The sequence below is a fragment of the Danxiaibacter flavus genome (genome assembly GCF_041060425.1).
GTDB lineage: Bacteria > Bacteroidota > Bacteroidia > Chitinophagales > Chitinophagaceae > Danxiaibacter > Danxiaibacter flavus.
The window spans coordinates 1-57,671 of record NZ_JAULBC010000013.1; the positions used below are offsets into that span (position 1 = coordinate 1).

General features: G+C 41.8%; 37 protein-coding genes (1 of these 37 running past the window's edge). 19 read left to right on the top strand and 18 right to left on the bottom strand.

Going from position 1 to position 57,671, the window contains the following annotated elements; genetic code table 11:
• The first annotated feature begins 198 nt into the window (after window positions 1–198).
• The 3 genes from QTN47_RS26500 (at window position 199) to QTN47_RS26510 (ending at window position 4,093) form a co-directional block, all read left to right on the top strand.
• Window positions 199–1,458 (top strand): competence/damage-inducible protein A, encoded by a 1,260-nt coding sequence (locus tag QTN47_RS26500; protein ID WP_369332479.1) that lies wholly within the window; start codon window positions 199–201, stop codon window positions 1,456–1,458.
• A gap of 384 nt (window positions 1,459–1,842) precedes the next feature.
• The gene (locus QTN47_RS26505) at window positions 1,843–3,198 is read left to right on the top strand and encodes a dihydrolipoamide acetyltransferase family protein (protein ID WP_369332480.1); all 1,356 of its coding nucleotides are present in this window, start codon (window positions 1,843–1,845) and stop codon (window positions 3,196–3,198) included.
• A gap of 151 nt (window positions 3,199–3,349) precedes the next feature.
• Complete coding sequence (locus QTN47_RS26510; RefSeq protein WP_369332481.1) at window positions 3,350–4,093, top strand: DUF2490 domain-containing protein; 744 nt, start codon at window positions 3,350–3,352, stop codon at window positions 4,091–4,093.
• A 347-nt stretch (window positions 4,094–4,440) separates the two neighbouring features.
• Here the strand turns inward: QTN47_RS26510 and QTN47_RS26515 are convergent, their stop codons facing one another.
• The gene (locus tag QTN47_RS26515; protein ID WP_369332482.1) at window positions 4,441–6,990 is read right to left on the bottom strand and encodes a family 20 glycosylhydrolase; all 2,550 of its coding nucleotides are present in this window, start codon (window positions 6,988–6,990) and stop codon (window positions 4,441–4,443) included.
• Between the two features lie 224 nt (window positions 6,991–7,214).
• Here QTN47_RS26515 and QTN47_RS26520 point away from each other — a divergent pair, with 224 nt between their 5' ends.
• Window positions 7,215–7,937, top strand: coding sequence for a hypothetical protein (locus QTN47_RS26520; protein WP_369332483.1), 723 nt, complete (start codon window positions 7,215–7,217; stop codon window positions 7,935–7,937).
• Window positions 7,938–8,161: 224 nt separating this feature from the next.
• Here QTN47_RS26520 and QTN47_RS26525 read toward each other — a convergent pair whose 3' ends face one another.
• Window positions 8,162–10,990: an alpha/beta hydrolase family protein gene (locus QTN47_RS26525; RefSeq protein WP_369332484.1), complete on the bottom strand. Its 2,829-nt coding sequence runs from the start codon at window positions 10,988–10,990 to the stop codon at window positions 8,162–8,164.
• 573 nt (window positions 10,991–11,563) lie between these two features.
• Here QTN47_RS26525 and QTN47_RS26530 point away from each other — a divergent pair.
• Window positions 11,564–12,388, top strand: coding sequence for an SMP-30/gluconolactonase/LRE family protein (locus QTN47_RS26530; RefSeq protein ID WP_369332485.1), 825 nt, complete (start codon window positions 11,564–11,566; stop codon window positions 12,386–12,388).
• A gap of 242 nt (window positions 12,389–12,630) precedes the next feature.
• On the opposite strand, the gene QTN47_RS26535 is transcribed toward QTN47_RS26530, so the two are convergent.
• The 4 genes from QTN47_RS26535 to QTN47_RS26550 form a co-directional block, all read right to left on the bottom strand.
• Window positions 12,631–13,503, bottom strand: coding sequence for a DMT family transporter (locus tag QTN47_RS26535; RefSeq protein WP_369332486.1), 873 nt, complete (start codon window positions 13,501–13,503; stop codon window positions 12,631–12,633).
• Window positions 13,504–13,711: 208 nt separating this feature from the next.
• Window positions 13,712–14,509, bottom strand: a complete 798-nt coding sequence (locus QTN47_RS26540) for a polyprenol monophosphomannose synthase (protein ID WP_439100201.1) — start codon at window positions 14,507–14,509, stop codon at window positions 13,712–13,714.
• 147 nt (window positions 14,510–14,656) lie between these two features.
• Window positions 14,657–15,427: a 3'-5' exonuclease gene (locus QTN47_RS26545; protein ID WP_369332488.1), complete on the bottom strand. Its 771-nt coding sequence runs from the start codon at window positions 15,425–15,427 to the stop codon at window positions 14,657–14,659.
• Window positions 15,428–15,536: 109 nt separating this feature from the next.
• The gene (locus QTN47_RS26550) at window positions 15,537–16,907 is read right to left on the bottom strand and encodes a UDP-N-acetylmuramate--L-alanine ligase (RefSeq protein ID WP_369332489.1); all 1,371 of its coding nucleotides are present in this window, start codon (window positions 16,905–16,907) and stop codon (window positions 15,537–15,539) included.
• Window positions 16,908–17,145: 238 nt separating this feature from the next.
• Here QTN47_RS26550 and ytxJ point away from each other — a divergent pair, with 238 nt between their 5' ends.
• The 3 genes from ytxJ (at window position 17,146) to QTN47_RS26565 (ending at window position 19,170) form a co-directional block, all read left to right on the top strand.
• Window positions 17,146–17,478, top strand: coding sequence for a bacillithiol system redox-active protein YtxJ (gene ytxJ / locus QTN47_RS26555; RefSeq protein ID WP_369332490.1), 333 nt, complete (start codon window positions 17,146–17,148; stop codon window positions 17,476–17,478).
• A 189-nt stretch (window positions 17,479–17,667) separates the two neighbouring features.
• Complete coding sequence (locus tag QTN47_RS26560) at window positions 17,668–18,312, top strand: NAD(P)-dependent oxidoreductase (RefSeq protein WP_369332491.1); 645 nt, start codon at window positions 17,668–17,670, stop codon at window positions 18,310–18,312.
• A 75-nt stretch (window positions 18,313–18,387) separates the two neighbouring features.
• Window positions 18,388–19,170 (top strand): sulfite exporter TauE/SafE family protein, encoded by a 783-nt coding sequence (locus QTN47_RS26565; protein ID WP_369332492.1) that lies wholly within the window; start codon window positions 18,388–18,390, stop codon window positions 19,168–19,170.
• Window positions 19,171–19,527: 357 nt separating this feature from the next.
• Here QTN47_RS26565 and QTN47_RS26570 read toward each other — a convergent pair whose 3' ends face one another.
• The 3 genes from QTN47_RS26570 to QTN47_RS26580 form a co-directional block, all read right to left on the bottom strand.
• Window positions 19,528–20,163, bottom strand: coding sequence for a deoxynucleoside kinase (locus QTN47_RS26570; protein WP_369332493.1), 636 nt, complete (start codon window positions 20,161–20,163; stop codon window positions 19,528–19,530).
• A 129-nt stretch (window positions 20,164–20,292) separates the two neighbouring features.
• On the bottom strand, window positions 20,293–21,291 hold the full coding sequence (gene trpS / locus QTN47_RS26575; RefSeq protein ID WP_369332494.1) for a tryptophan--tRNA ligase: 999 nt from the start codon (window positions 21,289–21,291) through the stop codon (window positions 20,293–20,295).
• A gap of 515 nt (window positions 21,292–21,806) precedes the next feature.
• Complete coding sequence (locus tag QTN47_RS26580) at window positions 21,807–24,266, bottom strand: glycoside hydrolase family 95 protein (RefSeq protein WP_369332495.1); 2,460 nt, start codon at window positions 24,264–24,266, stop codon at window positions 21,807–21,809.
• Between the two features lie 217 nt (window positions 24,267–24,483).
• On the opposite strand from QTN47_RS26580, the gene recG reads away from it, so the two are divergent.
• The 5 genes from recG to QTN47_RS26605 all read left to right on the top strand — a co-directional run bounded on the left by recG (window position 24,484) and on the right by QTN47_RS26605 (window position 36,554).
• Window positions 24,484–26,616: an ATP-dependent DNA helicase RecG gene (gene recG / locus QTN47_RS26585; protein WP_369332496.1), complete on the top strand. Its 2,133-nt coding sequence runs from the start codon at window positions 24,484–24,486 to the stop codon at window positions 26,614–26,616.
• Between the two features lie 67 nt (window positions 26,617–26,683).
• Window positions 26,684–30,397, top strand: a complete 3,714-nt coding sequence (locus tag QTN47_RS26590) for a DUF7948 domain-containing protein (protein ID WP_369332497.1) — start codon at window positions 26,684–26,686, stop codon at window positions 30,395–30,397.
• A 72-nt stretch (window positions 30,398–30,469) separates the two neighbouring features.
• Window positions 30,470–31,498, top strand: coding sequence for a PorP/SprF family type IX secretion system membrane protein (locus tag QTN47_RS26595; protein ID WP_369332498.1), 1,029 nt, complete (start codon window positions 30,470–30,472; stop codon window positions 31,496–31,498).
• Between the two features lie 289 nt (window positions 31,499–31,787).
• Window positions 31,788–35,405: a T9SS type B sorting domain-containing protein gene (locus tag QTN47_RS26600; RefSeq protein WP_369332499.1), complete on the top strand. Its 3,618-nt coding sequence runs from the start codon at window positions 31,788–31,790 to the stop codon at window positions 35,403–35,405.
• A 114-nt stretch (window positions 35,406–35,519) separates the two neighbouring features.
• Window positions 35,520–36,554, top strand: coding sequence for a PorP/SprF family type IX secretion system membrane protein (locus QTN47_RS26605; protein WP_369332500.1), 1,035 nt, complete (start codon window positions 35,520–35,522; stop codon window positions 36,552–36,554).
• 576 nt (window positions 36,555–37,130) lie between these two features.
• Here QTN47_RS26605 and QTN47_RS26610 read toward each other — a convergent pair.
• From QTN47_RS26610 to QTN47_RS26630, 5 genes are all read right to left on the bottom strand, one after another.
• Window positions 37,131–38,939 carry an alkaline phosphatase gene (locus QTN47_RS26610; RefSeq protein WP_369332501.1) on the bottom strand — a complete coding sequence of 603 codons (1,809 nt, stop codon included), beginning with the start codon at window positions 38,937–38,939 and terminating at the stop codon, window positions 37,131–37,133.
• 338 nt (window positions 38,940–39,277) lie between these two features.
• Complete coding sequence (locus QTN47_RS26615) at window positions 39,278–40,798, bottom strand: RagB/SusD family nutrient uptake outer membrane protein (RefSeq protein ID WP_369332502.1); 1,521 nt, start codon at window positions 40,796–40,798, stop codon at window positions 39,278–39,280.
• Between the two features lie 20 nt (window positions 40,799–40,818).
• Window positions 40,819–44,229, bottom strand: a complete 3,411-nt coding sequence (locus QTN47_RS26620) for a TonB-dependent receptor (protein WP_369332503.1) — start codon at window positions 44,227–44,229, stop codon at window positions 40,819–40,821.
• A 17-nt stretch (window positions 44,230–44,246) separates the two neighbouring features.
• On the bottom strand, window positions 44,247–45,191 hold the full coding sequence (locus QTN47_RS26625) for a FecR family protein (RefSeq protein ID WP_369332504.1): 945 nt from the start codon (window positions 45,189–45,191) through the stop codon (window positions 44,247–44,249).
• A gap of 50 nt (window positions 45,192–45,241) precedes the next feature.
• Entirely contained in the window at window positions 45,242–45,829 is a 588-nt protein-coding gene (locus tag QTN47_RS26630; RefSeq protein ID WP_369332505.1) for an RNA polymerase sigma factor, read from the bottom strand.
• A 191-nt stretch (window positions 45,830–46,020) separates the two neighbouring features.
• Here QTN47_RS26630 and asnA point away from each other — a divergent pair, with 191 nt between their 5' ends.
• Window positions 46,021–47,067, top strand: a complete 1,047-nt coding sequence (asnA, locus tag QTN47_RS26635) for an aspartate--ammonia ligase (RefSeq protein WP_369332506.1) — start codon at window positions 46,021–46,023, stop codon at window positions 47,065–47,067.
• 330 nt (window positions 47,068–47,397) lie between these two features.
• Here the strand turns inward: asnA and QTN47_RS26640 are convergent, their stop codons facing one another.
• From QTN47_RS26640 to QTN47_RS26650, 3 genes are all read right to left on the bottom strand, one after another.
• Window positions 47,398–48,567, bottom strand: coding sequence for a TlpA disulfide reductase family protein (locus QTN47_RS26640; protein WP_369332507.1), 1,170 nt, complete (start codon window positions 48,565–48,567; stop codon window positions 47,398–47,400).
• A 44-nt stretch (window positions 48,568–48,611) separates the two neighbouring features.
• Window positions 48,612–50,060: an Asp-tRNA(Asn)/Glu-tRNA(Gln) amidotransferase subunit GatB gene (gene gatB / locus QTN47_RS26645; protein WP_369332508.1), complete on the bottom strand. Its 1,449-nt coding sequence runs from the start codon at window positions 50,058–50,060 to the stop codon at window positions 48,612–48,614.
• 148 nt (window positions 50,061–50,208) lie between these two features.
• Window positions 50,209–50,808 (bottom strand): DinB family protein, encoded by a 600-nt coding sequence (locus QTN47_RS26650; RefSeq protein WP_369332509.1) that lies wholly within the window; start codon window positions 50,806–50,808, stop codon window positions 50,209–50,211.
• An 801-nt stretch (window positions 50,809–51,609) separates the two neighbouring features.
• Between QTN47_RS26650 and aspA the strand changes: the two genes are divergently transcribed.
• The 5 genes from aspA (at window position 51,610) to QTN47_RS26675 (ending at window position 57,441) form a co-directional block, all read left to right on the top strand.
• Complete coding sequence (gene aspA, locus QTN47_RS26655) at window positions 51,610–53,019, top strand: aspartate ammonia-lyase (protein ID WP_369332510.1); 1,410 nt, start codon at window positions 51,610–51,612, stop codon at window positions 53,017–53,019.
• Between the two features lie 66 nt (window positions 53,020–53,085).
• Window positions 53,086–54,144, top strand: a complete 1,059-nt coding sequence (locus QTN47_RS26660; RefSeq protein WP_369332511.1) for a type II asparaginase — start codon at window positions 53,086–53,088, stop codon at window positions 54,142–54,144.
• 173 nt (window positions 54,145–54,317) lie between these two features.
• Window positions 54,318–55,658 carry an anaerobic C4-dicarboxylate transporter family protein gene (locus QTN47_RS26665; RefSeq protein WP_369332512.1) on the top strand — a complete coding sequence of 447 codons (1,341 nt, stop codon included), beginning with the start codon at window positions 54,318–54,320 and terminating at the stop codon, window positions 55,656–55,658.
• 15 nt (window positions 55,659–55,673) lie between these two features.
• Window positions 55,674–56,855 (top strand): porin, encoded by a 1,182-nt coding sequence (locus QTN47_RS26670; RefSeq protein ID WP_369332513.1) that lies wholly within the window; start codon window positions 55,674–55,676, stop codon window positions 56,853–56,855.
• Between the two features lie 55 nt (window positions 56,856–56,910).
• On the top strand, window positions 56,911–57,441 hold the full coding sequence (locus QTN47_RS26675; RefSeq protein WP_369332514.1) for a GNAT family N-acetyltransferase: 531 nt from the start codon (window positions 56,911–56,913) through the stop codon (window positions 57,439–57,441).
• Between the two features lie 106 nt (window positions 57,442–57,547).
• Here the strand turns inward: QTN47_RS26675 and QTN47_RS26680 are convergent, their stop codons facing one another.
• Window positions 57,548–57,671, bottom strand: partial view of an EamA family transporter gene (locus tag QTN47_RS26680; protein ID WP_369332515.1) — the 3' portion only. It continues 290 nt past the right edge of the window; only the last 124 of its 414 coding nucleotides appear in the window; the start codon falls outside the window, past its right edge — the gene reads right to left on this strand; it ends in the stop codon at window positions 57,548–57,550.

Consider the following 57,671-nt stretch of genomic DNA (forward strand, 5'->3'; position numbering starts at 1 on the left):
ATCATAAGGCCGAATAGAAGATTCGATCGAAAAAAGCGGCTTAAAAGGCCGCCTTCCATGAATTATAAACAACTTTAGTTCTTATTTCAACGACATTGAATAGTGAATAGTGAATAGTGAATAGTGAATAGTGAAAGCTACAACTCATAGGCACAATTCCAAATTTCAAATCTCAAATTTCAAATTTCAAATCTTCTCATGAATAAAATAAACGCCTCGATCATAACAATCGGAGATGAACTTTTGATAGGACAGGTTATTGATACAAATAGCGCCTGGATTTCGCAGGAACTGAATAAGATTGGCGTTTGGGTGAACCATCGCGTGGCAGTTGGCGATGTTTGGAGCGATATATGGCAAGCACTTGATGAAGAGAGTAAGATTGCAGACATCATACTTATTACAGGCGGACTTGGGCCAACTGCCGATGATATTACTAAACCGCTTTTGTGTGAGTATTTCGGTGGAAAACTGGTGATGGACGAACCAACCCTTGAGCATGTTACCTATTTGTTTGAGCATGTTTTTAAAAGACCAATGCCTTTACTGGAACGCAACAGAAAACAAGCAGAAGTGCCTGACGTATGCACAGTTTTAAAAAACGCGATGGGTACAGCTCCGGGAATGTTATTCGAAAAGAACGGAAAAATTTTTGTGAGCATGCCGGGTGTGCCCAATGAAATGAAAACCATTATGCAGGATCATGTGTTTGGCATCATTCGCGAACGTTTTAATCTTCCTTATATCAGTCATAGAACGCTGGTGACTTTTGGTATAGGTGAATCTTTTCTTGCTGAGTTAATAAAAGACTGGGAAGAAGCACTTTCTCCCAATATTAAGCTTGCTTATCTTCCTAACTATGGAATGGTAAGGTTAAGACTTACAGCTTTCGGAGAAAAGCAAAAAACAGATCAGGATCTGGATATTGCGTTCAGTAAGCTGAAAGTGCTGGTTAAAGACTACATGATCGTCGACGAGGATCTTACCATGGAACAACAAATTGGCCGGTTATTGTTAGAGCGAAAACAAACAATGAGCACGGCAGAAAGTTGCACGGGTGGTTATATCGCACATCTTATTACATCAAATTCAGGCTCGTCTGCTTACTTCCATGGCAGTATTGTGAGCTATGATAACAGGATAAAGAAAGAAGTGCTGCATGTTCAACAACAAACGTTGGAGACCGTTGGTGCTGTTAGCGAAGAAACCGTTCAACAAATGCTAACAGGTGTGCTGGACGTAATGAAAACCGACTACGCGGTTGCTGTAAGCGGCATCATGGGCCCCGATGGTGGCACTCCGGATAAGCCGGTAGGGACTGTTTGGATTGCTGCGGGCAACAAAAACAAGATCCAAACCAAACAATTTAAATTCCGTTACGACAGGAGGAAGAACATCGAAATTACTGCCATGAATGCGGTGAATATGCTTCGGGTATTCATTCTTGAAAACAGCTAGTTAAGTCAAAATTCAAAAGTAAAAATTCAAAAATCTTAAGTGCGGCTTATTACTTTTTCTTCAGACCAGTTCAGGTCCAATGAAATTGCCCCGATTTGTTCCTTAAAAAAATACAGCAACTCAGCGTCCGAAGCTTTTGACTTTTGAATTTTGACTTTTGACTTTTGAATTTTGACTTTGCAAAAAGCTTTCAAATTTTGACTTTTTACTGTTGACTTTGCGCTGATTTTCAACGTCAAACCATTGCATTATTACATTAGCCTAGAATGCTTTACATTTGACGCGTTGAAATGCCCTTTCAGCTGCGGGGATCAGTGTATTGTAACCAATGCAGGTTTCTAAATTGGCGTTTTCAACATTATTAACATTGAAACAAGAGAAATCATGGCTTTAGTAGACCTGGTAATGCCCAAGCTGGGAGAAAGTATAATGGAAGCAACCATTTTAAAATGGCTAAAAAAGCCCGGTGACAAGATCGAACAGGATGAAACTGTTCTGGAAATAGCCACCGACAAGGTTGATAGTGAAGTCCCCAGCACTGTTTCGGGTATTTTATCTGAGATTTTGTTCGATGTAAATGATGTTGTTCCGATCGGTGCAACGATTGCTAAAATTGAAACGGAAAGTGCAGTTGAAACTCAGCCACCTGTAAACAAGCCCGTCGAAACGGAAAGCACTGTTGAACTTCAACAGGAAGAGGAAGAAGCAGTAGCTGACGTTCCATATGTTCCAACGAATACGGCAGGAGTTCCTTCCGGGGCAAGATTCTATTCTCCGCTTGTGCTGAATATCGCAGGCAGCGAAGGCATCAGCCTTTCTGAACTGGAGAATATTCCCGGATCAGGTAACGAAGGTCGCGTTACAAAGAAAGATATTCTGCAATATGTAGAAGCCAGAAAAAATGGCGCTCCTTCGGCTGCGGCTAAAACACAACAAAAGGCAGTAACAGAGACTGTTGCTCCGAAGACTGAACAGGAAACCAGACCATCCACTTCACAGGAAGTGATCACCGTTCCTAAAGCATTTGAGGGGAATGTGGAGATCATCGAAATGGATCGCATGCGTAAATTAATTGCGCGGCATATGACCGAAAGCAAGCACACCAGTGCGCATGTTACAAGCTTTGCAGAAGCAGACGTTACCAACATGGTCCTCTGGAGAGACAAAGTGAAGAATGAATTCGAAAAGAGAGAGAACACCAAAATTACTTTCACTCCTTTATTCATAGATTGCCTGGTGCGGGTGATGAAAAACTACCCGATCGTCAATAGCTCCGTTGATGGCGACAGGATTATCATCAAAAAAGACTTTAATATTGGAATGGCTACGGCTTTACCCAGTGGCAACCTGATTGTTCCTGTTATCCGCAACGCTGATTATCTGAATCTTGTCGGGTTAAGCAAAGCAGTTAACGGTCTTGCAGCCAACGCGCGCAACAACAAGTTAAAACCAGAAGATACACAAGGTGGCACATTTACACTGACCAACGTAGGTACTTTTGGAAGCCTGATGGGCACACCCATCATTAACCAGCCCCAGGTGGCTATTCTTGCAGTTGGGGCCATAAAAAAACGCCCGGTTGTAATTGAGACCAACCAGGGAGATACTATCGGCATCAGGCATATGATGTATTTATCTCTCAGCTATGATCATCGCATTGTAGATGGAAGCATGGGCGCATCTTTCTTAACCGCTGTTGCCAAAGAAATGGAAAACTGGGACGTGGAGAGGAAATGGTGAATTAGTTGACAGTTGATAATTCCTGCCCGACTCACGTCGTTCAGGCGGGGACAATTGAAAATGAGTTGTTCGCGGAACGATTCGTTGTACCTGATTTATATTAGTTGTAACCTGATTTTTTTATTTTAAATTTTACATACCCCATATTTTGATGAGAAAGTGTCTACGATGTGTAGCAGCGATAGTATTTGCTACGATGATGATGATGATGACGATAACAGCCCACGCACAACAAACACAAACGGCGGATTTAGGCGGCTGGTACGTTGGTCAGTTTATTTACAAACCCAACAACAAAATGTTTCTCTGGTTTGAAACGCAAACCAGATCGCAAAAGCTTACCGATCTTTTTTATTATCATGAATTCAAAGGTGGCATCGGTGCTATTTTTGCGAAGAAACACTCCTTTCTTATCGGAACCGGTGACTATAAAACCTACAGTTACGATGGTAATTTCAAGACACCCATGCAGGCAAAAGAATTCAGGCTCTGGGAACAGATCACATTAAACAACAATATTGACCGGGTTAAAATTGAGCAACGTTACCGCATTGAGCAACGTTGGGTGAATGGAGATTTTCGCAGCCGTTTCCGTTATCGTCTTAACCCGATCATTCCTTTAAACAAACCAAGTGTTCAAACGAACACGGTGTATATTTCCTTATTTGAAGAAGTATTTTTTGGCAATCACGCTCCTTATTTTGAACGCAACCGCTTTTTTGCTGGCGCAGGCTACCAGTTCAATAAATGGTTTGCTGCACAGACCGGCTGGATAAGACAATTCGATTATAACAAAACTACTGATGGTAGTGGAAAGAATTTCCTTCAAACTACGTTGATGTTTACACTTGACAAGAGTGGGCCGAAGGAATCGCATCCAAGCCCGATGGACTAATGCAATTGAAAGTGAAGAATTGATAATTGAAAATGGGAGAATGTGCAGATGAGAAAATGTGCGAATGTGCAAATGGGCGGATATGCAAATGTGATATTGGCAGGCAAGAATATTCAATAATTGGATATCAAGAAAAAAAGGCCTTCGATTTTGATCGAAGGCTTTTTTATTATTCGTCGTGCTTTACGAAGTTTACGCTTTACGCTCTGCTAAGCCTCCAGGCTTAGCAGTCTTACTTTATCGCTTCCAACGATCTTTTTGATGTATTTTTTAGAATCGCTTTTTCTTTTTATGCTTCGCGAGGCTTCAGGTTTCACAGCCCTGCTCTATCAATTGCAACGATCACTCTACTTAACTTCTATTATTGCGATCTTACCACTTCTGCTCTTGCTGTTAAATGCCTTGAACTTAAATGTTCCTTTTTGGATAACCGGAGAAGCATATAAGCTGCTTTTGATTGTCGGCTCGGAGCCATCAGTTGTATAGCGCAACTGCAAACCAGGTAACTGAATATTTGCGTTTACAGCACCGTTCACATTATTCAGTCCCGGTGTAGGTATACGGTAATTGAAACCTCCGCTTAAATTATCAAGGCGGGTCAATTCTCTTTTACCAACCACATTTACAAATTTGCTCCATGCCTGCTGGTACAACATTTCAGCTTTAGCAGAATCCTTTTCATTTGCCCATTCAGGATCTTTGGCCCATGCTCTTTCTGCCAGGCCAAGAAATTTCGGCAACATCATATATTCCATTCTTTCGGAGCTGATATTATTTTCCGACCACACCAGTCCTTTTACACCAACAATATTGGATTTACCATAGTCTGTCAGTCTTTCCTTACCCTTGAATATGGATCTGTCAAGCGGAATACCCAAATTGTCTTCTTTTGCATTTTTGAAATAGTCATATGGAATAAAATAGAAAGGCTTATCAACATCGAGAAAACCACCCCAATAATAACCGGGTTCATCAAATGACTTATAATAAGCCATGTCAAAATAAAAATTGCTCACACAGCTTAATACTACCTTGTATCCGGCATTGGCCTGTTTATAAGCAAGATCTTCCGCTCCCCAGCCAAGCACATTGTTCCATACGTCCGGTTGAAAATGTTCATTGCCAAATTGCGGATTAGGAATGATTTTCTTTTCACCATCCAGCATTGTTTTACGTACACCTATTTCTTCCCAGCCGGAAACAAAAAGGTTGCGCGCTTTTATTATCTTGTTTACTTTATCATAGTAGTAATACCAAAGATCATCCACATTCTTCACTGCAGGTTCTTTTTGCATCAGCGCCTGGCAAACCGGGGATTTTTCCCAAACACCGGCAGGCACTTCATCGCCCCCCATATGTATGGTTGTCAATGGAGCATTCGCGGTTTTATACATATCGTGAAGATCATCCACCACACGCTCAACAAACGTGTAAACCGAAGGCAGGGCCACATTCATTACATTGTCCTGCCACATTTGCGCAGAAGAATACACTGAAGAATCATTGAGATCATTCAACAGATATTTCTCTGCCTCAGCCATATTTCCCTGCTGTTTGAATTTAACATAACGGGCATACATTGACTTTATCGCTGCGCGGGCGTGGCCTGGCGTTTCAATCTCGGGAATTACCTGAATATGCCTTTCCGTTGCATACTTCAGAATCTCTATAAAATCTGCAGTTGTATAAAATCCTGTTCCTGTTTTATTATTTACATCAGCACCAGAGCCATAAGAAGGTTGCAGCATTTGCAGTTCATCACCCCAGCCGCGTCTGGCACCCACATCAGTTAGCTCAGGCAGTGAAGGCATTTGAATGCGCCAACCTTCGTCATCACTAAAATGCAGGTGAAAAGTATTCATCTTGTATAAAGCCATCAAATCAAGGATCTTGAGGATCTCTTTCTTTGGTTGAAAATTGCGGGCAACATCCAATAAGAATGCGCGATAACCGAAACGGGGAGCATCACTTACTTTTATACACGGCAACGCAATACTCTTTTGTGCTGATGCATAAGCGGCCGGATTCGTCATTACCAGCAGTGATTGAATGGCATAGAAAAATCCTTCGGGAGAAGAAGCATTTATTTCTACAGTGGAAGTTGCGATATTCAACTCGTAAGCCTCTTTTGCCATTTCTTTTTTATTCAGTACAATAGACTTGCCTGAAGCGCTGGCACTTTTTGGAAGCGCACTTCCCAACAACGACTTTAAGCGTGATTGCAAATAGCTGACTTCATTTTCGCAATTGGCATTGTCGACTATTGACACATCAGCTGCTAAAACAAATTCTCCCGGCTGTAATTCTTCGTTAACCGCGGTTGGAAATATTTTCGGCAGTTTGGCTTCGTCTAAATCAGATATAGCTTTGTTTTTATTAAAAATATCTTCAGCGGTTATCAATCCAATTTTATCGTCTGGCGAACGCAGGTACTGTTTCGGTTTTGTGGAAGGAATAATATTAACCGCAGGCATAGCCAGACCTTTTTTATCACCATTCCATTCCAGGAAAAAACCGATGGGCGCATCAGTAAAATTCACTACCCAATCTGTTGATATATACTGAACTGCAAATGAACCACCCGGTTTTACCGGTTGAAAGTTCTGCAGAGGCGACAAAACATATAAATCGCCGTTGATGTGATCAACTTTCACGTCTCCGTTTAGAACAGAAGTAATATATCGCACTGAATTGAAATAGATCTTCCAACCGGAAGCAGGTAATGCATTTTTATCTGTGTTTTTAAATGTGAGAGCCGTTAGAGACTGGCTTTTTTTATCATAATTGTTTTCTACAACCTCCCATGAAATATTGAGTTTTAAAGGATTAAAAGTTTTTTGCGCCATAGTAAAAAAACTAAATAATAAACAAGCGACAACTGATGCAACTGCTTTCATTTGGTATGTTTTAATTTCAATTTTCTCAATGAGTATCTTGCAAAATACAATAAAATTTGAGTGAACAAGACAAAATACAGGTACGAATTACGAGGTACGAGGTACTTAGTTTTTGGACAGACTTTTGGTTTTTCAGAATGCATCAGTCTTCATCAGGTTGCCCCTTTTTTACTTTATTTAAACAGATAGTTTTTGTAAATTGATGTAAGAAAAACAGCAAGGCTATGAAAACACTATCGGAAACATGGTTTGCAGACGGGTATATTGATTTTGAATTGAAGAAATATACGTTACTGTCTTACTTGCAGGAAATAAATAAGTTCTTTAACGAGAACAAGTTGTATCCACAATTAACCGACCTCATTTTTCATTACAGAAATCTGAGCGCTTTCAGGGAAAACAAAAAATACCTTCAGGAACATTTCCCAAAACAACTTACATCTATTCAACTGCAAAAGCTGCAACTACTGTATGAACAGATGATTGAGGATGACGACCTGATGCTGGAACTGGAAAACATTATTCAGTTTGCCTCCGGAAAAATGGAGCAAACCATTAGCAGCGGTACGGAGATATACGAATTTGTGGAAGATAACATGACAATAACTCCTGTAGGACTTATTCCGTTGGAGCTTAATGAAGGCTACTTTTTCTTAAGTAACCAACCGTCAAAAGATACAAGAGTATATGAATATCGTCTGAGCATTTTTGAAAAGCATGATGAAAAATACAGAAGCATCAGGACGGAATATATTGAAAGTCACCGCCGGAGTTTTGCAAGCACATATGAGCATATAAAAAGGCAGTTGATTAAAACCAGGAAACAATTACCCAACCCGGCTGTATATTCTATTGAAACTGAATTGTCTTTCCCTGTTGACGAAACGTTGTTACCGGTTGCCAAAAGGTCTTTGGTAAAATATATCAGCTCAGAAAACGGACAATAAATAATGCCGATTCGGAGTCCTTTCCTTCAACCGGACTTGCATTAAGTACGATTTACGAAGTACGAAGTACTCAATCTTGAGCAGGCATCCTTTTTTGATCCGGTTTACGGAAACGGCATTATAAGGATTTGATCTTTTTTTTGATCCATGATAAATTTAAATCCAAATAACAATCCGGAGCATTACGGCCCCGGATTTATGTAATCGTTTAGATCAAGTTTTATCTACAATCCCAAAGTTCTTCCCTTCATTATAGCGGGCACCCCATTGGTGATCCAGGAAGGAGGGGTTTTATCTTTTAGCAACCAGTCAAAGAATTGTTGCTCCCTTATTTGGATATCCTTCCTGTTCTTTCTTTCCAACAGGTTATGCGCCTCGTTATTGTAGTTCAGCATCCAAACCTGTTTACCCAATCTTCTCATGTCAGTAAATAATTCAATGCCCTGGTACCAGGGAACTGCACCATCGGCATCATTTGCCATAATTACCAGCGGTGTTTTGATCTTTGGCAGATGGAACATTGGAGAATTCTCCATGTACAATTGCGGTTTTTCCCAAATGGTTGCACCAATCCGGCTCTGCTGTCTTTCATATTGCATTTGCCTGTTGAAACCACTCTCCCATCTTATGCCCCCATAAGCGCTGAACATGTTTGATACCGGTGCACCGGCCCATGCAGCCTTGTATAAAGTTGTTTGAGTAATTAAGAAGGCTGTTTGGTAACCACCCCAGCTTTGTCCCTGCAAACCTATGCGCGCACTGTCAACAAATCCCTGCCTGATCAGCGCCCTGGTACCACTTAAGATGTAGTCATATGCACTCTTCCCCGGGTGTCCTGTTGTGTACCATATATCCGGAACAAAAACAACATAACCATTACTTACAAAATAGGATATATTAAGGCGTGACGGTGTAGGTGCAGGCGGAATATAATTGTTCAACGTTGTGTTATTCCGCTCGTAGAAGTAAACAATCATCGGATACTTTTTCGTGGCATCAAAATTATCCGGCTTGTATAGTACTCCTTCTGTATGCTTACCGGTGTAGGCTTTCCATGTAAACAATTCAGCCGTTCCCCAGGAGTAATGCTGCTGCTGAGGATTGATGTGACTCAACTGCGTCAATGCCCCCACCGTTATGTCTTTGCTTTTTGCAAAAGAAAAATTAATTGCATTCAAATCCGGCGACTGCGTAAACGATTCTTTAGTGAAAACAACAACTGTAGTATCGTTACCAACAGTACGCCGGTATAAAGTGAAATTCATCGGCTTTTTTGTTATTACAACCGGTTTAGATTGGAGATCTGGGGCAACAGCAATGCCGGTACTTTTATCCTTTTCATCAAATATCCTGTAAACAGCTTTCTCCTCAGGTTTGATAAATTTTTCTTCCTGATCAAGCTCTGCAAAACGGTAAATGATCTTATTCTTACGACCTTCGGTGAGCGATACTGAGCTTTCTTTTGCCTGCGGATCAACCTTCCAGACATCATAGCGGTCATTTATCAAAACATATTGATCATTCTCTGTCCATTTTACAATACCGTAAGTACCGGGATCATCCGGAACATCATTTTCTTCATCGTATAATGCAGTCTTAATATCAGCACCTACGGGGTACAATTTCTGCGTCTCGCTGTTATACATTGTGTATGAACGTTTCACCTGGTCGTACATCAACAGGTATTTACCCGTATAAGAAGGATACATATAACCCTTCAGGTTTTTCCTGATCATTATGCGTTTGCCGGTAGTTGCATCAATGGCGTAAATATCATTCAACACATATCCCTGCCATTGCATTGATACACGCCTTCCTGTATCTGTCTGCGCATAAAAAAATGCGCCATCCCCCTGCCCTGTTTCTTTAACTTCCCTGAAGTTTTCATCAGCTAGTTGTGCCATGGTCTTAGTCTGAATATCCCACACCGCCAGGTAACTTCTCTGCAAGTCTTTTTCCAGGTTCTTCAGCTGAACAGTCATCAGGTCATCATCGTTATAATTCCATATATCAACACTCACCCTTTCAAATTCCGGCAGCGAAGTATCTTTCGCGGGCAGAACGGGAGCCGTAGAAAACAACAAACGTTTACCGGAATCGCTGAATTTCAGATTGGCATTCTCACTAACGGACCAGCCTTTGTGCATACCCGGCGTAGAAGCGGTTATCTGAACCTGTGCGCTGTCGTCTCCTTCCTTGTATGTATAAACCTTGTAAAACTTTTGAATGCTTTTTTCAGAGCTGTCTCTTTCGGCAATAAAAGCCAGTTGCTTTCCCACCGTGTCCCATGCATAACTCTTCGCATCATTAAAGCCGGATAAGATCGTGTCAGCTTTTGCATGAGAAAGGCTATATACAATTACAGAAGATTTTACAGAGTCCTTTTTTGCGCCAGCGCATTCCAGTACCAGTTTGGTACCATGCCTGTCGAAAAGATATTCAGTAACAGATTTAATAGAGTCAATCTTTCCGCTGCTCATATTTTTCAATAAGAGAATGGCAGGGTTGCCTTTCTTATCTTTTGATGGCTTATCGTTATCAGCATCCACCAGATCTTTTTTTGCACCGTCAGATTTTTTGCAAACACTGTCTGTCTTTATTTCCTCATATTGCCAGGCAAGCCAGGCAGCAGATTTATCAGGCAGTTTGTAAGATGACACATTTGCATGTTTTTCAACCAACAACGTTGGCAGATGAATGATGGCCATACTATCCTTAGGCATTTCCTCAGCTTTCTTCTTATGGATCTTTGCATCTCTCGTCTTCTGATAGAATGGCTTTATTTTACAAACAACAAAGCTGTTATCTTCCGCGATAGCGGCATTGTACCCTCGCTCAATTTCAACCAGCTTTTCACCACTGCTTTTCTGTAATACCAACAAAGCATCACCCTCCTGCGGCGTAATTGTATAAACAATGAACCGGCCATCATTACTGATCAGTTTTTCACTGATGTTTTGCCAGCCGTCGTAAACCGAATGATCGAGTGGTTTCTTTTGGGCTGAAACAGAGAACGCAGTAAATAATGCACAACAGATAAATAATTTTTTCATTCGTTAATTGGTTCCTTTGGTTTCGAAGATAAGAAAGTATTTATGCCGGATTCTCTACCAATCTTTCATATAAATCAGAGATCGATCGGCGGCCAATGTTTCGTTAATCAACAGCTAAATAAAAGCCTGGGGGCCAGGGCCTGACCGAAGCGAAGTTTTTTAAACCATATAAGGCATGTAAGGGAATATAAGGCCTTACACGCCGGCTAATACTGACTAGAGCCATTTATACCTACTCAACCAGTCTGTGCCCTTCACCATTGACCATTCACTATTCACTAGTCGTATAGAAGGCATATAAGAGCAAATAAGAACTTTTGCTCAGGACAATCCTAACACTTAAACGATAATACATTTACTTCACCAGCTCGAACCTTCACCATTGACCATTCACTATTCACTAGTCGTACAGAACGTATATAAGGGATATAAAAAATTGCGCCGGGAATAAAAATAATCAGGCAGCATGCATTTTATTAACCAGTCTATGCTCTTCACCATTGACCATTCACTATTCACTAGTTGTACAGGAGCTTTTTATGGTGTAAGTTTATGGAACTAAACTTTCATCTTATGAAGCAAAAGTTCTTCCTTGTTTTGTTATCTTCTATTGCATTTTATGCTGCAAAAGCGCAACATCAGTTGACCAAATTATGGTCAACAGATACTATTGTTCCTGTACCTGAATCTGTATTATTTGACGGACATAATAAAGTGTTGTACGTTTCCCTGATAGACGGAGATCCGGGCAAAAAAGACAACCAGGGTGGCGTCGCCAAAATAGGCCTTGACGGTAAGATCATTAACATGAACTGGATAACAGGTCTGAGCGCACCTAAAGGAATGGGAATTTACAAAAACACCCTTTATGTTGCCGATATCGACCAGGTTGTAGCCGCAGATATTACAACAGGAAAGATCACGCAAAAAATTTCAGTTGATGGTGCCCAATTCCTGAATGATATTACCATATCAAATGACGGAACTGTGTTTGTATCAGACTCCCGCAAAGGAAATGTGATCGCAATAAAAGGCGGTAAAGTCACTGAATATGCTGCAGACTTCAAAGGACCAAATGGCCTTTTAGCTGTCGGCTCAGATCTATATGTACTTGCCAGTGGTACATTATATAAGCTCGATGCAAGTAAACAACGGACTACCATTGCCGAAGGAATGGAAACCAGTACAGATGGAATTGAAGAAGTAAAACCCGGCGAGTTTATTGTAAGCGCCTGGAGCGGTGTTGTGTATCATGTAGCCAATGGTAAGGCTGAAGTAATGCTTGACACACGCAATGAAAAAAGCAATACTGCCGATATTGGATATGACAGCAAGAATAAGATTGTGTATCTGCCGACGTTTTTTAAGAAGTCAGTGGTAGCGTACCAGTATAAGTAGCTTAAAGCCCAAAGCTTAAAGCCTAAAACCACAAGCGGGTATGTGTGATGCCTTGATGAATATGGATATGCACATTAAAGCTTAAACAGATTCTTAAACGCCAAGTATGATTTTTAATGATGCCGCGACTTTTATTGCGGCATCACCATTTAACGAAGAAGGAAGACCGCTGAGCCGTTATTTTAATAGCGAAAAAATTTATTTTTCGACGACACACTAGCTTTAGGCTTTAAGCTTTAAGCTCATGCTTCTCTCTTCCTCATCAACGTAATCATCTGCAAAACAACGGCAGACAAAATCAGCAGGAATCCTATATAAAAATATTTGCTCAGGACCTCGTTTTCGTGATAGAGAATAAATGCAAGTATTACGCCATAGACAGGTTCAAGCGTTAAAGTAAGATTCATAGTAAAGGCGCTGATCTTTTGCAAGGCCCTTATGTATAAAAAGAACGTAAGTATAGTGCAACACCAACTTAAAATAATGAGCCAAAGCCAATCGGTATGCTGCGGCATATGAACTGCTGATGGAAATAACCATTCGTACAACGGCATCAACAGCGAAAGGCCAAGAAAGCCGCCTGTAAGCTGGTACAGCGTTATGGTTTGAGGCATATAGCCTTTTACAATCTTTTTGTTGAGTATGGAAACGACCACGGTAAACAAAGCACTCAGTAATCCGATATAAATACCTATAGAAAAATGCAGGTTGGAGAAATAGATGATACCGATTCCTGCCAGTGCAAATAATCCAAGCAGCACCTCAAAAAAATTAATGCGTTTTTTAAAGAAGATCGGTTCAATGAGTGCAGACAACAAACCCGATGTTGCCAGACAGGTTAATGCAATGGAAACATTTGAATACTTGATGCTTCCATAAAACAGTAACCAGTGTATTGCCAGCGTAAATCCGATAGAAGCTATCTTCAAAAAATCTTTAAAACTGATTCTGTGAATCTTCCCTTGCAAAGCAAACAAAACCCACAATGTTACAGCAGTAATACACATGCGCCACCACACCAGCCAGCCTTCATTCAATGAAATGGCGCGGCCCAACACACCTGTAAATCCCCACAAAAAAACAGCCACATGTAAGCGAATCAAAGCAGATTTCATCCGTCCGTATTTAGTTTATTGGTGGATGTTGCCATAGTCATTGCATAACTGACATCATCCTTTACGCTGACCGCAAGGTTATAGTGTTACAACCTTTAACCGGCAAAAGCATGCAAAGGTAGAAATTGCACGTATAAACGCATAAGTTTTATACGTGCACAATTAAGTATTTTCTTTGGTAAATATGTTAGAGGAGATGTAGTGGTTGTTATTTATTCTGTTCAGCTATGAGTTCTTTTTCCTGGTAAGAACTGTTGTCATCTTTTGGCTGACTCAATCTTTTACGGTAGTTTTTAAACATACTTTGCCACTGAATGCTGAGTACACCAAAAATGCCTTCCTTCAAAATGCCTTTACTCATTTTGCTTACACCAATCTTTCTGTCAACAAACGTAATGGGAACTTCAACGATGTTAAAACCAAGTTTCCAGGTTGCAAATTTCATTTCAATCTGGAACGCGTAACCAACAAACGTTACCTGGTCAAGATTGATCGTTTCAAGCACTTTACGGGTATAACAAACAAAGCCTGCAGTTGGGTCCGCAACCGGCATCCATGTTATCAGTTTGGTATATATGGCGCCACCGCGGGAATAGATATGTCTGTCCAAAGGCCAGTTTTCAATCTTTCCGCCCGGCACATACCTGCTACCAACAGCCATATCACCGCTGTGGTATTTACAGGCGTAATACAATCTCTCCAGATCTTCAGGATTGTGGGAGAAATCGGCATCCATTTCAAAAATGAATTCATAGCCTTTGGCTAAAGCCCACTTAAATCCGTGGATATAAGCGGTACCTAATCCAAGCTTTCCTTTTCTTTCTTCCAGAAACAATACATCCGGGTATTTTTCAAAAAGACCTTTCACTATTTCTGCCGTACCATCAGGAGAACCGTCGTCAATTACCAGCACATGATATCCCTGCTTCAGATCAAATACTTTCTGAAGAATTGCCGCAATGTTTTCTTTCTCGTTGTATGTGGGTATTATTACTAGCTTTTCCAATCGAAACATTAAGAAGCAAAAATAGAATTTTAGATTGATAGATTTTTCTTAAATCTATTGACTTATAATCACAAAAAAAGCCACCAGCCCAATGTTGCCGCTAAATAAAGCGTCCGGACAGGTGGCATCTTTTTTATTAGTTAGTCTTTACATTTTTTTTAACAAAGTACGGTTGAGTATTTCTGTTAGCTTTTGCTTTGTATGTAGTGCAAAATCACCCTTCATCATCCAATCATAGTATTGAGGCTCCATTCTTAATACGTCGACAACTGATTTGCCTTTGTGTTTGCCAAAGTTAAACAGTTCAACCCCGTTTACTTTTACAAAACGGCGTGCAAAATCCACAATATCTTCTTCACCGGTGAATTTGCAAATGGAATCAACTGTACAGCCAATGTGCTCATATCGTTCAATCTGCGCTTCCAGTATTTCCGATGTTGCGGCAGCATCTGCTTCGGCACTATGTGCATCCTCAAGTGTTTTATTGCAATAGAATTTGTAAGCTGCACCCAAAGTTCTTTGCTCCATCATATGAAACACTTTTTGCACATCTACCATTCTTCTCCCTTCAAGGCTGAAATCAAGCCCTGATCTTAAAAATTCCTCTACCAGCATAGGAATATCAAAGCGATTGCTATTGTATCCCCCAATATCTGCATTATCTAAAAATTGTTTTATTTCATTAGCCACTTGCTTGAATGATGGTGCATCTTTTACCATTTCATCAGTAATTCCATGAACATCACTTGATGCCTTGGGAATAGGCATTAAAGGGTTGATGAGTTTACGTTTTACCTGTTTTGTACCATCAGGTAAAATTTTGACAATTGCAATCTCAACAATTCTGTCGGCACCGATGTTTACACCGGTCGTTTCCAGATCAATAAAAGCCAAAGGGCGAGTTAATTGTAATTTCATTACAGCGAAAATTATTTAAACGTTGCGAATGTACTACGCTTTTTCAAGTAAATAATAAGATTAGAATATGCGGAAATATTTTAAGATCTATGCAGGTTTTATGCCGTTTTTATTGGATGTGTAGGCCAATATTGCCTATCACTTTTTCCAAAGCCAGACCATCATAATTGCCACTGCTCATGAGCAACAGATTGCTGTTGTTATAGTTTTGCGATTCCATCCATTTATCCAGTTCATCTTTATCGTTAATCACAATAAGTTCTTGTTTGTTAAACCCTTCCTTCACTTTTTCAGCGGGCAAATCAGGCATTCTTTTTAGTTCCAAAGCATGTTTTGAATAGAAGACAACCGCAGCATCAGCTTTATCCATCGCGCCATCATATTCGTGCATAAACTGCTCGTTCAGGCTGCTATATGTGTGCAATTCCAGAACTGCATATAGTTTTCTTTCAGGGAATTGTTGCTTCACAGCTTCAATAGTAGCCTTTACTTTACTGGGCGCGTGGGCGAAATCCCTGTAAACATTGGCTTGTGCGCTGGTTGCAAACAATTCCAGCCTTTTAGAAGCTCCGGTAAAAGATTTTATGCTACTTACAAACATTTCAGCATCAACTGCCAGATCCTTGCAGGCATACCATGCTGCATGCAGGTTTAACAGGTTGTGCTCGCCAAATACTTTAAGTTCACCTTTATGACCGTCTATTGTCACGGTAGTCTTTCCATTTTCAATTGAATGTTCCGGAACCCCGTAAGGCTGATAACGGATATCGGCCCGCCGGTGCTTTTCAACCAGTTCTTTTAATACCGCATCAGTTTCATTATAGATCAACAAACCATTCTTTTCAATCTTATCGATAAAAATTCTAAACTGTTCAAGATAAATGTCGAATGTTGGGAACACGTTGATATGATCCCAGGCTATTCCCGTTATTATAGCCACGTGCGGATATAAAAAATGGAATTTGGGCAGTTTTTCAATGGCGCTGGCTGGGTACTCATCACCCTCGCAAACAATCACCGGGGCATCCGTAACGTTTACACTTTGATCAAATCCTTCTAATCTTGCACCCACCATCCAATCAAAAGGCTTGCCTGTACTTTTCAGCACATGCATAATCATGCTGGTTGTTGTTGTTTTACCATGGCTTCCGCCAACTACCACACGTTTTTTGTGAATGCTTTCGCTGTAAATAAATTCCGGAAAGGAATAGATCTTTAACCCCAATTCACGGGCCTTTGCCATTTCCGGATTATCATTTTTGGCATGCATACCGAGAATAACGGCATCCAGATCACTTGTGATCTTGCTTACATCCCATCCTATTTTTTCAGGGAGCAAACCTTCATTTAACAGATTTTTTCTTGCAGGCTCAAATATTTCGTCATCCGTTCCTGTTACTATATAACCTTTTCTTTTTAAAGCAATTGCAAGCTGGTGCATTACGCTGCCACCTATTGATATAAAATGAACTTTTGCCATAAGATGGCAAATGTGAGAAATAATCTGAAAAAAAAGTGGACGAATACTATCTTTGCACGCAAAAATCAGGCGTTTTTAACGCTCTTCAGTTAATCTATGAACAGAAAATTACTTATACTCCTTTGTTGCGTGATGCTCAGCCTGGCGGTAACATCTTGTGTTACAGCAGGAAAAGGCGGTCACTGCCCCACAAACGATAAGAATTTTTTCAGGCGCTAACGCCAAATTTTTCATCAGTATGAATTGGAAAACACTTAATGCTCCCGAACAAATCGCGGAGATACTGGATAATTCATTTCGCCAGCCCCAGGTAATTTTCAAGCACAGCACACGATGCAGTATCAGCAGCATGGCTAAAAACAGGCTTGAAAGAAGTGAGCAACCGGAAAATACCGAATTCTATTATCTCGATCTGATTGCACACAGAGATATCTCTAATAAGATCGCAACCGACTTCGATGTTTATCATGAATCTCCCCAGGTATTACTCATCAGAAACGGAGAATGCACCTATTCCGAAAGCCATATGGGCATTTCAATGGAAGAGCTGGAGGAGCAGATTGCAAATTGATTGGATTTGAAATTTGAGATTACAGATTTGAGATTAGTATAGAGTATCAAACTTTAATGTGTGGGCGCATTTGTTTATCCGCCTACCTGAAACCTGATACCTGATACCTGATTGCTTATAGCTAGTAGCTGATAGCTAATTGCAACTTTCCCCCCAACCTTCTTATATTGTGCTTAAATTCTTCACCATATGATCATAACTGTTTTTGGAGCAACCGGACAGGTTGGTAAATACATTGTAACAAAAGCGCTTGCGCAAGGTCATCATGTAAGAGCATTTGGCAGAAACGTAACGTCTTTAATGGACGAGGCCGATAGAAATCCGAATCTTAAAGCTATCACGGGATACGTATTTGAACAGCGCGATGTGTTTGAAGCAGTGAAGGGCGCCGATGCTGTTCTTTCGGTTCTTGGCGGCTCTTTTGACGGCACTGACAAAACGAGGAGCCTGGGCATTAAGAACATTGCCACTCAAATGGAAAAAGCAGGTGTAAAAAGAATTATTGCTGTGGGCGGACTAGGTATTTTACCGGATGAAAAACATGAATACAGGATCTACCGCCATGATTACCCAAAAGAGTATCTGCCCGTTGGAGAGGAGCATCTGCACGCTTATTTGAATTTAAAACAATCATCGCTGGACTGGACCTTTCTTTGCTGTCCGGATATTAAAGACAATCCGGGCGACGACCGCTATGTAACCGCGAAGGAAAAGATTCCGACTCCTAATCTTAATAAAATTTCAGCAGGCAACATTGCATTTTTTATGTTGCAGGAATTGAAACAGAATAACTATATCCAGCACAGAGTTGGAATTTCAGACTCTGTAGAATAATGCAGACAGCGTATTTGCAGACGGGTCCGGGGCCGGTCTGCAAATGCCTGAATATATTTAAAGAATACACTATTGATGATCGCAGGTTATATAGCAGCCGTTTTTATTGGCATTTCTTTAGGATTGATTGGTGGGGGCGGCTCTATTTTAACCATACCCGTTCTTGTTTATCTTTTTGGTCTTTCTCCGTTGCAGGCAACAGGTCACTCGCTGTTTATTGTAGGTGCAACAAGCCTTGCCGGCGCTTTTGCTAATTTTAAAAGAGGCAATGTTCATACAGTTACAGCTGTTTATTTCAGCCTCTCCTCAACTATTACCGTCTTTTTAGCGAGACGCTTTCTATTACCGGCTATTCCAACAGATATAATCACCATTGGCAATTTTGTAGTAACAAAGTCGCTCTTCACAATGCTGCTTCTTGCAATAGTGATGATGTTTGCAGCAGTAAAAATGGTTTCTGCCAAAAGTGAAGAGGATGTAACGCATCGCCTGGAAAGCAATATCCTGATGATTGTGATCAGTGGCATTGGCGTTGGTTTACTCACCGGACTGCTGGGCGCGGGTGGAGGATTTTTAATTATACCGATACTTATATTTCAATTCCGCCTGCCTATGAAACAGGCCATAGGCACATCGTTACTTATCATTACCATCAATTCTTTGTTCGGATTTCTCGGCGATCTTTTTAATGAAAAGATCAACTGGGAACTGTTGCTTTCAGTTTCCGCGCTGTCTATAATTGGTGTGTACATCGGAAGTAGATTGGGAGAAAAGGTGCAGGGGGAAAAACTGAAACGCGGATTTGGATGGTTTGTGATGGTGATGGGAGTTTATATAGTGATCAGGACCTTGATGTGATCAGGATTAGTCTGGACCGGGATTTAGGGGATTCACGGGATTAATTTTGACGGTTAATTGGGAGAATTTGTCGGGATCGGGATTGGGAGGATTTGGGGATGAAAGGATTGTTCTCAACAGCGGTTTAAATTGATTTCTTGAGTTAACAAAAGATACCTCGAATAAGCAAAAGAAAAGCCGGCGCGTTAACACCGGCTCTAAATAATATCAGAAATCAAAAAATCATACATCAGACATCTCTTTTCACGCCTTACACCTCAAGCCTCACACCACTACATCGTACACCGTACATCTTACATCGTACACCTTACATCGTACACTGTACATCTCACATCTTACATCTTACATCCTACATTCCTAAAACAGTCCAAACAACATACCATCTACCTTGTTAATGATCTCGCCAAGGTCTTCTTCCTTGTCGGCAAAATTGTTTTTGTCTACATCAATTACCAGCAATGGGCCTTCTTTATAACCGTCGATCCATTTGTTATATAGCTCGTTCAATTTTTTCAGATAGTCAAGGCGGATATTTTCTTCGTATTCACGGCCACGTTTTTGAATTTGTCCAACCAGTGTAGGCACGGAGGCTTTCAGATAGACTAAAAGATCCGGCGGCTGAACCATTTGTTTTAATGTGGTGAAGAAATCAAAATAATTATCAAAATCGCGTTTGCTCATTAGTCCCATTTCATGAAGGTTAGGCGCGAAAATGTGCGCATCTTCATAGATAGTTCTGTCCTGGATTACTGTTTCTGTTCCATGTTCTATTTCTACAAGCTGGTTAAGGCGCTTGTTCAGAAAATAGATCTGCAGGTTAAAGCTCCAGCGAGGCATATCTTCATAAAAATCCATCAGGTAAGGATTGTGATCAACATCCTCAAACTGGGGAATCCACTTATAATGCTTGCTTAATAATTCTGTAAGAGTAGTCTTACCCGCACCGATATTACCGGCCACTGCCACATGCTTTGCTTTCTTAATTTTTGCCATTCAGATGCTGTTATATATGTTATTACCCTGAAGTTTGCTGCTTTAATAAACCAGCTTTACCTGATCTAATTTAAAATACGGTACAGTCCACTCTAACTTAAATTCTTTGGCGTTAACCAACGCTTTAAATTACACATAATTCACGCCAACTGCGCTGCGAACCAGTTTAATGGTTTCAACAGCTCCGGTTCTCGCTTTATCCGCGCCTTGTTTTATTATTTTGGACAAGTAGGCTTTATCATTTTGAATGTCTGCCGCCTTTTCGCGAATGGGCTTAATAAAACGCACCATATCTTCAGCGAGCTGCTTTTTCATATCGCCGTAACGAATAACGCAATTGTTATAATCATCCTCAAACTTCTGCAATACGTCATCGTCGCTTACCTGTTTCATTATTGTAAACAAGTTTTGAATATAATCAGGTTTTGTTGAATTAGGCTCAGTTGGTCCTGAATCAGTTTTGGCTTTCATTATTTTCTTGCGCAAAAGCTCATCTTCATCGGCCAGATAAATGGTAACCATCTGATTTTCGCTCTTACTCATTTTCCCGGCGCCATCCAGGCTCATTATTTTGATCAGTTCACCACTGAAATTAAAAGCCTTTGGCAAAGGAAATACTTCTGAATATCGCTTATTGAAGCGATCCGCAAAATTGCGCGTCATTTCCAAATGCTGCTCCTGGTCCTTCCCTACCGGCACATATAAAGCACGCTGAATAAGAATATCGGCAGCTTGTAAAACAGGATAAGTAAGCAGGCCCGCGTTTACGTTTTCGGGTTGCTGGCGTACTTTATCTTTAAAGGTGGTTGTTTTTTCCAATTCCCCTTTATATGATAACATATTTAAATACAAATAAAGCTCTGCAATTTCATGTACATCACTTTGTACATAAAAAGCTGCTTTTTCAGGATCAAGACCGCATGCAATGTTTTCCGCCAGTACGCGGTGCACATTGCTCACCAACTCTTTTGTGTCAGGATGCGTAGTAAGGCTGTGCCAATCGGCCACAAAAAAATAACATTCATACTCTTCCTGCATGCGCACAAAATTGCGCATCGCTCCGAAATAATTTCCTAAGTGTAATAAGCCTGTCGGACGTATTCCACTAACCACGATCTCCTTTTTCATCCGTATATCTGGTTTTGTAAATTGAGCGGCGAAGATAGGAAATGAAAACCGAGAGTTCATTAATTGAAAATTGAAAAGGGACAATTGAAAATGGAGCAAATGTGCGAATGTGCGAATACGCAAATGGGTGGATGTGCGAATGTGAATTAATTGACAGTTGAAAAGGGACAATTGAAAATGATCGCGAATGGGCGAATATACAAATGGGTAGACGTGCAAATGGGCAAAACAGATTAATTGACAGTTGAAAAGGGATAATTGAAAATGATCGCGAATGGGCGAATATGCAAACGGGTAGACGTGCAAATGGGCAAAACAGATTAATTGACAATTGATAATATGGATGGGTAAAACTGGAAATTAATGGCTTTTACGAATAATTTTTCTCACGAACACGCATCGCAAGCCCCGAAGGGGCGTAATCATTAGCCCAGGGCAACGCCCTGGGTAAAAGACACAAACGGGATAGAGCCTAATGCCCTATCCCATTTATGCCGTATTAAAAAGGCGGCTGACTATTTTTTCCGGATTGTATACTTTTCCCCCTTAACCGTTGAAAAACTAATGGTATTATCTTTTGATACTACATTAACGACTTTATTTCCGCTGTTCCGTATTTCATACTGGTCCGCAGGAAGCGCAATCTTGCACCGGCCTCCCAACTTAGAAACGATTGCAATATTATCTACAACTCCATTTTTCCACTCAAAATCAACCACAAAACCACCGCGTGCACAAAGACCTTTGGCTTTACCTGCAGCCAGTGATTTTTCGGAAGGCCAGGCCGGTAACAGCCGGATCACTTCATCATTACCATGACTTTGCAGCAACATTTCAGCGATGGCTGCTGTAGCACCAAAATTTCCGTCTATCTGAAAAGGAGGATGCGCACAAAATAAGTTAGGATATGTGCCGGCGCCGCTGGTCATTTTAATTTCGCTGGATGGATCTACCGGCGTCAATAGCTCCTTCAGCATTTTGTAGGAATGATCTCCATCCTGAAGCCTTGCCCAGAAAGCAATCTTCCACGCCCTGGACCAACCGGTTCCACCATCTCCACGACGCACCAGGGTCGCGTTTGCAGCTTTCGCCAATTCCGGCGTTTCCCACGGATTGATCTCGTCGTATGGGTATAATCCATATAAATGTGACACATGCCTGTGGTGAACTTCTTCTTCTTTATAATCCTTCAGCCATTCCTGGATTCCCCCGGTTGTAGGACTAATTTGATTTGGAGCAAGTTTATTCAGAACAAGCTCCAGTGAATCGCTCCATTTCGCGTCCACTTTCAGAAGTCGTGCAGCATTTATCGTCATCCCAAGTAATTGTCGGCCGATTTGCATGTCGATGGTCGGCCCCATACAGGTTTGTCCTGATTTTCCATCGGGCAGTATATAAGTATTTTCCGGCGAGTTGGAAGGCGCAGTAACCAGCCATTTATGCTCCGGTTCTTCAATCAAAATATCCGTGTAAAACCGGGCTGCACCTTTGATAACGGGGTAGTATTGACGTAAAAAATTCTCATCTTTTGTATATAAATAATGCTGCCATAAATGTGTAGCACACCATGCACCACCCACTAATGTTGAGCCCCAGCCAGCACCTTCGCCCGGAGCAACAAAACCCCAGGGATTTGCAATAACATGGGCAACCCAGCCTTCTGAATTGTAGTAAGCCTTTGCTGTCTTTTTTCCGTTTACGGCCATTTGTTCCAACAGGCGGAACAATGGCTGGTTAAGATCAGAAAGATTGGTTACTTCAGAAGGCCAGTAGTTCATCTGCAGATTAATATCAATATGATAATCACCGTTCCATGGAGTTTGATACTCTTCTGCCCAAAGTCCCTGCAGATTGGCAGGCATTCCACCGGGTCTTGATGAGGAGATCAAGAGGTATCGTCCGAAATTATAATACAGCGACATCAACGCAGGATCCGATTCCCCTTTGTAAAAACGCTGCAGGCGTTCTGGCACTGATAAGTTTTTTACATCGTCGTTATTACTATCAAACCAAACGCCATTCCTGGCAAAATAGTTCCGGTAATCTCTTACATGCGCCTGAAGTAATTCACTCCATTTCTTTGATGACGCATCCTGAATATCTTTAAGTGCCACCGGCATTGGATCTTTTCCTCTTTTAGTTACTTCCGGCCAGTTCATGTCTGTTCTTATGGCAACCAACAAAACACATTCATCTGCACCGGTTATTTCCAGGGTATTGTTCGTTGCAACCATTTTGCCACCTACGGGAATCGCCTTCAATACAGAAGCATAATGCAACCCTTCGTCATTATTGCCACCGTTGAGTGTTCCGGCCATTTCAATCAGGCCGGTTTTTGCATTTACTGAAGCACGCTCTTTTCTGCTTAATCCTATTGAAAATGAAAGCGCAGCTTTTTTATCAGCCTTTAGCTTAACGATTACTACCTGCTGTGGCGCTGATACAAACACCTCCTGCATAAACCCTACACCGTTACGCATCCAGGAAGTTGTACTTTTTGCGCTGTCAAGTCGCAGGTTACGCAAGTAGTTGCTATAAGCAGCAGCGGAATCATGCCAGTTGATCCGCAGATCACCAACGGTTTGGTAACATCCGAATTTTACATTGGCACCATTTCCATGTCCTGAACCCGGTCCGTTACACACAAAATGTTTTTGCAGTAACTCCTGCGCCTCAATGTTTTTTCCCTCTAATAGCAATTCCCTCAATTGGGGTAAGGTTTTATATGCTTCATAGTTGTTTTCATCATCTACCCCACCCGACCACATGGATATTTCATTTAATACAATGCGTTCGCTATTGGGATTGCCGAACGCCATTGCGCCAAGTCTGCCGTTTCCCAACGGCGCGGCTGCTGTAAAATGTTTGGCAGGTTCTTTAAACAGCATCAAAACATCAGCCTGGGCTGAAACATTCTTACCAATAACAAGTGCAAAAAGTGCAAAAGCAATCTTTTTAATGTGCGGGTAACTCATGGCAGCGAGCATTATTTGATTAAGTTTGAAAAGTAGTTCTTTTTTAACCAATTGATTAAGTGTGAATTGTTTAATGCTTACAGAATATTAACCTGTGAGCTGGTTAAAAAACAGTAGAAAACTCATGTCGCCGAAACAAGCTCAAACCTGGCAGTTTTAGATTACTTATGAATCGTAAATCCACGGAGTTATTAATTATTTTCGCAAAGCCTGATATTTGCACAAAAAGAACCCGGATATTAACAGACAACCATCCATATTAGATTCTCCCATTGAATACCTGAAAGGTGTAGGACCGTTGAAAGGAGATATGTTGCGGAAAGAATTGAACATTTTTACGTTTCGCGACCTTCTTGAACATTTTCCGCTTCGTCATATAGACAAAACCCAGGTGAACCTGATCAGGGATATTTCCTATCAAACTGAATTCATACAGGTGGCGGGCACCATCATTAAAATGGAAATAATGGGTGAAAAGCGGTCGAAAAGGCTGGTCGCTCATTTAAAAGATAGTTCCGGCATTCTTGAACTCACGTGGTTCCAGGGAATTAGCTGGGTGGAAAAAACGATTAGTACCGGGCAAAAATACCTTGTCTATGGCCGCACGGGCTTTTTTAATGGAAAGGCCCAGATGACGCATCCTGAAATTGAACCGCTGGCCGATGTAAATGCCGAGGGCAAAAATTTTCTTGAGCCGATCTATCCCACAACCGAAAAATTGAAGGCAAAAGGATTGAATGCACGGCAAATCGGCAAACTTACAGGCACTTTACTAGCCCAGATAAGCGAAAGAGATATTCCGGACAATATTCCCACCTATCTTCTTGAAAAATTAAAATTTCCAACCCGCTATAAAGCACTTTGCGATATTCATTTTCCGGGGAATGCGGCATCTCACAAATCCGCAGTGAACCGGCTGAAATTTGAAGAGTTTTTTATTGCCCAGGTACGATTGAACCTCACCCGTTTAAACAGGCACAAAACAAGCCGGGGCGTCGTATTTGAAAAAGTGGGCGACCTGTTCAATAGCTTTTACAATGAACATTTGCCATTTAGCCTTACAGGTGCACAAAAACGGGTGATCAAAGAGATCAGGACGGACACAATGCGCGGGCACCAAATGAACAGACTTTTACAGGGAGATGTAGGCAGCGGCAAAACGATAGTTGCGCTCTTATGTATGTTGCTGGCGGCAGACAACGGCTATCAAAGCTGTATAATGGCACCTACGGAAATACTGGCTCAACAACATTTTAACGGATTATCCGTTCTATTGAAGGATATGCCCATTGAAATGCGCCTGCTTACCGGAAGTACCAAAACTGCCGAAAGAAAAAAGATCTTAAAAGGTTTGGAAGATGGCTCAATTCATCTGCTTGCAGGAACGCATGCAGTAATCGAGGAAAAAGTGCAGTTTAAAAATCTGGGACTTGCTATAGTTGACGAGCAGCACAGATTTGGTGTGGCTCAACGTGCGGCGCTCTGGAAAAAGGCCGCAGTTCCTCCACACATCCTTGTAATGACGGCAACGCCCATTCCAAGAACCCTGGCTATGACGGCCTATGGTGACCTGGATTACAGCATCATGGATGAATTACCCCCGGGAAGACAGCCAATAACAACTGTTCACCGGTATGAAACGCAGCGGGCAAATGTGATGGATTTTATACGTTCTGAAATAGATAAGGGGCGCCAGGCTTATGTAATTTATCCATTGATTGAAGAAAGCGAGAAATTGAGCTATGAGGACCTGATGCAAGGCTATGAACAGGTTAAGAGTTTCTTCCCGGAACCCAAATTTTACATAAGTATGGTTCACGGACGAATGCCGGCCGAGCAGAAGGAAATAAATATGCAACGGTTTGTTAAAGGAGATACACAAATAATGGTTAGTACAACCGTTATTGAAGTGGGTGTGAATGTGCCGAATGCATCTGTAATGGTAATCGAAAGCAGTGAAAAGTTTGGGCTTTCGCAGTTGCATCAGCTCCGCGGAAGGGTTGGACGGGGTAGTGAAAAAAGTTTTTGCATTCTTTTAACCGGCAGCAAAGTGAGCAACGACGGCAGGGAAAGATTAAAAATTATGTGTGCCACCAACGATGGGTTTAAAATTGCCGAAAAAGACTTAGAATTGCGCGGCCCTGGTGACATTGAAGGCACCCGCCAGAGTGGCGTGCTGAATTTCAAGTTGGCCAGCCTGGTAAACGATAAGCCGTTACTGGAAGCGGCTAAACATTATGCAGAAAAGATACTCGAAAAAGATGAAGACCTGAACCACCCTAAAAACCAACCACTCAAAGACTACCTGCTTTCGCAAAAGGGAAAAACTATTTGGAGCAAAATATCCTAAGGAATGGCCACCAATACACGGGCAATTAACCTGTGATCTGGAGGAATGGGAAAAGATATATTAGCAAATGATCAAATTACTTGAATTGAAACATTTTACGTGCATTGCAACTATTTTGTCGCTTTTTGCCGCAATAAACAAGGCAAAATCGCAAGGCATTGAGTTTGTGGAGAACAAAGGTCAGTGGGACAAATCGATCAAATTCAAAGGCGACATTAATAATGGTGCATTTTATCTTACTGAAACCGGCTACCGCGTAGTGGTAAGCAGCCAGGATGATATGCTGCAGGCTTCAGAATTTTACCACGGGAGATCCGGTGCAGGCAATGCCGACTCTTCAAACATACATTTTACTACATCTGCCAGGGCCATTACAGATAACACCGGGCGTCCGGGCAATGCAAGCTCGGGTATTATCCGCTCCCATGCTTATGAAGTTTCATTTATGAACACCGGTGCCAGTGCGAGAGCAAAAACAGGCAATGCGGTTACCATGGTGGGCGAAAAAGCGATGACCTCGGTAAATAACTATTTTATTGGTAACGACCGCTCCAAATGGGCCAGCAATTGTAAAGTTTACCAGGCCGTCACCTATAAGAATATCTACCCGAACATTGACGTCCGATATTACGTGGATAACGGTTCACTGAAATACGATCTGATTGTTAACCCCGGAGCAGATGTAAATAATATCGCATTAAAGTTTGACGGTGTTGATAAGCTTGATGTAAAAAACCAAAATCTTGTTATCAAAACATCTGTTGGAGAAATTGCGGAACTTCAGCCTTATACCTTTCAGGCATCTGTAAACGGCCGTGCAGAGGTCAGTTCAAAATATACTGTGAGCAATGATAATGTTGTTAAGTTCAGAATTGGAGCATATGACAAAACGCAACCGCTGGTGATTGACCCAACTATGGTGTTTTCAAGTTTTGCCGGAAGCAGGGATGATAACTGGGGTTATTCCGCAACCTATGATGGTGCGGGCAACATGTATGGCGGAGGAATTGTGTTTGGTCCGGGTTTTCCTGTAAGCAATGGCGCTTTTCAAACCAAATGGGGCGGCGGTTCTGACGATGACATTTTTGCTGCGGTTGACATTGGCATCATTAAATTGACTCCGAACGGTACACAAAGATTATATGCAACCTATCTTGGCGGAAACGGAAATGAGCAGCCACATAGTATGATAGTGGATAATAACGGTGACCTGATCGTTGCCGGGCGTACCACATCTTCAAATTTCCCTACTACGCAAGACAAGTATGGTACAGGAACACCAGCCCAGGGTACAGATATATTTATCACCAAGTTTAATTCTACGGGTAGCGCCATCATCGGCTCACGTTTGTTTGGCGGAACAGGACTTGACGGCGTAAACATTGCGCCCAAGTATGCTTCAAGCCCTGAGGGCGCCTTCGATACACGCCGCAATTATGGTGATGATAGCCGGAGCGAAGTAATGATTGATGGTCAGAATAATATTTACCTCGCTAGTTGTACACAGTCAAAAGACTTCCCTACAACATCCAATGCTTTTCAAACAAAAAACGCGGGAGGACAGGATGGTGTATTCATTAAAACAAACTCAGACCTGAGCACAGTACTTACTTCTACCTATTTTGGAGGCAGCGGTAACGATGCTGCTTTTGTGCTTGCAATAGATCCTCTTTCCAGCAATATATTGGTTGGCGGGGCCACGAGAAGCACTGATTTTCCGGGCGTTGGCAATGGGGCAGTTATTTCCAAAGTTAACAATGGCGGTGAATGCGATGGCTTTGTTTCCTTATTGTCAAGTAGTGGAAGCCTGATTAAAACTACTTATGCAGGTACAGGCGGCCATGATCTTGTTTATGGCGTGCAGTACGATAAATTCGGCTATCCTTATATAATGGGAACCACTACCGGGGACTGGCCAACTACTTCTAATGTTGGCTATAAAGACAAAGGCGGAAAACAGTTTATTGCAAAGCTCAAAAAAGATCTCTCGGGCTGGGAGTATTCTACAACATTCGGCTCCGGCCTTGATAATCCTGATATTTCTCCTGTGGCATTTCTTGTAGACAGGTGCGAGAACGTCTATGTTTCCGGCTGGGGTGGTTCGGCCAATACGGCCATGAAATACAAATCCGCAGGTACCATCAACTTAAAAATCACTTCTGATGCAATTCAGAGAACAACAGATGGTAGCGACTTCTATTTTTTTGTATTGAAAAAAGATGCAACCCAACAATTGTATGGGTCATATTTCGGACAAAAAGGTGGTTTTGGAGAACATGTAGATGGTGGCACGAGCCGGTTTGACAAGCAGGGCGTTATTTATATGGCCATGTGTGCAAATTGTATGAAAAGCGGAGCTTTCCCGACAATGCCCGGCAACGTATGGTCGCCATCAAACCCGGCTGCATCCGGTTCTAAATGTAATCTTGCTATGGTAAAAATAGCTTTTGAACTGGCTGGCGTTGGAACAGGTGTGCGGTCTGCAATTGACGGTATTATTCGCGACACTGCAGGATGCGTTCCGCTTACTGTAGATTTTAAAGATACGATCGCAATTGCAAAACAATATATCTGGAGTTTTGGTGACGGAACTAAAAAAGACACAACAACAATTGCACAAATCAGCCATACCTATAATCAGATTGGCTTGTATAGAGTAATGCTGGTTGCGATCGATTCAAGCTCCTGCAACGTTGCGGATACTTCTTACATGAATATTCTTGTAAGAAAAGACAGGGCGATTCTAAACACCAGTTATACCAAATTGCTGCCTTGCGATTCGTTGAAATACGAGTTTGAGAACAATTCTACAGCGCCGCCGGGCATGTCCTTCGGCAGCAACAGTTTTATTTGGGATTTTGGAGATGGTTCTCCAACAATAACTACAGGTTTGGGAACCGTGCAACATAGCTATGCGGCACCCGGTAAATACAACATTCTTTTAAAGATGGTTGACACCACATTCTGTAACTATCCGGAAACTGATTCAATCATATTAAGAATTGCATCGAATGTAAAAGCACAGTTTACAACACCACCATCCGGTTGTGCGCCTTACGATGCAGTGTTCACCAACACGTCGCTCGCAGGCCAGCAATACCAATGGGACTTTGGCGACGGTACAACGTCTACGGAAGAAAGTCCAGTGCATACATATCCCAAGCCGGGTAATTATTCCATTAAGCTGGTTGTGATAGATTCATCTACCTGTAACAAGATCGATTCGTTCAAGTACAATATTGTTGTGAGTCCGAAACCCACAGCAGCATTTACTTATACGCCAACACAGGCTGAACCGAATTCACCTTTTTACTTTAGCAACAATTCAATAAATGCAACCAATTATAAATGGTTGTTTGGAGATGGCGATAGTCTTGCTACGGTAAAAACACAGCCGCCCGTTTCGCATATATTCAACAGCAGCGGGAATTTCAGGGTTACATTAATAGCCAGCAACCCATATAAATGTTACGATACGGCATATCAAACGCTGCAGGCGCTGGTAATTCCGCTTGTGGATGTACCAAATGCGTTTACGCCTAATGGTGATGGCATTAATGACCAGGTGAAAGTTCGCGGTTATGGAATAGATAAAATGAGCTTTAAAGTATTTAACCGCTGGGGAACACTGATGTTCCAAAGCGCCAGCCAGGACCTGGGATGGGATGGCAAGTTCAAAGGACAACTGCAACAACAGGATGTATATACTTATGTGCTAGACGTCATATTCTTTGATGGAACGAAATATCAGAAGAAGGGAGATATAACTTTATTGAAATAACGGATGCTAATACCAGCATTTAAAAGCAGGGACATCAGCCAAAAAAGGAAGTTAGAAATGAGGAACCCATTTATGAAAAAAGTATTGGATATTAAAATTGTTGCTACAATCATGGTGATCTTTTGCACTTTGGCCTCAAGTGCGCAGGATCTGCATTTTTCGCAATATTTCAATACACCGCTTCTCGTGAATCCTGCAAATACAGGTTTTGCACCGGAATCTGACTGGCGTGTCGGAGCGAATTATCGTAACCAGTGGTCAAGCATACTTAACAACCCATACAAAACAATGAGTGCATGGGCAGACGCGCAGGCATTTGGCAATCGTCTTAGCAACGGATGGCTCGGTATTGGCGGCGCATTATTAAATGATGTTGCAGGAAGCGGCGGCCTGACATCTACCCGCGCATATGGTAATATTGCCTATCACCAGCTTTTAGGAATAAACAGTTTGCTGAGCATGGGTTTTAGTGTGGGCTATGCGTCTAAACGTATTGACTTTACCAAACTTTCTTTTGATGACCAATGGAACGGGAAATTCTTTGACATAACAATACCTAACGGCGAACCATTTGCTTACAGCAGGGTATCTTACCTGGATTTAGGTGTTGGTATGAATTACGCTTTTTTTCCCTCAGACAATACTTACCTGAATTTGGGAGTAAGCATATCGCACATTAATCAACCTAAAGAATCGTTTTTCTCTAATTCTTTGATAGATCAGCGGCTGGATGCACGATACAACGTTTTCCTGAATGGCATGTTTAAATTGAATGACCAATGGATCATCAATCCTAATGCATATATAAGCAAAATGGGCACAGCATGGGAAACGGTTGTAGGCCTTAATGCGAACTATAATTTAAGTGGCGATGGCTTTACGCAAATGATTGCAGGTTTATACTACCGCTCGGGCGACGCATTTATTCCAATGATCGGCTATCAGCTTGACGATTTTAAACTTACTTTTAGCTACGACGCTACAACATCTTTCTTAAAAAACTACAATCAATCCAGGGGCGCATACGAAATATCGCTTGTCAAAACAGGGCTGTATAATAGTGGTGGCAAGAATGTAAAATGTCCTACTGTTAAATTTTAATTCGTTTAAAAAAATTTAATCGGAATAAATCTATCACTATTAATAAAGTCATCAATAATAATTAAATTGTGTAAGGAGCAACCAATCTGAAAATTTAGCGTATTCGTATCTTATGAACGGAGTGGCCTGCTGCAAAAAATCCTTCCTGCCAAAACCGCAGTCCCGTAACAGGTAACTTAATTTTTCTGCTTAGTTAACTGACGATTTGCTACATACATAAACCTTTATCCATAAAACAATTTGTATCTGTAAAACGTTGTTTTATTGTGGACCTCTTAAAATAAAAGATTTGAAACTTCTTACGCATATAGTAGTTTTCATTTCCCTGCTAACCTCTGCAAAGTCGATAGGTCAAAGTATAGAATTTGTCGAAAACAAAGGGCAATGGGACAAAAGCGTGAAGTATAAAGGCAATCTTAACGGAGGAGCATTTTACCTGACATCAACCGGCTATCGCGTCGTATTAACCAACCCGGACGATATGCGTAAGCTGGCAGAATATTACCACGGAGGTTTTAGCTCCGATTCCTCTTTTCAAACAGCACGCGCATCAGCAGTCGCAAACAACAAACTTTCTTTACGGGCGCATGCATATGAAGTAAAGTTTGTGAATGCATCTCAAAATATTTTCTGCGAACCGGATAAGCCGCTCACCTCAGTAAATAATTATTTTATAGGAAACGATTCAACCAAATGGGCCAAAAATTGCAAGATTTACCAGGCAGTGACGTACCGGAATATTTATCCAAATGTTGATCTCCGTTATTACATGGATAATGATGCATTAAAATACGACCTGGTTGTTAACCCCGGCGGGGACATCAACAAGATCGCCTTACAATTTGACGGCGTTAACCGCATTGATATAAAAAATCAAAATCTCGTAGTGTCAACATCTGTCGGAGAAGTTGCGGAGTTAAAACCATATACTTACCAGTCATCCGTTAACGGAAGAGCGGAGATCAATTCAAAATATGTAATCATCAATAATAACACTGTAACATTCCGTATTGAAAACTACGACAGAACAAAACCGTTGATCATTGATCCTACACTTGTGTTCTCTACTTTTTCCGGTAGCCGCGATGATAACTGGGGTTACACTGCAACATATGATGGCGGCGGCAACTTCTACGGTGCTGGTATTGTATTTGGAACCGGCTGGCCCGTTAGCAACGGTTCTTTTGAAACGACATTTGGCGGAGGTGTTCAGGAAGACAATCTTGGTCCCTTAGATATTGGCATAATAAAATTGTCACCTAACGGAACGCAACGAGTATATGCCACTTATCTTGGAGGAGCCGGCAATGAACAACCGCACAGCCTGATAGTTGATAATAAAGGCGAGTTGGTTGCTGTAGGAAGAACTTCTTCAAAGGATTTTCCTACCTCTGTTGCCCTGTATGGCTCAGGCGGCGCTTCTGATATTTTCATTACGAAATTCACAGCCGATGGTGGATCCATTGTGGGTTCACGGTTATTTGGAGGATCAGGTCCTGACGGCGTAAATATCAGTCCTAAATATGCCGACGCTGTTAAAGGTGCCAGCAGCACAAGACGGAACTACGGTGATGATGCACGAAGTGAGGTGATTGTTGACGCGCAAAACAACATCTACCTGGCAAGTTGTACGCAGTCAAAAGATTTTCCCATAACATCGAATGCTTTTCAAAAAACTTTTGGCGGTGGTATGCAGGATGGCGTGTTTATAAAAACCAGCGCGGACCTGAGTACAGTTATTACAAGCACTTATTTTGGCGGATCTGATAACGACGCAGCCTTTGTGTTGGCGTTGAGTCCGATCACCAACAATATACTGGTAGGCGGTGCTACGGGAAGTTCAGACTTTCCCGGTGTAGGAAGTGTAGGTATTAATACTGCTTATCAGGGAGGAGAATGTGATGGCTTTGTGTCTTTACTTTCCAACGACGGACATACATTGATACGAACTACATACGCTGGAACAGGCGGCAATGATCTTGTATACGGTGTGCAGTTTGATAAGTTTGGATATCCTTATATCATGGGGTCTACAACAGGCACCTGGCCGGTTGTAAATGCTGCATTTAGTCAGCCAAATGGCAGGCAGTTTATCTCCAAGCTAAAACAGGACCTGTCTGGCTTTGAATATTCAACCGTATTCGGCAAAGGACAGGCTGAACCGGATATATCCCCTGTTGCATTTTTAGTGGATAGGTGCGAGAATGTATATGTTTCCGGCTGGGGCGGATCAACTGATAAAAACATGGGCTATCCTACAGCATATACAAACGGATTGTCAATAACACCTGATGCTATTCAAAAGACCACGGATGGAAGCGACTTCTATTTCTTTGTTCTGCAAAAAGATGCTGTAGCTCAGCTTTACGGTTCTTATTTTGGCCAACAAGGCGGCTTTGGAGATCACGTTGACGGTGGCACGAGCCGTTTTGACAAGCAAGGAGTTATTTATAACGCTATTTGCGCCAACTGTAATAAACAAGGTATTTTTCCCACCATGCCAGGCAATGTATGGTCGCCGTCAAATCCTTCCAATAGCGGCGCCCGTTGTAATCTTGCAATGGTTAAAGTTGCATTTGAGCTCGCAGGCATAGCAAGCGGTATTCAATCAAGCATAGACGGCGTTCCAAGAGATACAGCCGGATGCGTTCCTCTTAAAGTTGATTTTAAAGATACGATTGGCATAGCCAAACAATATATATGGAACTTTGGCGATGGTTCTGCGAGTGTTACAACCACTACACCTCAAACAAGCCACACCTATCAAAAGCTTGGGTTGTTTAATGTAATGCTTATAGCGATTGATTCTTCGGCATGTAATATTGCAGATACATCATACCTGAATATTCTGGTCAGAAAAGACAGAGCCATAATATCCGCACAGGCTATTAAACTTCCACCATGCGATTCACTAAGGTTTGAATTCCAGAACAACTCTACATCACCGGCAGGTGTGCCTTTCGACAATCATAGCTTTATCTGGGATTTTGGAGATGGTTCTCCTACGATTACAACCGGCACTCAGTCTGTGTTCCATAGTTATGCGTCACCGGGCAAGTACACCATTTCTCTTCAGATGATAGATACGGCTTTCTGTAACTATCCGGAAACAGATTCTATTCCATTGCGTATCGCGGCAAATGTAAAAGCTCAGTTTGTTACACCGCCTTCCGGTTGTGCACCTTATGATGCTGTGTTTACCAATACATCAATGGCCGGACAGCAGTATTTATGGGACTTTGGTGATGGCGCTGTATCTACAGAAGAAGATCCGGTACATACTTACTTTAAGCCGGGAGAATACACCGTTAAGTTAAAGGTTACCGATTCATCAACCTGTAACATTGTAGACTCAACGCAATATCATATTATAGTTAGTCCGAAGCCAACAGCAATGTTTACTTATTCACCGCTGCAGCCACAGGCTAATACTCCTTTTGTATTTACGAATAGTTCAGAAAACGCAAACTCATATAAATGGTTATTTGGGGATGATGATAGCCTGATCACAATTAAAAAAGACCCTTTATCATACGTATTCCCGCGCAGTGGAAACTTCAGGGTCATTTTAATTGCCATCAATCAATATGGCTGTGCCGATACTACTTCTGCCACATTACAAGCTATTGTTGAACCGCTTGTTGATGTGCCGAATGCATTTACACCAAACGGCGACGGATCCAACGATATAGTGAGAGTACGCGGTTACGGCATTGAAAAGATGAGCTGGAAAATATTTAACAGGTGGGGCACACTGGTCTTCCAAAGCGCAAGCTCCACAATTGGATGGGATGGCAAGTACAAAGGCCAGCTCCAACCACAGGATGTATACACTTATATACTGGATGTAATATTCTCCGACGGGACAAAAGCTCAAAAGCGGGGAGATATAACATTATTAAGATAAACAACGGGGCCTGCATAAACGGACTTTCACCAAAAATGTCTGAATAATGCACGCCCGGCCAAACGACCAGGTAATTGACTGTTTGACCAATTTAAAAAGAAAGAGGGAGGATTTATGGAAAAGGTACATTATCTGAAACTCATTGTTTTTATAGCAACGATTGCAGCTTTTAACTACCATTCATTAAAGGCCCAGGATCTTCATTTTTCACAATACTACAATACACCATTGCTTGTTAATCCTGCCAACACGGGCTTTGCTCCTGCCGTGGACTGGAGGCTTGGCGTAAATTACAGGAACCAGTGGGCCAGCATTCTTACAAACCCGTATAAAACCATGAGTGTTTGGGGCGACGCTCAACTTTTTTATAACAGGTTTGCCAACGGCTGGATGGGCGTTGGTGGTGCTTTGTTAAGTGATCAGGCCGGAACCGGCGGATTAAAATCAACACGCGCGTACGGAAACATTGCGTATCACCAGCTGGTTGGTCTCAACAGCCTGTTAAGCCTGGGATTTAGCCTGGGTTATGCAACCAAAAGAGTTGATTTTACAAAGCTTACATTTGATGATCAGTGGAATGGAAAATTCTTTGATATTAACATTCCTAACGGAGAACCATTTGCGTACAGCAGCGTTGGCTATTTTGACCTTGGCGTGGGAATGAACTATGCGTACTTCCCCACTGACAATACGTATTTGAATGTGGGAGTAAGCATTTCACATGTTAATCAGCCAAAAGAATCCTTTTTTGCCAATTCACTCACCGATCAGCGGTTGGATCAACGAATTACACTTTTCCTCAATGGCATGTTTAAATTAAATGATCAATGGATCATTAATCCCAACGCTTACATCAGTAAAATGGGCACAGCATGGGAAACTGTGATAGGCATGAATGCTAATTATAACCTGAGCGGAGATGGCAATACGCAGATGATCGGTGGCCTTTACTATCGCGCTGGAGATGCATTTATTCCCATGGTGGGCTATGAATGGAGTGGATTCAGGCTTACCGTTAACTATGATGCAACTACTTCCTTCCTCAAGAATTACAACCAGTCACGCGGTGCTTACGAACTTTCAATTGTCAAGACAGGATTATATGATAAGGGCGGAAAGAATGTAAAATGCCCTACAGTGAGATTCTAAAAGCTATGAGCTTTCATTTTAAACCATATAAGGCATATAAGAAAGTTGAAGGGATCGCATAAAACTTATATTCTCTTATATGCCTTCTATACAACTAGTGAATAGTGAATGGTCAATGGTGAAGGTCCGAGCTGGTTAAGTAAATATATTGTCGTTTAAGTGTTATTATTATCTTGAGTAAAAGCTCTTATTTGCTCTTATATGCCTTCTATACAACTAGTGAATAGTGAATGGTCAATGGTGAAGGTCCGAACTGGTTAAGTAAATATATTGTCGTTTAAGTGTTACTATTATCCTGGGCAAAAGCTCTTATTTGCTCTTATTTTTCTTAAATGGTTTAAAAAACTTCGCTTCGGTTCGCTTTAGGCTTTGGGCTTTAAGCTTTATCAGTTGTTTACAAAGAAACGTTGGCGCCCGACACCTTACTTATATGGTTTAAAAAACTTCGCTTCGGTCAGCTTTAGGCTTTAGGCTTTGGGCTTTAAGCTTTATCAGTTGTTTACAAAGAAACGTTGGCGCCCGACACCTTACTTCTATGGTTCAAAAAAAACTATATGTTTTGCCGTTCGCTAAGCGTTACTCTCCCATTGCCTTTAATATCTTCCTAAACACTTCTGTGTTTTCATAAACACCTCTGAATTGTTGCGACTGTGGCCCGTATGCAAACACCGGCACAGGAATGGCAGTATGATCATTGGTGGAAAACTGTCCGCCTACTGCACCTTTCTGAATGTCGCCGTTTAAGAGTGTTAGGCCACCTGTTTCATGATCGGCGGTAACAACTACTAAAGTCTCGCCGTTCTTATCCGCAAATTCCAATGCCTTTCCAACCATTTGGTCAAAGTCCATCGCTTCTGTAGCCAGATAAGGCACCTTGTTACTGTGACCACCATTATCAACTTGCGCACCTTCAGCCATCATAAAGAATCCGTTTTTGTTCCTTGATAAAAAATTGACGGTGCTGGCAAACGCATCCTGTAACCAGCTACCGCGGCCATTTATCATGGAGCGACTTGCGATGCTATCAACTACAAGCAATTTCTGGGAAGAAGCATTTTGAGCATCCTTCACAGATGATAGAATTGCAAATCCATTTTCTTTAAGACGCGAAGACAACGCTGCATCAAATTCTTTTACGCCAGATCCCATTAATACATCAACAGGAGATGAAAGGAGATCCTGCAGTATGCCATAAGTGCTATCACGATCCATTCTATGCGCATAAAAACTTGCAGGTGTTGCACCGGTTATTTCGCCCGAAGTAATTAACCCCGAGGACATCTTTTTCTTTTGTGCATAGTCAGGAAGGAGTGGTAAGGCCCTACCTGTTTTATCTACACCAATAAAACGGTTCTTTGTTTTTTTACCAGAAGCGTAAGCAGTTGCACCAGCCGCTGAATCAGTTATATAATCATCATCTGAACTTGTTTTTGAAAAGCCGATGTTCAACATTTTGAAGATATTAAAGTTGCCGCCGTTAGCAGTGTAGCCAGCATAAAGCTGCGGCAAGCCTGTGCCGTCAGCGATCAATAAAATGATGTTTTTTGGTTTTGCACTCGTCCCGTCCGATTTATACGTCGGCTCATATGTTTTATAGAAGTCTTTATTAAGGAAACTGTTTGCTGGTAACTTTTTCAAAAAAGAAGACAATTCAGCAATATGATCCGTGTTAATAAAATCAACTTTTAGCTCCATCAGTTTGTACCAGGCATTGACAACATCCGGCGCGTTCCAGAAGCGGATGGGCTTGTGCATGCCATGTATCTTTTCTACCATTTTTTTTACAGCAGTTGCACCGGGTTCAGGAATTACTCCTTTTCCATTCCAGGGTGTAAGATTTTTAAGATTACCGCTCACCAGCGCAACACGCTGCATGTTTTGCTCGCTATAGTTTTCGTAAATATCTCCATCAAACCATATATAGGAAGGATACACTGTAAAATCTGCTGGCCTGTTGCCCGTAATTACCCAGCGAACTGTACCGGTTTGTAGCGCAGGATATTTTTCAATCAGCTCAACCAACTTCTTTAATGTAGATACACCTTCCGTTTTTAAATCGATAAGCAATTGTAGTTTTAGCGTTGTGTCTGCATAAGGGTATCCATTATTTTTCTGCACACAAGATAATACCGGCTTTATATAATATTCCTCCAGTGTGCGGTGCTGTTGCAATCCTTTCACGTCGTGAGATACAAGCAGTTCGCCTTCTTTTAAAAAGATGTCAGCTTCTATGGAACCAAAGCCCGCATTGTAAGCCAGCCAAAACGGTTCTTTTTGTTCATAATCGTTGTGAGAATGCGCATTGGAAACAGTGTAAGCAACGGGCTGTGCAACACTTAAGAAGCCCGAAAACATCAACAACAAAAAAATACAAATTCTTATCATTACTGTAATTTTTATCTACAAAAAAGTACCAGGAACGGGAAGATAATTCCAGAACCTGGTACAGTCAGTTTATAGTTTATCACTCAAGGTCGTTTAGTTAAACACACATCATCAACTTTGGGAGATGTCTCCTGTCGTCGACATGACGATCCAGGCTTATCATAAGAACTAATCACAGCAGCACCAATAATAAGTATCAAATACCGTGAGAGTCTGCGCCCGCATCGTCACCTCGACGACAGGAGAGGTCTCCCGAATATTGATCTGATGATGATTATTTGAGCCTTTACTATTGAATACTTCTAATTAAACGACATTGACTTCTCAATGGCAATATCCTACCAACCGGCGTTTTGTGTTATAAGGCCTCCGCTATTATCAATTTCACTTTGCGGAACCGCCCATACATGGTGCACTTTAGGATTGAAATTTCTTGCTTCCCATATCACTTTTCCATCAGCTCCATGCAGCGGTTTTGCGTAAGCAGCCTGGGCATCTCCCCAGCGAACAAGGTCACGATGACGATCTGACCATTCACCAGCCAGCTCTCTCCTTCGTTCGCTCTTAAGATCATTCATTGTAGCGCCTAAAAGTTTTGGATAATGATTTTCATCCGCACTGCCCCATGCTCTTTTGCGAATCATATTTAATTCATTATCGGCATTCTTATTCTGCATCAATTCTGCTTCAGCTTTTATCAAAATGATCTCAGCATAACGGATCAGTGGCACATTAAGATCCGTGGTTGGATGATCGCCGTTCGGATTCAAATGAATACCGCCAGGATAACTAAATGGCTCCATGTACTTATTAAACTGGTAACCGGATGTACTGTTGCTGGATGAATAAGTCATTGAATCACCAAAATAAACAAACTTATCACCGGGCTTAAGAATGGTTGCTTCTCTTCTTTTATCACCAGCTTCATATGCATTGTACAATTCCTGTGTTGGCATATAATATCCCCAGCCATTGTATTTACCCCATCCTTTGTTTTCAAGCATACAACCGGGCAGAATACTTCCCCACAACGTATTGCTTACTGCTGACCAGATGTATTCTTTAGACCAGTTATTGGCAATATAGAATACACTTTTAAAATCGGGCAGCAACGCATGTTTACCACTCTGGATAATTGAATCGGCATACTTCTCTGCATTCACATAATCTTTCCTGTACAGGTACATTTTAGAAAGATAAGCCCACGCTGCGGTCTTATGCGCCCTGCCATAATCATCTGTACTCAATTGATCAAAATAAGGCAACAAGCTTGCAGCCATTTTTAAATCAGACTCAATATAAGCATAATTCTCATCCACATTCTTTGCACGCGGAATCATATAGTTGGATGGATTCTGCCTGTCGATAATAGGCACGCCGGCCCTTTCATCACCATAATTAGCAGCCATTTGAAAATACATAAGACCGCTTAGAAAATATGCTTCGCCAATGATTCTTTTTTTGAGTGATTCATCCATGGAGATTCCAGGAACATTCCGGATAATGTCATTTGCACGCTTGATAACGATGTACCGCATTTTCCATTGAGGTTCTGTGTAAGAACCTCCAATATAAGATGAGTTAAAATTCTTCATGTTATCTGCCTGTGCTTTAACGCGACCAGTAACCATATCATCACTGGCGTTCATAAACCACATAAAGCCACGTCCATAAAATTCTTCGCCGTCGAACTGATCATACATGGCGTTGGTGGCTTTAACCGCATCGTCCTGCGTTTGCCAGAAGGTTGCAGATGTTGGCGATCCCTGCGGAACGATATCCAGTTTTTTGGCGCAGGATGTAAACGCTGCTATTGCAACGAGTGCGGTATATATGATTGAGTGTTTTTTCTTCAACATTGTCTTAGTGTTTTAGCTGATCAGAGATTTATATTTAAACCGATAAAAATGGAACGGGCCTGTGGGTACCTGCCCTTATCAATTCCATATTGATCAAGTCCTACTTCCGGATCAAAACCGGAGTAATTTGTAAATGTTACCAGGTTGTTGGCTGTTACATAAAGACGAACCGTATTCAGGCCTGCTTTCTTTGTGAGTTGGGCAGGAAGCGTATAACCCAATGTAAGGTTCTTGATACGCATGTAAGAGCCATTCTCGATGTACCAGCTTGAAGTAGTTCCGAAATCACCATTCGGGTCAGACAATGAAACACGCGGGATATCGGCGTTTGGATTCTGTGGTGTCCATGCATTCTTTACAGAATTCAGCAGGTTAAATCCTTGTTGCACACTTGCGCTCTGACCAAGGAACTTCAACGCATTAAAGATTTTATTGCCCTGTACGCCCTGCAGGAACATATTCAGATCAAATCCTTTATAGCTAAGGTTAAAGCTAAAGCCGTAAGAAAATGACGGATATGCGCTTCCCATAAACTGGCGGTCGTTATTATCAATTTTCCCGTCACCATTCACATCTTTAAACTTCATGTTTCCCGGAACTGCGTTGGGTTGAATTTTACTACCATCTTTTCCAACGTAGCTGTCTATTTCCTGTTGAGTTTTAAATAAACCTGCTGCAGGGACAACATAATATGCATACAGCGGCTGACCTTCTGCAACGCGGCCCGGCGTTAATACACCTCTCACGTCGCCACCGGAGGCAAAGCTTGAAAACTCATCCAGCGAAAGCACTTTGTTTTTTATGCTGGAAAGATTCGCATTAACGGAGTATTGCAATCCACCCCTTGTTACATTCTGGTATCCAAGGCTCAGTTCTACGCCACGATCTTCTGCACTACCAACATTCTTCCACATTACCTGGGATACACCTGCTGTTCCAGGCAATGACACAGGCAACAACATGTCTTCTGTTTTCTTAATAAAATAATCTGCCGCAACTGTAAAATGACTATTGAAGAATGCCGCATCCAGGCCAATATTAGTCTGACGGGATTGCGCCCATTTTAAGTCAGGATTTGAAATAGCGTCTTCCGCGTATCCATAGGCTCCTACAGGCGTTTGGCCAATGTAAGCTGTTGTTGCAGCAAGCGGCACATTAAATGCATTGGAAGGCAATGAACCAAGGTTACCCAGTATACCATAACTGCCGCGCAATTTCAGATCGCTTAGCCAAAGGCTTCTTTGCAGAAAATCTTCTTCTTTAATCCTCCATCCGGCAGTTACGGCAGGATACCACTGCCAGCGGTTCTGGCTCGGGATCTTTGAAGTTCCGTCGCGACGAATGCTTGCAGTTACCATATATTTGTTTCTGAAGTCGTATGCAATTCTTCCTGCATAAGAAAGCAATGATTCCTGCCATCTCCCGCTTGACGGTTTATTAGGGAATTCTGTGGCGTTGCCCAGGTAAAGCAGATCTTCTCTTTCATCGGGAAGATTTTGTCCCTGAACTGCAAATGAATTGTTCACATTTTCCTGGTAAGCATAGATGAAGTTAGCCGAAAGATTATGCGACCTGCCAAAGCGATGCGTGTAAGTCAGGATTTGTTCTGCCAACAGGTCTTTCCAATTTCCGGAAGAATAATCCAGGTAGTTGTTATAAAATTTCTTACCACTCTCTAATATTCGTGGCTGAAAATTCTTGGAGAAATTATTGCCATATGTGTAAGAGAAATTTGAACGGAATGTAAGTCCTTTTGCAATATTTATTTCTGCATAAGGATTGAAATATAAAGTATTGACCGGGTTGGTGTAATCATTGCGCATCAGCAACGCTACCGGGTTTAACACATCACCATAAGAACCTGCATACTGTTCCGGAACACCACTGTAGGCACCTGTTGATGTATAAGGAGCTACGTTAGAAGGATATGCAATCGCCATAAGAATAGCGCCGCTGGCAGTGCTCGTAGTGTTTGCTCCGCGTCCGCCGGTTACTGTATAAGAAAGGTTCTCTCCTATCTTCAACCATTTTTTTACCTGGTAATCGGTGTTCAGGCGAAGAATGGCGCGCTGGCTGCGTGTGTTCAGCAGAATGCCCTGGTTATCGCGGTATCCGAAAGAAAGATAGTGCGTTGATTTTTCGTTGCCACCACTCAGACTAACATTGTATTCCTGAATAGTACCCTTACGGAAAACATCATCCATCCAGTCCGTTTGTGTAATGTGACCTTCAGGATAAACAGAAGCATCAAACGCCGGATCCCTTTGTCTGCCGGCATTATCAGCAGCCAGGTTCATTGTCTCGGCATAGTCATTTGCGTTTAATGAATGTAATTTTCTCCACGCTTCCTGGGTTCCATACTTGGCGTCTGCATTAACAGTACTGGCACCACTTTTTCCTTTTTTAGTAGTAACAAGTATAACGCCGCCGGAAGCTCTTGCACCGTAAATTGCAGCAGCAGCATCTTTCAACACGGACATAGATTCAATATCATTCGGGTTTACAAGCGGTGCGCCGGAATAGAATGCAACGCCATCTACTACCCACAAAGCTTGTTCACCATTAATGCCACCAAGACCACGAACATTTACGCTTGGTCCAACAGTTGGATCTCCACCATTATTTTGTACATATACGCCGGCAACTTTACCCTGCAATATTTCAACAGGATTGTTTACAGAACGTGAGCTTACTTTATCCAGCAACACTTTACTTACCGCACCGGTTACTTTTGTGCGCTGTTGTGTACCATATCCCACAACCACAACACTGTCCAATTGCGCCACAGACCTGAGCATCACTATTACGTTTGGCGCGCCGGCTTTTACCATTACGTTTTTTGTCTGGTACCCAACCAGCATAACGGTTACCAGGGTTTCGGGCTCATCGCTTTCAATCGAAAAGAGTCCCTTTTCGCTGGTAACAGTACCATTGCCAGAACCCTTAATAAAAACGCTTGCATTTTGCAACGGACCGTTTTCATCCATTACGGTGCCTTCTATGATTTGCTTTTGTACCTGGTAAGAAGCATTGCTAACTGTAAATCCGGAATGCAGACCAGCTTCCGGAGACCCGGCGTGCGTCTTCTCGTAAATAACAATTGTGTTGGATTGGGTTTCGTAGGTAAGGTTTGTTTGTTGCAATACTCTCTTCAACAAGTCCTCTACCGTAATGCTTTTCTTTTCTCTAAGCGTCACGGTATATTTTTTTATCTCATTTACATCATAAGCCAGCTTAACCTGTGTAGATGCAACTATTTGCGTAAGTAGCTTTTCCAGTGGCTGCTTTTCCGCCTCGATACTTATATTGGTCTGGAGCGGATCCTTCTTCTGTGCAAGAACGGCTGAGGGGGTGACTGCCGTTACACAAAAGACAATACCCAGCCCGGAAAGCAAACGCGTTGCTTTCACAGTGATGAAAGATTTTTTCATGCTGTTATGTATTTGGGTTACTGAATAATTACTGTATTATTTTGGAGAATAAATCGAACGTTATTTTTTGCACCTAGTAAATTCAATATATCAATCACCTTTTCTATGGTGATATTTTTGTCAACCTGAAGATGATATTCGCCTGCATAGCCCTCCTTCCTGTTCTCAACATTTACAGAGAAATGATTTTGCAGCCAGTCTGCCACTTCATTTACAGATACATTTTGTAAAAGAATTTCTCCGTTGATCCACCCGTTTGCTTCAAGCGATAAAGAAGAATCAATTCTTACTTTGTTATTTGCCGAAGCGTAACGCAGCCGTTGACCAGGAAGAATAAAGCCCAACGTATCGGCCTGTTTGCTGACCAGCACTTTACCGGTCACTACAGACACTTTAACATCGCCTGCAATCATTTTTTTCACAGAGAAAGATGTGCCTTTTACCACGGTATGTACATCGTTTGTAATGACTGTAAATGGATGGGCCGCATCTTTTTTAACTTCAAAAAACACCTCTCCCTCTTTTATCTCCAGGCTGCGGTTATTTTCAAAATTTGAAGCATAGATCACCTGTGTATTTTCGTTCAGCCAGATAGTACTTCCGTCAGGCAAAATTTCTTTACTAACGTGCCCTGCACTTGTGTTAAGAGCAATCATCTTTTTATTGACGGAAGAAAAATAGTATATGCCTGCAACCACACACAAAAGGCTGGCGGCAACAGAAAGATAACGCCACCACTTGATCCTTTTTACCGGAACATCTGTTGCAGGTATAGTATTCGAAAAAATTTCATCCCGCACTTTTTTCTTATCCTCCTCATCAATGAACTTGTAATCATCTCCGCCAGCGGCCTTTGCATCCAGCCAATTATGCAGTAATGCCAGTTCATCTTCTGAACATTCATTGTGCGCATACTTGTTCAGCAGCGACTGTATATACTCATCACTATTCAAATTATCCATGCTTTATAATGTGAAAGACAAAAAATCAGTAGAGGTTAACTATTCGCGGGCTAGTTTTTTTTGAAAAGCGTAAAAATAATTCCTGCCCAGATAATAATATCATCGGCCTTGCTCAAACTGGCCTTCATTTTTTTTGAAGCAACATTTAATTGGTTCCGTATGGTTTGAGGAGAATTTCCTGTGTAATTAGCAATCTCATCAATATTTAATTCTTCAAAATGATACATGCTGTATACCTGTTGCATTTTCTCCGGAAGCTGTGCAACTTTTGAGCGCAGTACCTTTTCGGCATCTTTTGTATGAAGAATATCGGCGGCTGAGTTGGCTGCAGCAATTTGTTCTGCCTCGTTAATAACAGTTAGCGACATTTTTTTCTTTGCGAAATGATTCAGTAACCTGTTCTTGAGCGCAACAAAAAGATAGGCAGAAACAGCCTGAACCTCAGGAAGGTTTTCACGCTTGTTCCATAGATACACAAACAGTTCCTGAACGACTTCCTGGGCGTCTTCCCTGTTTTTGAGCGTACGGTAAGCATATTGGAAAAGGTCCTCCCAATAGCCATCAAACAGCTCGGTAAACGAGCGCTGATCGCCTTGTTTTATTTTCTCCCAGCAGCATATTTCCTGGTCCAATTTCATATAAGCATGCAATATAATGGTACGTTTTACAAAGGAAAGGTTAGCTCAAATTAAGAAATTATTAATAACAAAATCGTTTGAGCACGCAGATATTCATGCATCCGATTACATTGTTGAGTTTTAAGGGCTCTTTGATTACTATACTTTTTTTGTAGGTTTACACCCATTTTTAATGACCTTATTTAGCCACTATGTTCACAAAAGGACTTTATTTACCGGACAATTATCATTCAGCATTGAACCTGATAGAGACCGAAATCGCTATTAAATTCGTAAAAGATCATTTTGAACACGAGCTCGCCAAAGAACTGTATCTGACACGTGTTTCAGCACCTTTATTTGTATTGGAAAGCAGCGGCTACAATGATGATTTAAATGGTGTTGAGCGTCCTGCTTCATTTCCTGTTAAAGACCTGAATGATACCAAAGCGCTTGTTGTGCACTCGCTGGCTAAATGGAAAAGAGCCGCTTTGAAAGACTATGGTTTTGCTCCAAACACCGGATTATATACGGACATGAATGCGATACGTGGCGATGAAGAAATGGACAACACGCATTCCATTTATGTAGATCAATGGGATTGGGAAAAAATTATCAGGCCTGAAGAAAGGAACATTGCAAAACTGAAGAATATTGTTGAACGCATTTATAAAGTGCTACGTAATATGGAGAAGGAAGTATTGGAAAGATTTCCTGTACTTGGTGACGCAATCCTTCCTGAAAATATCACTTTTATACATGCGGAAGAGTTACTTCAACGTTACCCTAATGATACGCCTAAAATGCGTGAGAATAAAATTGCAGAAGAATACGGCGCTGTCTTCATCATAGGCATTGGCAACAAACTATCAAACGATGAAGCACACGATTCCCGTGCCCCGGATTATGATGACTGGACCACTGTTGCAGACAACAATCTTCCCGGATTAAACGGCGATATTATTCTTTATTATCCTGTATTAAAATGTGCATTGGAAGTTTCTTCAATGGGCATCCGCGTTAATGAAGATGCCCTTGAAAGGCAGCTTACGATAACCAATACTACTGACAGAAAAAGATTCACCTGGCATCAGCGCTTACTTGGCGGTGAACTTCCGCAAACAATTGGCGGAGGAATCGGCCAATCAAGAATTTGTATGTTCTTCCTCAGAAAAGCCCACGTCGGCGAAGTACAAAGCAGCATTTGGAGTGAAGAAATGCGAGGTGCGTGTAAGGCAGCCGGCGTACAGTTGCTTTAATTAATTGATAATGGAGAATTGAAAATTGAAAATGAAGGGGAATGTGCGAATGTGCAATTGTGCGAATGTGCAAATGGGCAAATGAGTGAAGAAGATAGTGAATAGTCAATAGTTAATGGTGAAAGCGGCGAGCTTGTAATTGATTATAGGCATACAAAAGGCCGGAGCAAACCTCCTTCCTATTACTGCTAAAAAAAGAGGGCTGGAATTGATCTTCCAGCCCTCTTTGCTATTTAAATTAAGTGAGCAAGCCGGCTCCTTTCACCATTGACTATTCACCATTCACTCCTCCCCTCATCCGCACATCTGCACATTCACTCATTCGCACATTTACTTCAGGCTCTGCGTAGAATTATCCTGAGGCAACAATACTTCCGCCAGCTTTCTTTCAAGCTCATCGCCACGAAGGCTGCTTGCAATGATCTTTCCTGAAGGATCCAGTAATACATTGAAAGGAATACCATCAAACTGGTAAGTATTAACTGCCACGCTCTCCCATTGTTTCAGGTCGCTCATATGGTTCCAAGCAAGGCCGTCATCTTTAATCGCTTTTAACCATGCAGCTTTATCCTTATCAAGAGAAACACCAAGAATGGTAAAGTTTTTATCCTTGTACTTGTTGTAAGCAGCTACAACATTTGGATTTTCCTGCCTGCATGGACCGCACCAGCTTGCCCAGAAATCAACCAATACATATTTACCTTTAAAGTTGCTTATTGCAAGGGGCTTACCATTTACATCCTGCATTGTAAGATCAGGCGCCTGCTGATTCAACAAAGCATAAGGCTTTTCCTGGCTGTTTGCTGGCCCTTGCGGAGGAGCGGTCAGCATTTGTTTAATCTTCGCTAAACCTGCATTGTCTTTAAACTTGTTAGACAGAGCAATTACCAGAGGCTTAAGATCATCCGGCGCAATTGTTTTTGAAGCCAGTACAAGGCCGTAATAAACGGCCGCCGGGCTCTTAGAATTATTCAAAAATGATTTCACTTCATCATTCAGTCCTGTAAGCGCTTTATCTTTTTTAGCTTCCAGGTCTTTTACCGCATTACTGTCAACACCAGGCGTTCTTTTCACACTGTCAAGCGCCATAAAAGTGGTATACAGAACTGAATCCTTCTTGGTGTATGTATCAAAGAATTCATACAGACTCTTTGTTGCATCGGATCCTTCCACATCAGGCTTTCTATGCAAATTGGCATCGAACGAAATACGGATATGATCATCATCATTGATGAAGATGATCTGAGGCCCTTTATCAAAAGTGAGCCTGTAAAGTCCTTCATCTTTTGCAATGGCGCGCATTTCATATGCACCGCCTGGCTTAAGTGTTGCTGAATCAACTACAACAGGAGCGTTTGCTTCCAGGGGTAATTGTTCAAGAAATATTTTCTTAGCATCAAGATTGGTGATCTTTCCGCTTACAACAAAGGCTCCATGTTTCTTTTTACCACAAGCCGCAAGAGCGACAGCGGCCATCAGCACAATAACAATTTTTTTCATCCGTGAGTCTATTTGAGATTTGAAATTTGAGATTTTGAATTATGCTAGCCAGATAATTTCTGTTCTAGCAACGTTGTAACAACTTTAGGATCAGCTTTACCCTTGCTGGCTTTTTTAACCTCCCCAACAAACAGGCCAATTAGCCCTTTTTTACCTTTTTTGTATTCTGCAACCTTTTCAGGCATTTTGGCAATTACTTCAGCAACCCAGTTTTCTATTTCGTTGCTGTCACTTACCTGTATAAGATTCAATTCAGTGGCAAGTTGTATTGGCGCCTTCGAACCATCCGCTAAAAGCGCAGGCAATAATTTTGACGATGCCACAGAAAAGTTGATCTTTCCTTCGTCAATCAGCTGCATAACTTCTGCTAATTGCTGCGGTTTAACCGCGAAGGAATCCATCGCTATTTTATGTTCATTTACATATTGCCTTACCGGTCCGTTGATCCAATTAGATGCAGCCTTATAATTGGTAGTGAACTTCACCACTTCATTAAAATAATCAGTCGTTTCTTTTTCCAGGCAAAGCTGGGCTGCGTCATATTCGCTTAACCCATATTGTTGGTGATAAAGCGTATAAAGCTCTTCGGGCAATGCAGGCATTGCATCCTTAATATCATTGATGAATGTTTCAGTCAAACGGAACGGAGGCAGATCCGGCTCAGGAAAATAACGGTAATCATTTGCCTCTTCTTTATCCCTTATTGCGAAAGTTGTATCATTTGAAGCATCAAAGCTTCTTGTTTGCTGAGTAATAGTGCCGCCCTGTTCAATTACATTGATCATGCGGTCTATTTCAAACTCAATTGCTTTTTTCACGTTGCGGATGGAGTTCAGATTTTTTACCTCAACCTTGGTTCCAAGCTTTGTTTCTCCCTTTAATCTAACAGAAACGTTGGCATCGCAACGAAGGCTTCCTTCTTCCATATTACCATCACAAACGCCTAGCCAGCGAACCAGTTTACGCAGCTCGGTAACATAATGATAAGCTTCATCCGCGCTGCTCAAATCCGGCTCCGTTACTATTTCAACCAGAGCCACACCTGCGCGGTTATAGTCCACACAGGTATTGTTATCATCAATATCATGAATGCTCTTACCCGCATCTTCTTCCATATGTATCCTGTTCAACTGAACGTTGCGCACGCCCGAAGCTGTGCGGATGGTAACGTGGCCGCCTTTACATATCGGCGTAGTATGTTGCGATACCTGGTAACCTTTGGGCAGATCCGGGTAGAAATAATTTTTTCGCGCAAAATAGTTATAGCGTTCTATGTGGCAGTTGCATGCCAACCCAATCCTTATAGCAAGTTCTACCGCTTCTTTATTTGTTTTAGGCAATGTGCCCGGATGTCCTAATGTAATGGGGCTGACATGGGTATTGGGCTCAGCTCCAAATGCAGTACTGTCACCAGAGAACAATTTACTCTGTGTCATTAACTGTGCGTGCACTTCCAGCCCGATAACCGCTTCATATTTGTCGTGATAACTCATTATAAAACAACTTCATCTGTTTGTAAGGTAAGCAAAGGTATTGGTTTGCACTGATGAAATTGCCTGTTTTTGAGAGTTTTGGCAAGGCATTCAGAAAATATAACAGCCTGTAGATGTGTATGGGAAACTCTACAGGCTGTTAATACCATTAAGCTACTATGCTCAATGGATTTCTATCATGTGTAAAACGCTGGGTAGCGAGATTATTTTCTTCAAATTCATTGCGAATTGCACGCATTTGCCCAATGTGTCTTTTGGTATGCTGAACAAGAAAATAGATATGTTGATAAACATCAATCTTACCCAGGCCATATACATTCATCATGGTTGTTTGAAGCACCCCTTCACCCTTTTTCAGATCATCCAGCAGCCCAAGACATTCCACCAGTTGACGGCGCAATGTTGCTTTAATATCACCGGCTGCCACGGTTCCGCTTGGTATCATCTGCTCAGGAGTGGTCCAATCTGCGGCGTCACGATTGCTGACCACCTGCATTTTCTCCCAATCAAATTCATAAGATTGCAACATATCCCGGTAATCGTTCTCCATTGAATGCTGCAAGCTTTTCAACGCCGCCTTTCTTATCAGCAGCAACAAATAAAAATTGGTGAGGGTGATGTGTTCCAGCACCTCCGCAATTGTCCATCCACCATTTGCAGGCCTGTATTGCATCATAGCATCGCCTGCGTTAAACCATTTCATCACATCATTAAATGTGATGAACATTTCGTCCTTAATTCTGCTCATAACATTCTGGATCATAAAAAATATTTCCCTGGTTAAAAAAAGTCTTTAAAAAGAAAAAACCCGGCTGATATCAACTTCAGACCGGGCTTTTCACTCTATAGTTCGTTTATAAAGTTCATAGTCAAAAAAATCCCGGGTCCGATCGCTTGTAAATACGTTTATTCTGCTTCGCCGATGCCGCAAAACCTGTATTGGCTGAAAGAATCAGCAATTCCGGCTTGACCGAAACAGCAGCATTAAAATATTGCGCTATACGCAACCGGCTATTCATTGTTCTCTTCGTCCTGTTCACTTTTTGTTTTCAGCTTATGTGTATAAAAAAACCCCGCTTTCCGGCGGGGCTCTTTTGCTTAATTAGTTTATTGATTAACCTGATTTCAGCAATCTATGCCCCTGCCCAACGCCATCTTCGCGTATGCGACGATACACTTCTTCGACTGACGGTTATATTGATGAAATAAAATGCTCATATAATTTATTGATTTTGCCGGTGTAAAACGTCGTCCGATTTCCTGCAAAAATCTTCTTTGCTGACACCTGCTGTACTGGTTAATTACCAAAAGAAAGAATGGTAACCCTTTTTTTTATTAAAATTTCAAAAAAAAGCAAACTTCTTCGGAGCCTTATTATACCGTTAAATACACAAAGGCCGCTATAACTGCATCAAACCCACAACAAATCGTGCAATCGGTTTGTTATTAGTTTTTGTGAAAAGATCGAATGCCATTGACTAAACAATTCTGAACGCAGAGCCGGCAGAAAATAGAAAACCCACTTTATTATATTATCAAACACGTTTTTATGAGCAGTACAAGGAAAGAACATGACTTTCTTGGAGAAAAAGAAATTCCTAACGATTGTTACTATGGCGTACAAACGCTTCGTGCAAAAGAGAACTTTGATATTACAGGTATACCTATTAGTAAAGAGCCTTTATTTATTAAGGCTTTTGGCTATGTGAAGAAGGCTGCAGCAATGGCCAATAAAGAATGTGGCGTGTTGGACGCAAAAGTAACTGAAGCCATTGTATATGCCAGTGACAAACTGATTGACGGCGAGTATACAGATCAATTTGTAAGCGATCTTATACAAGGAGGTGCAGGAACGTCCTGCAATATGAATGCAAATGAAGTAATTGCCAATATTGGCCTGGAGCACATGGGCTACAAAAAAGGCGATTACAACCACCTGCACCCGAATAACCATGTAAACTGCTCGCAAAGCACCAACGATGCCTATCCCACGGCTTTCCGTCTCGCCATCTATCTTAAAATAGATGAATTTACCGATGCGCTGGAAAAACTTCAAAAGGCCTTTTTTGATAAAGGACAGGAATTTAAAGATGTATTGAAGATGGGCCGCACCCAGTTGCAGGATGCGGTGCCGATGACACTTGGCCAGGAATTCAATGCGTTTGCCACAACCATAGGAGAAGATGTACTGCGCATGAGAGAAGTGCAACAATTGATAACCGAGATTAATATGGGCGCTACTGCGATTGGAACAGGAGTGAATGCCCCCAAGGGCTATGCCGAGATATGCACAAAGCACTTAGCCGAAATTTCAGGAATCCCGGTAAAATTATCACCGGACCTTATTGAAGCCACTTATGATACGGGCGCGTATGTACAGCTTAGCGGAACTTTAAAAAGATGTGCCGTTAAACTGAGTAAAATATGCAACGATCTGCGCTTACTGAGCAGCGGCCCCAGGTGCGGACTAAATGAAATTAACCTGCCCCCAATGCAACCGGGTTCTTCCATTATGCCCGGCAAGGTGAACCCCGTTATACCGGAAGCGGTTAACCAGACCTGCTTTTATGTTATTGGTGCGGATCTTACTGTTACGCTTGCTGCCGAGGCAGGACAGCTTCAATTGAACGTAATGGAACCGGTAATAGGCTTTGCGCTATTTACTTCCCTTGAATATATCACCAGGGCCAGCCATATGTTAAGAGAAAAATGTGTAACAGGAATAACCGCAAATCCGGAACATACAAAAGAAATGGTGATGCATAGCATAGGCATTGTTACACAGTTAAACCCGATCCTGGGATATGAAGAATCTGCAAGCATTGCCAAAGAGGCCTTAAAGTCCGGGAAGTCAGTACACCAGATTGCTGTAGAAGAAAGAAAACTGATTACACAGGCTAAGTGGGATGAAATCTACTCTGTAGATAATCTCATTCATCCGAAGTTTATTAATCAGTAGAAGTGTTGGCGGATAGCCCCGCAATAAAAATGCGCTACCAATGATGTAAAAAATAAATACTTACTTATGAAAAATATCTTCGTTCTCATCACTTGCCTTGTGCTTTCAATTGCGGTTACCGCGCAAGGCACGGGTAAAAAGCCCCATATTATTATTTTAGCCACCGGCGGAACGATCGCCGGCCAGGGTGCAGCCCCCGACCGCGCAGGTTACGAGGCAGGAAAGCTGCCCATAAAAGAATTATTGGCAGCGATACCGGGCGTGGAAAAAATTGCAGATGTAACCGGTGAACAAATATCCAATGTGGGCAGCCAGAATATGACTATTGAAATATGGCAAAAACTGGATAAACGCATCAATGAGATCTTTGCAAAAAATGAAGCTGACGGCATAGTAATTACGCATGGCACAGACACGCAGGAAGAAACAGCCTATTTCTTAAACCTTACGGTGCGGTATGACAAACCTGTAGTCCTTACCGGATCTATGCGCCCGGCTACAGCCATCAGTGCAGACGGACCTAAAAATCTGTATGATGCTATCACTGTTGCAGCCAACCCCGCAACCAACGGCAGAGGCGTACTGGTAGTTTTTAATGAAGGAATTTTTGACGGAAGGGATGTTGAGAAAGTAAACACCACAAAAGTGAATGCCTTTGCAGCACCCAATCTTGGTCCCCTTGGCCAGGTATATGATGGCAAAGTATTCTACTACCTTAACTCAATACGTGCCGGCAATAAATCAACTCCATTTGACCTTCAAAAAATACAATCACTACCAAAGGTGGGCATCGTGTTTATGTACGCAGATGCGGTACCGTTAACCATAGACGCTTTTGTGAATGCAGGCTATGAAGGTATAGTGATCGCGGGCGTAGGTAACGGAAATTTCAATAAAGCATTTTACGATGCGGTAGACAAAGCTGTAAAGAAAGGAGTAGTTGTTTGCCGTTCTTCCCACGTTCCTGCTGGTCGCGTTACTTTATATGATGAGATTGACGATGACAAACTGGGCACTATAGTTTCTGATGATCTTAACCCGCAAAAATCGAGAGTGTTACTAATGTTGGGATTGACACAAACAAAAGATAAAAAAACATTGCAGAGCTATTTCTTTAAATTCTAACAACCCGCTTTACCGTAGCGTTACTCCGGAAAGAGTTGTACATTGGTTCTACGCCTGTACCAGGCTTATTGATCCTAAGTATTGAGATATATCGAATAAAGCAATCCTCACTTCTACAGATCAATAACTAACCAAAAAAGATTACACCCAACATCAAAACAACATCAACGCTTATGATCTGGATCCAGTTTTTGATAGTACTAATAATGATTCTTATTGGCGCCAACATGAAAGGCATCGGCCTGGGCGTTATGGGAATGGTTGGAATGCTCATTTTCGTATCCGTATTTCATATGCACCCGACCGAGCCCCCGCTTGACGTAATGCTTATCATCATCGCTATTGTAACAACGGGTGCCGCATTGCAGGCTGCAGGCGGACTTGACTATCTTGTAAGCATTGCAGAAAAAATTATAAGAAGCAACCCTTCTCAAATTACTTTCCTCGCACCGGTAACAACCTATTTTTTGTGTCTTTTTGCAGGCACATCACATATCGTTTATTCATTACTCCCGATCATTTCAGAGGTAGCGGCAAAAAAAAGGATCAGACCTGAACGCCCTCTGTCGGTATCAGTAATAGCATCACATATTGCACTTACCGGCAGCCCGATGAGTGCCGCAACAGCGGCCATGGCGGCAATACTTGCTTACCCAAGCGCGGTTGTGGATATTATGAAAGTTGGAATTCCATCCTGCTTGCTGGGTGTACTTGCCGGTGCGCTTGCGGTGAGAAAGAAAGGCAAAGAACTGAATGATGATCCGGATTTTATTGAGAAGATGAAAGATCCTGAATTTGCACAATCAATAGATGCAGATTCGGCTGAAAACAAAAAAGCTATTAAACCCGGCGCAAAAACCGCCGTGCTGATCTTTGGAATTGCCATACTGCTTGTTGTGCTGTGCGGGGCATTTCCATCCCTAGTTCCCAACACGGGCAAAGGAGATCTGAATTTTAGCGTTAAAGCTGATGGCACGCTCACCATGGGCAGTGTTATTGAAATAATCACATTGTCCGCAACAGCCCTTATTATGCTTGTTACAAAAACAAGTGCAGAGGCTGTAACCAAAGCAAGTCTTTTTACATCTATGGCCACTGCGGTAATCTCAGTTTTTGGGGTTGTCTGGATGAGCTCTACATTCATGGCCAACAACGAGCATGTTATCAAAGAAGCGCTCGGCGGGATTGCTCAAGCGCATCCGTGGACGTTTACATTCGCTGTTTTTATAATGGGCGTCCTCATGTTCAGCCAGGCTGCAACCACCCGCACCATGATGCCGCTTGGTGTTGCACTTGGGATCGCTAACCCAAATCTGTTGGCTATGTTTCCGGCTGTAAATGCCGACTTTGTTCTACCTGGTTACCCCACTTTACTGGCAGCAATAAATTTTGATAGAACAGGCACAACCAAAATTGGAAAATATGTCATCAACCACAGCTTTATGCTACCCGGATTCGTTGTGATTGGAACTGCTATTATAATAGGATTTCTTCTTAGTCATATTCTTTTATAAACTAAACACTAAACTATGAAGCTTCGCATACCCCTTTTGATAGCATCTATCTTGCAGGTGATTGTAGCTTCTTCACAAATAGAGAAGCAAATAGATACTTCTATCAATCATACGACCCCTATCATTCCCACTGAAAAAGTTGAGCTGCTAAAAAATATTGATGTCATTGCCAATATGCAATACGGATTCAACAACGATTTTCAGGATGGCAAGTATGTAGGTAGCGCATTTTCCATGAACCAGTTTCGCCTGGAGATAAAAGGAAAAGTGTATAAGGATAAAGTATATTTCCGTTTTCGCGACAGATATACTAAATCAACACAACCGCAATCAGTAGATAACATTAGCGCCAGTACGGATCTTGCTTATATAGGAGTGAACCTCTCCCCAAAAGTGAGCATGCAATTTGGTAAGATGTGTGCAGACTGGGGTGGCTATGAATTTGACGCAAACCCGATTGATATATATGCATACAACGATATTGTTGAATATGCGGACAACTTTTTGTCCGGCGTTCAACTTGGATGGCAGCTAACCAAAAATCATTCACTTACCTTTCAGATCCTTAACTCCAGGACAAAAACTTTTGATGAATTGTACGATTCAATCCCCGGAGTAAAACAATCGAAATTCCCTGCGGCATGGGTAGCAAACTGGCGGGGCAACTTTGCAAACGGAATGTTTCAAACTTTATGGAGTGCCAGCGTTTTTACTGAAGCGGTAGATAAAGAAATGCATTATATAGCACTGGGTAACCAATTGCTTCTAAAAAAGTGGACCATCCAATATGATTTTAAGTGGAGCAAAGAAGGACTTGACAGGAAAACGATAGTTACGGGTATCGTGCCAGACTCCTACGATCCTTATGCCGCAATGGATGTGGCATACATTGAACACTGGCTTCGCTTCACTTATCAATTTGCACCCAAGTGGACAGTCTCCGGCATAGGGATGGTAAGTGACGCATACTGGTATGGCAATCCCGATCCGCATAAAGACAGTCATCTAAGAACTGCATGGGGCTTTATTCCTTCCGTTGAATTTTATCCTTTTAAGAACTTCAATCTAAAATTCTTCGGAACCTATATTGGCCGCACCTATAAGTATACCGATTATTCCAAAAAAGAATTTGGCTCGGCTGATACACATACAGGAAGGATAAGTATAGGATTCATTTCTCCGCTTGTGGTGTTGTAGCGCAACAAAGACTTTCCTGTTTCAGATTCTGGTATAATGCATCATCTTTGCACGTATGCAATGGATAAGAATTACTGACCCGGAACATTTGTTATTACCCTTTGTCAGGAGCTTATATGAATCTGCGTTTCCGGTACATGAAAGAAGGGAGTGGGCAAACTTTCTCAGGACCATTTCGTTCAGCGGGATGCAGTTATCATTATTAGAAGATGAATTGCCTGTAGGATTTATTATTACCTGGCAAATACAAGACTTCTGCTATGTTGAGCACTTTGCTATTTCTTCATCACAACGTGGCAAGCTATATGGAGGCAAAGTTATTGACGAGTTGTTTGATCGCTTCAATCAGCGAATAATACTTGAAGTGGAACCCGAACATGATGAAGACAGCAGAAGACGTATTTTATTTTACGAAAGAAAGGGCTTGCAACCGGTTCCCTTTAGTTACATGCAGCCACCGTACAGAAAAGGTGAAGATTGCTATAAGATGCAGCTAATGAGTATCCCAGCAATAACCAGCTACAATGAGTTTGAAAGCATTGCCTCAGACATCAGAGCAACTGTGTATGAAGGATTTTACGAATAGGCATTACCGCTTTGCAGCAAGGACTCTGTTCAACTCCTGTATCTCCTCCGTGAAGCTCTGTGTAATTGTATTTTCTATTACACAGTCAACGCCCGGAAAACGTCACCTACAGAATCAAAACAACTGTCCCGGCAATAATCAACGAAGCCCCAACAGCCATCTTCCATGTAAGCGGCTCTCCAAGAAAAATAACCGACAATATGATCGCAATTGCTACGCTCATTTTATCA

Bases quoted from the DNA above. Each gene is read 5' to 3' on its own strand.
- QTN47_RS26500 (WP_369332479.1), top strand. From the start codon at position 199: ATGAATAAAATAAACGCCTCGATCATAACAATCGGAGATGAACTTTTG.
- QTN47_RS26505 (WP_369332480.1), top strand. From the start codon at position 1,843: ATGGCTTTAGTAGACCTGGTAATGCCCAAGCTGGGAGAAAGTATAATG.
- QTN47_RS26510 (WP_369332481.1), top strand. From the start codon at position 3,350: ATGAGAAAGTGTCTACGATGTGTAGCAGCGATAGTATTTGCTACGATG.
- QTN47_RS26515 (WP_369332482.1), bottom strand. From the start codon at position 6,990: ATGAAAGCAGTTGCATCAGTTGTCGCTTGTTTATTATTTAGTTTTTTT.
- QTN47_RS26520 (WP_369332483.1), top strand. From the start codon at position 7,215: ATGAAAACACTATCGGAAACATGGTTTGCAGACGGGTATATTGATTTT.
- QTN47_RS26525 (WP_369332484.1), bottom strand. From the start codon at position 10,990: ATGAAAAAATTATTTATCTGTTGTGCATTATTTACTGCGTTCTCTGTT.
- QTN47_RS26530 (WP_369332485.1), top strand. From the start codon at position 11,564: ATGAAGCAAAAGTTCTTCCTTGTTTTGTTATCTTCTATTGCATTTTAT.
- QTN47_RS26535 (WP_369332486.1), bottom strand. From the start codon at position 13,503: ATGAAATCTGCTTTGATTCGCTTACATGTGGCTGTTTTTTTGTGGGGA.
- QTN47_RS26545 (WP_369332488.1), bottom strand. From the start codon at position 15,427: ATGAAATTACAATTAACTCGCCCTTTGGCTTTTATTGATCTGGAAACG.
- QTN47_RS26550 (WP_369332489.1), bottom strand. From the start codon at position 16,907: ATGGCAAAAGTTCATTTTATATCAATAGGTGGCAGCGTAATGCACCAG.
- ytxJ (WP_369332490.1), top strand. From the start codon at position 17,146: ATGAATTGGAAAACACTTAATGCTCCCGAACAAATCGCGGAGATACTG.
- QTN47_RS26560 (WP_369332491.1), top strand. From the start codon at position 17,668: ATGATCATAACTGTTTTTGGAGCAACCGGACAGGTTGGTAAATACATT.
- QTN47_RS26565 (WP_369332492.1), top strand. From the start codon at position 18,388: ATGATCGCAGGTTATATAGCAGCCGTTTTTATTGGCATTTCTTTAGGA.
- QTN47_RS26570 (WP_369332493.1), bottom strand. From the start codon at position 20,163: ATGGCAAAAATTAAGAAAGCAAAGCATGTGGCAGTGGCCGGTAATATC.
- trpS (WP_369332494.1), bottom strand. From the start codon at position 21,291: ATGAAAAAGGAGATCGTGGTTAGTGGAATACGTCCGACAGGCTTATTA.
- QTN47_RS26580 (WP_369332495.1), bottom strand. From the start codon at position 24,266: ATGAGTTACCCGCACATTAAAAAGATTGCTTTTGCACTTTTTGCACTT.
- QTN47_RS26590 (WP_369332497.1), top strand. From the start codon at position 26,684: ATGATCAAATTACTTGAATTGAAACATTTTACGTGCATTGCAACTATT.
- QTN47_RS26595 (WP_369332498.1), top strand. From the start codon at position 30,470: ATGAAAAAAGTATTGGATATTAAAATTGTTGCTACAATCATGGTGATC.
- QTN47_RS26605 (WP_369332500.1), top strand. From the start codon at position 35,520: ATGGAAAAGGTACATTATCTGAAACTCATTGTTTTTATAGCAACGATT.
- QTN47_RS26610 (WP_369332501.1), bottom strand. From the start codon at position 38,939: ATGATAAGAATTTGTATTTTTTTGTTGTTGATGTTTTCGGGCTTCTTA.
- QTN47_RS26615 (WP_369332502.1), bottom strand. From the start codon at position 40,798: ATGTTGAAGAAAAAACACTCAATCATATATACCGCACTCGTTGCAATA.
- QTN47_RS26620 (WP_369332503.1), bottom strand. From the start codon at position 44,229: ATGAAAAAATCTTTCATCACTGTGAAAGCAACGCGTTTGCTTTCCGGG.
- QTN47_RS26625 (WP_369332504.1), bottom strand. From the start codon at position 45,191: ATGGATAATTTGAATAGTGATGAGTATATACAGTCGCTGCTGAACAAG.
- QTN47_RS26630 (WP_369332505.1), bottom strand. From the start codon at position 45,829: ATGAAATTGGACCAGGAAATATGCTGCTGGGAGAAAATAAAACAAGGC.
- asnA (WP_369332506.1), top strand. From the start codon at position 46,021: ATGTTCACAAAAGGACTTTATTTACCGGACAATTATCATTCAGCATTG.
- QTN47_RS26640 (WP_369332507.1), bottom strand. From the start codon at position 48,567: ATGAAAAAAATTGTTATTGTGCTGATGGCCGCTGTCGCTCTTGCGGCT.
- gatB (WP_369332508.1), bottom strand. From the start codon at position 50,060: ATGAGTTATCACGACAAATATGAAGCGGTTATCGGGCTGGAAGTGCAC.
- QTN47_RS26650 (WP_369332509.1), bottom strand. From the start codon at position 50,808: ATGAGCAGAATTAAGGACGAAATGTTCATCACATTTAATGATGTGATG.
- aspA (WP_369332510.1), top strand. From the start codon at position 51,610: ATGAGCAGTACAAGGAAAGAACATGACTTTCTTGGAGAAAAAGAAATT.
- QTN47_RS26660 (WP_369332511.1), top strand. From the start codon at position 53,086: ATGAAAAATATCTTCGTTCTCATCACTTGCCTTGTGCTTTCAATTGCG.
- QTN47_RS26665 (WP_369332512.1), top strand. From the start codon at position 54,318: ATGATCTGGATCCAGTTTTTGATAGTACTAATAATGATTCTTATTGGC.
- QTN47_RS26670 (WP_369332513.1), top strand. From the start codon at position 55,674: ATGAAGCTTCGCATACCCCTTTTGATAGCATCTATCTTGCAGGTGATT.
- QTN47_RS26675 (WP_369332514.1), top strand. From the start codon at position 56,911: ATGCAATGGATAAGAATTACTGACCCGGAACATTTGTTATTACCCTTT.